Raw genomic sequence first — 55778 nt, forward strand, 5'->3', positions numbered from 1 at the left:
TGTTCTCGCTCACGCCCGCAACCTACCTGCCGCGCCCCGCACCGCACGCCTCCGGGTGCGCCCCGACACGGCACACCCCGAGGACCCGGCCGGCCCGCAGCGCCTCCGCCCGCCCCACGCTCACTTCCCGCGACGCTTCGACACGGCGATCAGCCCCACCACGCCCACCACCAGCAGCGCCGCGGGAACCACCCGCTCCAGCCGCGGGGAGCCGTCCTCCGCGACGAACTGCGCCTTCACCTCCGACACCGAACGGTTCACCGCGACGAAGGCGCGGCCGGCCGTCCGGTCCACCGTCTGGGCCGCCTTCGCCTTGGCGTCTCCCATGATCGTCTTCGGGTGTACGCGCACCCCGATCTCGTCGAGCACCACAGCGAGCCGCTTGCGCCTGCTGATGATGTCCGCCTCGATCTGCGCAGGGGTCCTGGCATCCGACACTGCGCCGCCTCCGTGGTCGTCGTCCGGTAAACCTTCGTCTGGATCCTTCGCCGACAGTCTGTCAGCTCGAACGCCCGCACACCCGGCGGCACCCCTATTACCCTCGGTCCCGTCCGACCCGTGCACCACCCGAGGAGAACCAGATGAGCGAGCGACTGAAGCCCGGCGACCCCGCTCCCGCCTTCACCCTTCCCGACGCCGACGGCAACGAGGTCTCGCTCGCGGACCACAAGGGCCGCAAGGTCATCGTGTACTTCTACCCGGCCGCTCTTACCCCCGGATGCACCAAGCAGGCCTGCGACTTCACCGACAATCTCGACGTCCTGGCCGCCGCCGGGTACGACGTCATCGGCGTCTCCCCCGACAAGCCGGAGAAGCTCGCGAAGTTCCGCGACACGGAGAACCTCAAGATCACCCTGGTGGGCGACCCGTCCAAAGAAACTTTGGAGGCCTACGGCGCCTTCGGCGAGAAGAAGCTCTACGGCAAAGTGGTGACGGGCGTGATCCGTTCCACGGTCGTCGTCGACGAGGACGGCAAGGTCGAGCACGCGTTCTACAACGTGAAGGCGACCGGCCACGTGGCCAAGATCATCAGGGACCTGGGCATCTAACCGCTCCCGGAGCCCCGACCGCCCTCACCCGGTCTCGACGCGCCCTCCGACGCGGAGAACCCGTCGAGATCGTGTGAGGGAGATCGCATCGGCCCCCGAAGTCGGTTTGCGACCGCCATCTCCGCGCAGAAGCCTTTCCTGGAACGCACTGCGAGGAAAGGACCCGGCCATGGCGGCCTCCGACCCCCACCAGGCGGCCGACCCCGAAGCGGTCAAACGCCACCCCACCCTCTTCCGGGCCATCCGGAAACGGCGGAACCCCCCGCTGCGCCGGACGGACATCACGGTCACGGACGACGCCGCGGTCAAGCGGGCCGTGAAAGCGGCCTCCCTCGGCAACGCCATGGAGTGGTTCGACTTCGGCATCTACTCCTACCTCGCCGTCACCATCGGGCACGTGTTCTTCCCCTCCGGAAACGACACCACCCAGCTCCTCTCCTCCTTCGCGACCTTCGCGGTGGCCTTCCTGGTACGGCCGCTGGGCGGCATGTTCTTCGGCCCCATGGGCGACAAGCTCGGCCGCAAGAAGGTCCTCGCGCTGACGATGATCCTGATGGCGATCGGCACGTTCGCCATCGGCCTGATCCCCTCGCACGACACGATCGGCGTCTGGGCCGCGGTCCTGCTGATCTTCTTCCGCATGCTCCAGGGCTTCTCGACGGGCGGCGAGTACGGCGGCGCCTCGACGTTCATCGCCGAGTACGCCCCCGACAAGCGCCGCGGTTTCTTCGGCAGCTTCCTGGAGTTCGGCACCCTGGCCGGCTACGTCGGCGCCGCGGGCCTCGTCACGGCCCTGTACGCCCTGCTGACCGACGCGCAGATGGAAGCCTGGGGCTGGAGGATCCCGTTCCTCGTCGCGGGCCCGCTGGGCCTGGTCGGCCTCTACCTGCGGCTGAAGCTGGACGAGACCCCGGCCTTCCAGAAGCTGGAGGGCGGCACCGCGCACGCGTCGGAGGCGGCGGACGGCGTCGAGGCCACGGCCAAGGGCGACCTAGCGAAGATCTTCCGGCAGTACTGGCCGACGCTGATCCTCTGCATCTGCCTGGTCGGCGCGTACAACATCACCGACTACATGCTGCTGTCGTACATGCCGACGTACCTCTCCGACGAGCTGGGCTACAGCGAGACCCACGGGCTGCTGATCCTGCTGGCGGTGATGGTGTTCCTGATGCTGATCATCAGCCAGGTCGGCAAGCTCTCCGACCGCTTCGGCCGCAAGCCGCTGCTGATGACCGGCATGCTGGGCTTCCTCTTCCTCTCGCTGCCCGCGTTCCTCCTCATCCGGATCGACGGCATCCTGCCGATCACGGTCGGCATGCTGATGCTGGGCCTCTCCCTGGTCTGCATGCTCGGCACGATGTCGGCGGCGCTCCCCGCCCTGTTCCCGACCCACGTGCGCTACGGGTCCCTGTCGGTCGGCTACAACCTCTCCGCGTCGATCTTCGGCGGCACCACCCCGCTGGTGATCACGGCCCTGATCAGCTGGAGCGGTTCCAACCTGATGCCGGCGTACTACGCGATGGCGGCGGCCCTGATCGGCGTGATCGCGGTGGCCTGCATGAAGGAGACCGCCCAGCAGCCGCTGATCGGCTCCCCGCCGTCGGTGGAGACGGACGAGGAGGCCGCGGAACTGGTTCAGGCGCAGTCGCCGGACCCGAAGTTCTGACCCCTCCCGCCTCCCCTTTCCCGGAGAAACGGTCCGCCCCGCTCGCCATGAGCGGGGCGGACCGTTCCGCTTGGTCGCCGCATGCCGGGCGTGACGGTCCGATAACCGGTTCGTTACTCCGTACGGGGCCGCGAACGCATGCGCGGCGGGGACCGGAGGGGGATGGAGATGGTTCGCTACACGCGTGAGCTGCTGGAGGAGGCGGCGCGCATGACCACGAACGCCACCGATGCGGTGCTGTGGTGCGGCGGGAAGCCGACACCGGGAAGCCGAAGCTATCTGCGCAAGAAGATGGCGGAGGCGGGTGTGGACATCACGCACTTCACCAACACACCAGTGCGCCACACGGAAGAGAAGCTGCGCGTGCTGGTCGCGCGCTCCACCAGCGTCGCCGACGTCGTGCGGGGGTTGGGCATCAGCCCGGTGGGCGGCAACCACGCCCACATCACCCGTCGCATCACCGCTCTGCGCATCGACACGTCCCACTTCACCGCGGTGTCGTCTGGCGCACGACGGGCCACACGCTCGACCGGAGACCGTCTGACTCTCCGTACGCCCGCGGACGGCAGAGTCTCCGGCGTCCGGCTCGGCAGGGAGCTCGTCCGTCGAGGAGTCGAGGACAAATGCGCTGAATGCGGCAACACTGGTGAATGGCTGGGGCAACCGCTCCGGCTCGAAGTGGACCACGTCAACGGTGACTGGTGGGACAACCGTCCGGAGAACCTGCGCTTCCTCTGCCCCAACTGCCACGCGGCGACCGATACCTATCGGGGCCGCAAGCGCGGGAGCACGGCGTGAGCACCGCCTACCCCCGGGAACTGCTGGCCCGGGCGGCCTCGGAATCGAGCAGCCTCGTCGATCTCCTGCGCCGTCTCGGCGCCCCTTCGGGCAGCCGGACGCTGCGATACGTACGACAGCGGCTCGCGCACTACGGAATCGACACATCCCACTTCGTGGAAGAAGACCTCCCGCCGCGAAAGCGTCGCGCCTACCCGCGTGAACTCCTTGCCGAAGCCGCCTCGCGCTCGCGGAGCATCCGGGAGATGTTCACGTACATGGGTCTTCCGCCGACCGAAAGCCCCTACGGCTACCTGCGCGCGAGAATGGACCGGTTCGGCATCGACACGTCCCACTTCACCAGTGGCCGCCGGTACGGAACGGCCTCGACTCCGCGCGCCGAGCTGGCCCGGGCGGTCGCCGCATCCCACAGCCTGGCCGGTGTCCTGAGAGCCCTGGGCCTGAGCGACAAGAACAACGCCGCTCGTGCCCGGGTGAAGCGGGACATCGAAGCGTACGGCTTGTCAGTGGACCACTTCACCGGGCAGGGGCACAGCCGCGGCACACGCTCACCGAACCGCATGTCCGCGACGGAGATACTCCGTCGTCTGGACTCCGGAGCCTCTCGGACGAAGACGGTTCGGTTACGACGGGCCCTGGACGAGGTCGGGGCTCCTCAGGTTTGCGTGAGGTGCGGCATCGGCGATACCTGGCGAGGCAGACGGCTCGTCCTGGAGATCGACCACATCAACGGCGACCGGCTCGACAACCGCCGGGAGAACCTCCGTTACCTGTGTCCCTCATGCCACAGCCAGACACACACGTTCTCGAATCGCCGCGGCCTCGCACAGTAGAGTGGGGCACGCGGGTCCGTACCCCAGCTGGCCAAGAGGGCGCCGGTTTAGGTCCGGTGTGTCGTGGGTTCGAGTCCCACCGGGCCCACAGGTGCAGGGCGGCTGCGACCTTCGTTTCGAAGGTCGCAGCCGCCCTGCCTCACTGTCAGCCCACCAACTCCCGCACCACCGGCGCCAGCGCCCGGAACGCCTTGCCGCGGTGGCTGATCGCGTTCTTCTCGGCCGGGGTCAGCTCCGCACAGGTGCGCGTCTCGCCCTCGGGCTGGAGGATCGGGTCGTAACCGAAGCCGTGGGCTCCGGACGGGGTGTGGCGGAGGATGCCGTTCAGGCGGCCCTCCACCACGCGCTCCGTGCCGTCCGGGAGGGCCAGGGCGGCGGCGCAGGCGAAGTACGCGCCCCGGTGGGGGGTGTCGATGTCGCCGAGCTGGGCCAGGAGCAGGTTCAGGTTGGCCTCGTCGTCGCCGTGGGCGCCCGACCAGCGGGCCGAGAAGATGCCGGGGGCGCCGCCGAGGACGTCCACGCAGAGGCCGGAGTCGTCGGCGACGGCGGGGTGGCCGGTGGCGCGGGCCAGGGCGTGGGCCTTGAGGAGCGCGTTCTCGGCGAAGGTGACGCCGGTCTCCTTGACGTCGGGGATGTCGGGGTACGCGTCCGCGCCGACGAGGTCGAGGTCGAGTCCCGCGTCGGCGAGGATGGCGTGGAGCTCGGTGATTTTCCCGGCGTTGCGGGTGGCGAGGATCAGGCGCTTCATGGGGCGATTATCGCCGGGACCGCCGACCGCGAGCGGCGCGGTCCCCGCCGGGGAGCGCGGCGGCGCGGCCCCGACCCCGCCCGCGCCGCCCCGGGGAGGGCCGGGAGGGCTACGGGCTGCAGATCTTGCCGACCTCGGTGGCCGCGTCCGTCACTGGGGTGATGTCGGGGGTGGCGTCGCCGGCCTCGATGGACGCGCGGACCTCCTTGACGCCCGTCTGGAGGTCGTCGACGGCCTTGGAGAGGTCGGCGTCGTCCGTGGTGTCGCCGAGCTTCTTCAGTTCGCGGTCGATCTCGTCCAGGGACTCGGATGCCCGGGTGATGTCCTCGGAGGCGTCGGAGACGGCCTGCCGGAGGTTGCCGACGCTGGTGGCGATGGCGTCGGCGGTGCGGACGCAGTCGAGCGCCTTGTCGAGGCCGGCGCAGCCCACGGCGGTGGTCAGCGTCAGCAGGGTGGCGGCGGTGGCGAGTGCGATGCGTCGGTGACGGCGCGAAGCCATGGTGCGGTCCCTCCCCGGGGGGTCGGTACGTGGACGGACGCACGGTTCGACCCGTGCGCCCGTGCCCGTAACGACGCTCCGCGGTGCGTGTTCGGTTGCTTCTTCTCCCGAGGGGGCGGGGCGCTACGCGTCCCGGGTGGCCGCGAGGGCGTCGCGCTGGAGCGCGGCGAGGTCGACGCAGCCGGCGGTGGCGAGGTCGAGGAGCGCGCCGAGTTCCGTGCGGTCGAAGGGCGCGCCCTCGGCGGTGCCCTGGACCTCGACGAAGCGGCCGTCGCCGGTGCAGACGACGTTCATGTCGGTCTCGGCGCGGACGTCCTCCTCGTAGCAGAGGTCGAGCAGGGGGGCGCCGTCGACGATGCCGACGCTGATGGCGGCGACGGTGTCGGTGAGCGGCTTGCGGCCGGCCTTGACGATCTTCTTGCCCTGGGCCCAGGCGACGGCGTCGGCGAGGGCGACGTAGGCGCCGGTGATGGCGGCGGTGCGGGTGCCTCCGTCGGCCTGGAGGACGTCGCAGTCCAGGACGACGGTGTTCTCGCCGAGGGCCTTGTAGTCGATGACGGCGCGCAGGGAGCGGCCGATCAGCCGGCTGATCTCGTGGGTGCGTCCGCCGATCTTGCCGCGTACGGCTTCGCGGTCGCCGCGGGTGTTGGTGGAGCGGGGCAGCATGGCGTACTCGGCGGTGACCCAGCCCTCGCCGCTGCCCTTGCGCCAGCGGGGGACGCCTTCGGTGACGGAGGCGGTGCAGAGGACTCTGGTGTCGCCGAAGGAGATGAGGACGGAGCCTTCGGCGTGCTTGCTCCAGTTCCGTTCGATGGTGACGGGGCGGAGCTGGTCGGGGGTGCGGCCGTCGATGCGAGACATGGGGCCGACTTTATCCGCTGGCGGGGGTGGCTCCGTTCGGGTGCGTCGGCCCCTCCCGGTGGGCGGGCGCCGGGCCGGTGCGCGTTGCGCCGTCCCGGTGGTGCGGGGGCGGGGCGGCAGCGGCGACCCGGTCGTGGGGGCGGGGCGGGCCGCCGTGTTCCGGGGGCGGGGTGCGGCGCGGGCCCCGTCCTCCGGGTGGGGAGGGCGGGGCCCGCGGTTCCGGCGGGGGGTCAGCCGGTCACATCATGTCTTCGATGTCGGCGGCGATCGGGTCGGCGTCGGTGCCGATGACGACCTGGATCGCGGTGCCCATCTTGACGACGCCGTGGGCGCCGGCGGCCTTGAGGGCGGCTTCGTCGACCTTCTCGGGGTCGTGGACCTCGGTGCGGAGGCGGGTGATGCAGCCTTCGATCTCGTCGATGTTGTCGATGCCGCCGAGTCCGGCGACGATCTTCTCAGCCTTGGTGGCCATGTCCTTCTCCCTGTTTCACGCGCAGACGGCCGCCCGCTGCGGGTCCGTTTCGTCACGGTAACGCACGGTTGGCCCAACTTCGCGAGCGGGTAACCGGATGATCCCGAAAGATGACGATCACCGGCGCCCTGCCTTCCGGTACGGACTCCGGGCCGTGACGCAACTGGTCTACACCAGTTTGCAACGACCGCCAAACGTGAAGTGTTCCGGGAGGACGCCCATGAGTTCGAGCGCCGCCGCGGCAGCCCCGCGGAAGAAATGGTGGAACGGACCGGTCCAGGGCCTGCAGAAGGTCGGGCGGAGCCTTCAACTCCCGGTGGCCGTCCTCCCCGCCGCCGGCCTGCTCGTCAGCCTCGGCAACCTTTTCGGCTCCTATCTGCACGGCGCCTTCTGGGAGAAGACGTCCAAGGTCCTGCTCAACGGCGGCGGCGCGATCCTCGACGGCGAGCTGGGCCTGCCTCTGCTGTTCTGCATCGGCGTGGCGATCGGGTTCGCGAAGAAGGCGGACGGCTCCACCGCGCTGGCGGCCGTCGTCGGCTTCCTGGTCTACCGGGGGGTGCTGACGGCCTTCCCGATCGACGGCACGGTGACGGCCGAGCTGCCGGACGGCGAGCCGCAGAACCCGGGCGTGCTGGGCGGCATCCTGATCGGCCTGCTGACCGCCGTCGTGTGGCAGCGCTACCACCGGACCAAACTGGTCGACTGGCTCGGCTTCTTCAACGGGCGGCGCCTGGTGCCGATCCTGATGGCGTTCCTCTGCGTGGTCCTCGGCGTCCTGTTCGGGCTGCTGTGGCAGCCGGTGGGCGACGGGCTGACCTGGTTCTCCAAGCAGCTGATCGACCTCGGCTCGTGGGGCGCGGCGATCTTCGGCTTCGCCAACCGGCTGCTGATCCCGATCGGCATGCACCAGTTCCTGAACACGTTCTTCTGGTTCCAGGCGGGCGAGTTCACCGGCGCGGACGGCCAGACCGTGCAGGGCGACATCTCCCGGTTCTTCGCGCAGGACCCCACGGCGGGCCAGTTCACCTCGGGCTTCTTCCCGATCATGATGTTCGGCCTGCCCGCCGCCGCGCTGGCCATCACCCACTGCGCGCGGCCCGAGCGCCGCAAGGAGGTGGCGGGGCTGATGGTGTCGGTGGCGCTGACCTCCTTCGTGACGGGGGTGACCGAGCCGCTGGAGTTCTCGTTCATGTTCGTCGCACCGCTGCTGTACGGCGTGCACGCGGTGCTCACCGGGGCGTCGATGGGCATCACCTGGCTGCTGGGGGTGCACGCGGGATTCAGCTTCTCGGCCGGGTTGATCGACTACGTCGTCAACTGGCATCTGGACACGAAACCGTGGCTGATCATTCCGATCGGCCTGTGCTTCGCCGTCGTGTACTACGTGATCTTCCGCTTCGCGATCACCAAATTCGACCTCAAGACACCGGGGCGCGAACCGGAGGAGATCGAGAAGGAGATGGAGAAGGATCTCACCAAGTAGCGCCCGGACGCAGGGCGGCGGGGGCGCGATCCCCGCACGGACGGCCCGTCGAAGGCCCCCGGACCACATGGTCCGGGGGCCTTCGGCGTGTCACCGAACGTGCCGGATCTGCTACTGCGAATCAAGGAGGGAATTGAAGGTTCCTTATCTAACCCTCACCGTGCTAAAACTGGTCTACACCACTGAGTGGTCCAGACCACGGCTGTCTGCCGCCGTCTGTCGAGCCGTCGCCGCCTCCCCTCATCAACGACCCGGGCGGCACCGTGTCCCATGGAGGAAGTTGATGACCACGGCTGAGACCGCACCCGCGGCCGAGAAGAAGAAGGGCGCCGGCGCGATGGCCGTCATGCAGCGCATCGGCCGCAGCCTCATGCTGCCGGTCGCCGTGCTGCCGGCCGCCGCACTCCTGGTCCGCCTGGGCGCCGACGACATGCTGGGCCGCCCGTCGTTCCCGACCTTCGTCACCAAGCTCGCCGGCTACATGGCCGCGGGCGGCAACGCGCTTCTCGACAACATGGCGCTGTTGTTCGCCGTCGGCATCGCGATCGGCTACGCGAAGAAGTCGGACGGTTCCACCGCCCTCGCTGCCGTCACCGGCTACCTGGTCTTCAAGAACGTGCTGGCCACGTTCACGGACCCGAACCTGGCCAAGATCGCCAAGGTCGTCGACGGCAAGATCGTCATGACCGAGGCGCCGGTGGACGCCAAGGTCCTCGGCGGTGTCGTGATGGGCCTCGTGGTGGCCCTGCTCTACCAGAAGTTCTACCGGACCAAGCTGCCCGACTGGGCGGGCTTCTTCAGCGGCCGCCGCCTGGTCCCGATCCTCTCCGCCCTCGCGGGTCTGGTCATCGGCATCGTCTTCGGCCTGATCTGGCCGGTCCTCGGTTCCGGTCTGCACAACTTCGGTGAGTGGCTGGTCGGTTCCGGCGCGGTCGGCGCGGGCATCTTCGGTGTCGCCAACCGCGCGCTGATCCCGGTCGGCATGCACCACCTGCTGAACTCCTTCCCGTGGTTCCAGGCGGGCGAGTACAACGGCAAGAACGGTGACATCGCCCGCTTCCTGGAGGGCGACCCGAGCGCCGGGCAGTTCATGACCGGCTTCTTCCCGATCATGATGTTCGCCCTTCCGGCGGCCTGCCTCGCGATCGTCCACTGCGCCCGTCCGGAGCGCCGCAAGGTCGTCGGCGGCATGATGTTCTCGCTCGCGCTGACCTCGTTCGTCACCGGTGTGACCGAGCCGATCGAGTTCACGTTCATGTTCGTCGCCCCGGTGCTGTACGCGATCCACGCGGTGCTGACCGGTGTCTCGATGGCCCTGACCTGGGCGCTCGGCATGAAGGACGGCTTCGGGTTCTCGGCCGGTCTGGTCGACTTCCTGCTGAACCTCGGCATCGCGTCGAAGCCGTGGCTGCTGGTCCTGGTCGGCCTCTGCTTCGCCGCCGTCTACTACGTGGTCTTCCGCTTCGCGATCACCAGGTTCAACCTGCCGACCCCGGGCCGGGAGTCGGACGAGGAGCTGGCCGAGCTCCGGAAGGCCGAGGCGAAGTAGCCTCCGCCCTCGCCGGTACGCCGGAGCCCCCGTTTCCGAGGACGTCGCTCGGGAACGGGGGCTCCGGCGTTTCCCCGCGCGCGTGTCTCCCCCGCGCCCGGTCGCGTCACCCCCGCCGTGCGGGTACGTCGAGGCGGTAGAGCTGGCGGGAACCGTCCTCCGGCCCCGGGTCGGCCGCCTCGCCGGGGCGGAATCCGAGCCGCTCGTAGAAGGCGCGGGCCCCGCTCTCCACGGCCCCCGGGTGGTCGGGCCCGAAGGTGATCACCTCGACGGTGCCGGGCCCGGTGACGTACCGGCGCAGCGCCTCCGCCATCAGCAGCCGGCCCACTCCGGCGCCCCGGAGGTGCGCGGAGGTGACGAGCCGGTGGACGTGGTGGGTCGGCGGTTCCGGCCCGAAGAGCAGGCCGCCCGCCAGGGCGGGGGCCACGGCTGTCGCGGGCCCGGCGGCCTCGGCCACCAGGGCCGCCCCGTCACGGATGTGGGCGCGTACCGCCCGGTGGAAACCGGGCTCGTGGACCATCGGCCCGAACCAGTGCTCGACCTGGGAGGCCAGGGCCAGGAAGCCGTCGAGGTCGGCCTCCCGGGCGGGTCTGATCGTGGTCATCCCGGCAGTCTCCCAGGACGGCTCCGCGTCGTCGGCCGGGTCTCAGAGTTCGTACACCGCGCCCGGGACGGCGAGTTCCACCGGGCCCGGGTAGACCGCGCGGGCGTCGGCGGCGTTGCGGTCGGCGTCCGTCCACGGCGGGATGTGGGTGAGGACGAGTCGGCGCGCCCCGGCGCGGGCCGCGGCCTCGCCGGCCTCGCGGCCGTTGAGGTGCAGGTCGGGGATGTCCTCCTTGCCGTCGACGAACGACGCCTCGCAGAGGAAGAGGTCGGCGTCCCGGGCCAGCTCCTCCAGTGCGTCGCAGGCGCCGGTGTCGCCGGAGTAGGCAAGGGAGGAGCCGCCGTGCTCGACCCGGATGCCGAAGGTGTCGACGGGGTGGCGGAGCTTCTCCGTACGGACCGCGAAGGGGCCGATCTCGAAGGCGCCCGGCTTGAGGGTGTGGAAGTCGAAGACCTCGCTCATCGCCCGGTCGGAGGGGGTGTCGCCGTGGGCCGCGGTCAGCCGCTGCTCGGTGCCCTCGGGGCCGTAGACCGGGAGGTGGCGGGGGCGCCCGCCGCCGTGCGGGTAGTAGCGCACGACGAAATAGGCGCACATGTCGATGCAGTGGTCGGCGTGCAGATGGCTGAGGAAGATCGCGTCGAGGTCGTAGAGACCGACGTGGCGCTGCAGCTCGCCGAGGGCGCCGTTGCCCATGTCGAGGAGCAGCCGGAAGCCGTCGGCCTCTACGAGGTAGCTCGAGCATGCCGACCCCTGGGAGGGGAACGAGCCGGAGCAGCCGACGACGGTGAGCTTCATGGAGCGTGAACCTCCGGGGCGCGGGAACGGGGAGGGTTCGTGCGATTCCGCCGGAGTTTCGTGGAATTCCTGCGGGATTGTTTCTGCGGTTCGTCGAGCGTAAGGCGCGAAACTCCGCGTCGCTCCTCCGCTGCCCGCCGTTGTGGGGGAACTCACCTGCTCTGTCACCGGTTCGATGGAAGCGCGTCCACCGGGGGCCCGGCGCGTCCGTCCGGATGTGCGCGTCCCGGTCGCCGGTACGGTCGGGGGATGAACACGTTCTGGTGGGTGGCTCTGGCGGCCGTGGTGCTGCTCGCGCTCGTGGCGGCGGTGGTGGACGGGCGGGGGCGGTCGGACCGGGGGCCGCGTTCGCGCCGGCCGGGGCGGCCGGCGGGGGCGGCCCGCACCCGGCCGCCGTCGCGTCCGTCGCGGCCTTCGTCCCGGCCGGAGAGGCCGGCGGACCGCGGGGACGGGCGTACGCCGAGGGCGGGCGAGGTGTGGTGGGCCGACGTGCCGTACGAGGACGGGCCGGGGTGGAAGGACCGGCCGTGCCTGGTGCTCTCGGTACGGGGGCGTTCGGCGCTGGTCGCGAAGATCACCAGCAAGCATCACGAGGAGCGGCCCGGGGTGATCGCGCTGCCCGCGGGGACGGTCGGGGACCGGCGGGGGCGGCGGAGCTTCCTGGAGACGGACGAGCTGCGGGAGGTGCGGGTCGCCGCGTTCCGGCGGCGGGTGGGCACGGTGGACGCGCGGCTGTGGGAGCGCGTGCGGGGGCTGGGCGCGGGCTGAGGGGCGGGGCCCCGGTCGCGAGGGGACGCGGGGCTCCGCCCCCCGGCGCCGGAGGGTGGTGGAGGGCTCAGGCCCAGAGTTGGCCCTGGAGCGTTTCGATCGCCGCCTCCGTGGTCTTCGCCGTGTAGACGCCGGTGGACAGGTACTTCCACCCGCCGTCCGCGACGACGAAGACGATGTCGGCGCTCTCCCCCGCCTTGACGGCCTTCCTGCCCACGCCGATCGCCGCGTGGAGGGCGGCGCCGGTGGAGACGCCCGCGAAGATGCCTTCCTGCTGGAGGAGTTCGCGGGTGCGGGTGACCGCGTCGGCGGAGCCCACGGAGAAGCGGGTGGTGAGGACCGAGGCGTCGTAGAGCTCGGGGACGAAGCCCTCGTCGAGGTTGCGCAGACCGTAGACCAGGTCGTCGTACCGGGGTTCGGCGGCGACGATCCGGATGCCGGGGCGGTTCTCGCGGAGGTAGCGGCCGACGCCCATGAGGGTGCCGGTGGTGCCGAGGCCCGCGACGAAGTGGGTGATGGAGGGGAGGTCGGTGAGGATCTCCGGTCCGGTGGTGGCGTAGTGGGCGCCCGCGTTGTCCGGGTTGCCGTACTGGTAGAGCATCACCCAGTCCGGGTGCTCCGCGGCGAGTTCCTTGGCGACGCGGACGGCCGTGTTGGAGCCCCCGGCGGCCGGGGAGGAGATGATCTCGGCTCCCCACATGGCGAGGAGGTCGCGCCGCTCCTGGGAGGTGTTCTCCGGCATGACGCACACGATGCGGTAGCCCTTGAGCTTGGCCGCCATGGCGAGGGAGATGCCGGTGTTGCCGCTGGTGGGCTCCAGGATGGTGCAGCCGGGGGTCAGCCGGCCGTCCTTCTCGGCCTGTTCGACCATGTGGAGCGCGGGGCGGTCCTTGATCGAGCCGGTGGGGTTGCGGTCCTCCAGCTTCGCCCAGATGCGGACGTCCTCGGACGGCGACAGCCGCGGGAGGCGGACGAGGGGGGTGTTCCCCACGGCCGCCAGCGGGGAGTCGTACCGCATCAGCGCATGCCGCCGGCGACGGCGGGGAGGATCGTGACGCTGTCGCCGTCGCCGAGTCGGGTGGAGATGCCGTCGAGGAAGCGGACGTCCTCGTCGTTGAGGTAGACGTTCACGAAGCGGCGGAGCTGGTCGCCGTTGCCGCCGTCGACGAGCCGCTCGCGGATGCCGGGGTGGCGGCTCTCCAGGTCGGCGAAGAGGTCGGCGAGGGTGTCCCCGTTGCCTTCGACGGCCTTCGCGCCGTCGGTGTAGGTGCGGAGGATGGTCGGGATGCGGACCTCGATGGCCATGGCGTGGGCTCCTGTCGAAAGCGGGAGGGGCGTGGGGCGCGCGTTTCTGCCCCCGCGCGGAGGGTGGTGCGGGTGGGTGGGCGCGCGGACCGCGGCTCAGGCCGGGCGGCTCACGGGCAGGCCGCGGTGCGACAGATCGCGCTGGCCAGCCTGCACAGGTCGACGTGCAGCCGCGCGACGAGCGGCGTGCCCGGCGTCTCGTTGCTCACGTCAGGGGGAACCATGCGGGCATCGTATCGATTCCCTGTGCGGAAACCCGAGTGTGATCCCACATGGTGGATAGTGAGCGACCGCTATGCGGACCGGGTGGGGTGGCCGGCCCCTTCCGGGAGGTAGACGACCGTGGGGGCGCCGGTCGCCGGGTGGGTGCTGACCTCGGCGGCGACCCCGTACACCTCGCGCAGCAGCTCGGCCGTGAGGACCTTCTCCGGGGGGCCGGACGCCACGACGCGGCCGTCCTTGAGGACGTAGAGGCGGTCGCAGTAGTAGGCGGCGAGGTTGAGGTCGTGCAGGGCGAGGAGGTTGGTGGTGCCCAGGCCGCGGATGAGTGCGAGGACCTCCAACCGGTAGCGGATGTCCAGGTGGTTGGTGGGTTCGTCCAGGACGACGAGCGAGGGCTGCTGGACCAGGGCGCGGGCGACCAGGGCCCGTTGGCGTTCGCCGCCGGAGAGGGAGGAGAACGTACGGGGTTCGAGCGCGGCGATCCCCACCCGGGCCAGGGCCTCGGCGACCAGGGCGCTGTCGGCGGCGGTGTCCGCCTCCCAGAACCGCTTGTGCGGGGCGCGGCCCATCGCGACGACCTGGCCCACGGTGAGTTCGAAGCCGGCGTGGCCGTCCTGGGGGACGGTGGCGATGCGCTGGGCGCGGGCCTTCACGGAGAGGGCGGTGAGGTCGTCGCCGTCGAGGAGGACGCGGCCGTGGGTGGGGCGCAGGGTGCCGTAGACGCAGCGCAGGAGGGTGGTCTTGCCGCTGCCGTTGGGGCCGACGAGGCCGACGGTCTCACCGTCGTCGGCGGTGAGGTCGACGGCGTCGACGAGGTGGCGGCCCTCGCCGGTCCCGTACGAGAGTCCTTCGGTGCGCAGGGTGGTCACGGGCGGGCTCCCTCGGCGGTACGTACGGTCGCGGGGCGGGCGCCCGCGGGGGTCCGGAGCCCCGTGCGGGCGCGCGCCGGGGGCCGGTGGTTCGGCGGCCGGGTGCCCCGGGGGCGGGGCGGCCTCACGCGGGCGTTCCTTCCGGCCGGCGGCGCAGCATCCAGAGGAAGAACGGACCGCCGGTCAGCGCGGTGAGGACGCCGACCGGGATGTCCTGCGGGGCGGCGACCGTCCGGGCGGCCAGGTCGGCGAGGACCAGGAACACCGCTCCGCCGAGGGCGGCGACGGGGAGCAGCGCGCGGTGGGCGGCGCCGACGGCCATGCGGGCCGCGTGCGGGACCATCAGCCCGACGAAGCCGATCGCCCCGCTGTACGCGACCAGCGCCCCGGTCATCAGGGAGGCGAGGACGAAGACGGCGGCGCGGAAGCGGGCGGTGTCCAGGCCGAGGACGGTCGCGCCCTCCTCCCCCACCAGGAGCAGGTCGAGCGGGCGGGCGAGGGTGAGGAGGACGGCCGTACCGGCGACCAGGGTGGTCGCGGGCAGGGCGAGCATGTCCCAGCGGGCGGCGCCGAGGCCGCCGAGGGTCCAGTGGAGGACTTCCTGGAGGTGGTCGGCGCGGGCGGAGGTGACCAGGATGAGGCTGGTCAGGGCGGAGAGGACGTAGGAGACGGCGACTCCGGCGAGGACGAGCCGGTTGGTGGTGAGGCCGCCCCCGCCGCGGGCCAGGGTGTAGACGAGCAGCAGGGAGAGCAGCGCCCCCGCGAAGGCGGCGGCCGGGAGGGTGACGGTGGCGGCGAGGGTGGCGCCGAGGCCGAGGACGATGACCAGGACCGCGCCGGTGGAGGCCCCGGAGGAGACGCCGAGGAGGAAGGGGTCGGCGAGCTGGTTGCGGACGAGGGCCTGCAGGACGGTGCCGATGACGGCGAGTCCGGCGCCGACGACGATGCCGAGGAGGACCCGGGGCAGCCGGACGTCCAGGACGATCGTGCGGTAAGGGCTCGCCTCGGCCCGCCCGGTCAGGATGTCGATCACCTGGCCGGGCGGGATGCGGACGGAGCCCAGGGCGAGGGCGGCCAGCACGGCGACGGCCAGGAGCACGGCGAGGACGCCGAGCACCAGGACGTAGCCGAGGGGCCGCCGCGGTGCGGAGGCGCGGCAGGTCACGGGGTGGCAGCCGCCTTGACCGCCTCCGGGTGGAGCTGGGCCGCGAGCTTGCCCACGGCGGCGGGGACGCGGACGCCGAGGACCGCGTCGGAGAGCGGCAGGACCGCGAAGCGCTTGTTCCGGACGGCGGGGACGTCCGCGAGGACGGGGTCGGTGAGGAGGCGCTTCTTCTTCTGTTCGACGGTGGTGGCCCCGTAGTCGTAGATCACGATGGCCTCGGGCTTGCGGGCGACGACGTTCTCCCAGGAGGCGTCGCCGAAGGGCTTGTCGAGGTCGGCGAAGACGTTGGCGCCGCCGGCCCGCTCGATCAGTTCGTTGCCGATGCCCTCGCCGCCCGCGGTGAAGGCGGTCTTGTCGCCGCTGTCGTAGACGAAGACGGATACGGGCTTCACGCCCTCCAGCTTCTTCGCGGTGGCGGCGTTGTCGGCTTCGGCCCGCCTGATCCAGGCTTCGGCGCGGTCGGGGACGCCGAAGGTGCGGCCGACCTCGCGGATCTCGTCGTAGAGGGTGTCCATGGGCTGGTCGCCCTCGGTGCAGCTCTCGGCGTTGAGGCGGGTGTCGATGCCGGACTTGGCGAGCGCCTCGCGGCTCCGGCCGTCGCCGGCGGCGAAGGCGCTGCCGTAGCCGCCGTAGACGAAGTCGGGGTCGGCGGCGAGGACCTGTTCGTAGGAGGGGTACTCCTCGGCGAGGACGGGGACGGAGGCGTAGTCCTTCGCGTACTTCGGCAGGACCTCGTCGTCGAGGTAGGCGGTGCCGACCAGGGAGTCGGCCAGGCCCAGTTCCAGCATGATCTCGGTGACGTGCTGGTTCATGGTGACCACGCGCTTCGGCGGGGCCGTGTACGTGGTGGTGACGCCGCAGTTCTTCACGGTGTACGGGAAGCCGTCGCTCCTGGCCGGCGCCTTGTTCCCGGCGGCGTCGCCGGAGGGGCCCGAGGAGGAGCAGGCGGTGAGGGCGAGCGGGAGCAGCACGGCGGCGGCTGTGAGCGCGGGGGTGCGCCGGGACATGGCGAGGCCTCTCCGGGGGATTTCCGCGTCCCCTGGTCGATGCTGGAAGGCGGCGGGCCAGTTCCTGGCTTCCGGGCCGCCCTCCGGTGCGGCGTCGCCCTGGGGGCGTCCGCGTGGGAGGGGGCCCGGTCACAGTGGCGGGACCGTGCCGGATTCGCACCGGCTTCCTGGCTTCCGTCGCCTGGTGTTCGGGTCTGGGGTGCAGTGTGCCAGACCCGTTCGGCCGCTTCGCGGGCTGCCCGGGCCCGAGTGCTCCCGGCCCGGGGCGCTTCGCGCGGCGGCCGGGCTCAGTACGCCTCGACGACCCGCACGTCTTCCTCCGTGATCACACCGTCCACGATGCGGTACGAGCGGAACTGGAAGGGGCCCGCGTCGTCGGTGTCGGCGGTGGAGACGAGGACGTAGTGGGCGCCGGGTTCGTTGGCGTACGTGACGTCGGTGCGGGAGGGGTACGCCTCGGTCGCGGTGTGCGAGTGGTAGACGATCACGGGCTCCTCGTCGCGGTCGTCCATCTCGCGGTAGAGCTTGAGGAGGTCGGCGGAGTCGAACTCGTAGAACGTGGGCGAGCGGGCGGCGTTGAGCATCGGGATGAAGCGCTCGGGGCGGTCGGTCCCGGCCGGGCCCGCGACCACTCCGCACGCCTCGTCGGGGTGGTCGGCGCGGGAGTGGGCGACGATCTGGTCGTAGAGCGTCTGGGTGATGGTCAGCATGGCGCCAGGATAAGCAGGCGGGCCCCCGCGTACCGGTGGGTGGTACACGGGGGCCCGCATGCTGGACAACCGTCGGCCTTTGGGGCAGCCGGGGCGGTCCGGGGAGGGGGCGGTGTGGGGCCCGCCCTCGGGGTCAGTGGGGTTCCGGCCCTCGGGGGGGGGCGGGGTGGCCTGGCTGGTGGGGCGGTCGGGGCCGGTGGGGCGGCCCCGGCCCGGGTCAGCGGGTGCCGGTGGGGGTCTTCCCGGCGTCCGGGGTGCGGGCCTGGAGGACCCGGTAGGAGACGAAGAGGACGAGCCCCCACAGCGGTGCGCAGTAGAGCGAGATCCTGGCGTCCGCGTCGATCGCCATCATCACGATGACCATGCCGATGAACAGCAGCGCGAACCAGCTGGTGTACGGGGCGCCGGGGGCCCGGAACGAGGACTGCGGGAGCAGGCCGGCGTCGGCCATGCGGCGGTAGCGGATCTGGCTGATCAGGATCATGATCCAGGCCCACATGCCGGAGATGGTCGCGAAGGAGACGACGTAGGTGAAGGCGTCGCCGGGCCACTGGTAGTTGATCCAGACGCCGACGAGCATCAGGGCCGCGGAGAAGGTGGTGCCGGCCAGCGGCAGGCCGTTCTTCGTCAGCTTGGTGAAGGCGCGGGGGCCCTGGCCGTTGAGGGCGAGGTCGCGGAGCATGCGCCCGGTGGAGTACATGCCGGAGTTGCAGGAGGAGAGCGCGGCGGTGAGGACGACGAAGTTGACGATGGCGGCGCCGATGCCGAGCCCCATCTCCTCGAACGCCTTCACGAACGGGGAGACGCCGGGCTTGAAGGTGGACCACGGCACGACCGAGAGGATCATGATCAGCGCGCCCACGTAGAAGACGGCGATGCGCCACGGCACGGTGTTGATGGCCTTGGGCAGCACGGTCTCGGGGTCCTTGGACTCACCGGCGGTGACGCCGACGAGTTCTACGGCGAGGAAGGCGAACATGACGATCTGGAGCGTCATGAGGGTGCCGGTGATGCCGTTGGGGAAGAATCCGCCGTCGTTCCAGAGGTTGGAGACGGTCGCGGTGTCGCCGGCGTCGGAGAATCCGACGGTGAGGACGCCCGCGCAGATCAGGATCATGCCGAGGATGGCGGTGACCTTGACCATGGAGAACCAGAACTCCAGCTCGCCGAAGAGCTTCACGGAGATCAGGTTGGCGCCGTAGAGAATGACGGTGAACACCAGGGCGGAGAGCCACTGGGGAATGTCCCACCAGTACGTCATATAGGTGGCCGCGGCGGTGACTTCGGTGATTCCGGTGACGACCCAGAACAGCCAGTAGGTCCAGCCGGTGACGAATCCGAAGAACGGGCTGATGAATTCCCGGGCGTACTCCGAGAAGGAGCCGGAGACCGGGCGGTACATGAGGAGTTCGCCCAGGGCCCGCATGATGAAGAAGATGACCAGGCCCGCGATGACGTAGGCCAGGATGAGGCTGGGTCCGGCCCGGTCGATGGCCTTGCCCGCGCCGAGGAAGAGCCCGGTGCCGATGGCTCCGCCGATGGCGATCATCTGGATCTGGCGGGCTCCGAGACCGCGCTGGTATCCCTCGGCCCCGGCGTCCCCGGCATTCGTGCCGGGCCGCCCCTTGTCGGCCTGTCCCTCGTCGACGTGCGCCGATGTCATGGTGGTGCGCCTTTCTCCACGCCGATCCGCGCCGTACAAGGCTGCGGATCAGGTCCTGATCCCCCCGGATATGGATGGAGTGCGACCGGCGTTCGGCCGGTGTGTAGCGCCCCCGGGAAACAGGGGTGGCGTCCCCCGGGTGGTCGTGAAGATTTATCACGGCTGTCATGGGACATCATCGGGCATTCTGTGGCGCACACCACAGGGAAAAGCGGGCAAGAGGCTCTGCGGGGGACGAATAGTCCGAATGGCTTGGGGGGATCGTTACCCGGATCTGAGCGTCCGTTGAGCGAACGAGGGCCGCCCGCCACGGCGTGACGGGCGGCCCTGTGCCGACGGAGGCCTTCTACGGAAAAGGCGTCGCGGAACCGGTCGGGACGCGCCGGGAATCCGCCGGACGCGTCCTACGGCATGAGCGTCTCGACGAGCGTCTCCTGGAGTGCGCCGAGCCAGAGGTAGGCCATCACCATGGGCTTGCGCGGGTCGCTGTCGGGGAGCCGGTAGAGCGATCCCTCCTCCCCCTGGTCCTCGTCGGACACCTCCAGCCGGGTGCCGATGGTCAGCCGCAGGTCGTTGAGGGACCGCAGCCAGCGGAGGCACTCGTCGGCGGTGAGGGTGAGGACGGCGCCGCCGTCCCCGACCGGGGAGAGCGCGTCCAGGGTGCGGACGACGGTGAGGGCGTCCTCGCGCTTGCCGGAGCGCAGGTCCATCTCGGTGAAGCGGCGGAACTCGGAGGAGAGCTCCCGCAGCTCCTCCTCCGGCTTCCCGCCCTCGCCGGGGGCGTCGGGGCCGCCGTAGGCGTCGGGGAAGAGGCGGGCCAGCGCGGGGTCGGACGGCGGCTTGCTGGGGCCCTCGGCGAAGAGGGCGGCGAGGGGGTCCTCGCCCTCGGCGGGCTGGTCGCCGGGGCCGATCAGCTCCAGCAGCTGGACGGCGAGGGAGCGCAGGATGGAGATCTCGACCTCGTCGAGCGCGACGGCCGCGCCGCCGCCTGGGGTGGCCTCGAAATGGCCGGCCATGGGTTCTCCGATGGTGGGTCGAACGGGGCAGGGGCGGTACGGTCCGGCGCGCACGGGCGCGAAGGTCAGGTGCGGTCCTGGGTGAGGGTGGCCCACAGTCCGTAGCCGTGCATGGCCTGGACGTCGCGCTCCATCTCCTCGCGGCTTCCGCTGGAGACGACGGCGCGGCCCTTCTGGTGCACGTCCATCATGAGCCGGTGGGCCTTGTCCTTCGAGTAGCCGAAGTAGGCCTGGAAGACATAGGTCACATAGCTCATGAGATTGACCGGGTCGTTGTGGACGAGCGTCACCCACGGGACGTCCGGCTCGGGGACCACGAAGGTCTCCTCGGCGGAATCAGGTCGTTCGATCTCCAGCGGAGTAGCAACGCTCACCTGTCCCATGCTGCCACCCGGGCGGCCCCGGCGCACAAACGGACCCCACATCTCGTCACTCTGACGAATAGGGGGTAGCATCCCAGCCATGAACACAGCGGACCTCGGGCGACGGGTCGGCGTTCCGTCGACCGCGCTCTTCACCGACCAGTACGAGCTGACCATGGTGCAGGCGGCCCTCCGGGCCGGCACCGCCGACCGGCACTCCGTCTTCGAGGCGTTCACCCGCCGACTGCCCGAGGGGCGCCGCTACGGCGTCGTCGCGGGGACCGGCCGGGTGCTGGACGCGGTGGAGAACTTCCACTTCGACGACGAGATGATCGGCTTCCTGCGCCAGCAGGAGATCGTGGACGAGCCGACCCTCGAATGGCTGGCCGGCTACCGCTTCAGCGGCGACGTCTGGGGCTACCCGGAGGGGGAGGTCTACTTCCCCGGCTCCCCGATCCTGCGGGTGGAGGGCACCTTCGCCGAGTGCGTGCTGTTGGAGACGGTGATCCTCTCCATCCTCAACCACGACTCCGCCATCGCCGCGGCCGCCTCGCGGATGTCGGCCGCCGCCGGGGGCCGCCGGCTCATCGAGATGGGCGCCCGCCGCACCCACGAGCTGTCGGCGGTCGCCTCGGCCCGCGCGGCGTACGTCGGCGGCTTCGACGCCACCTCCGACCTGGCGGCCGGCTTCCGCTGGGCGATCCCGACCGTCGGCACCAGCGCGCACGCCTTCACCCTGCTGCACGACACCGAGCGCGACGCGTTCCGGGCGCAGGTGGACTCGCTGGGCCGGGGCACGACGCTGCTGGTCGACACGTACGACGTGACCGAAGCGGTCCGGGCGGCCGTCGAGATCGCGGGCCCCGAGCTGGGCGCCGTACGGATCGACTCCGGGGACCTGCTCCTGGTCGCGCACCGGGTGCGCCAGCAGCTCGACGAGCTGGGGGCGACCAACACCAAGATCGTGGTGACCTCGGACCTCGACGAGTACGCCATCGCCTCGCTGGCCGCCGCGCCGGTGGACGCGTACGGGGTCGGCACCCAGCTGGTCACCGGGAGCGGGCACCCCACCTGCTCGATGGTCTACAAGCTGGTGGCCCGCGCCGGTTCGGGGGAGCCGGACGCCCCGCTGGTCCCGGTGGCCAAGAAGTCGCTCGGCGCGAAGGCGTCGAAGGGCGGTCGCAAGTGGGCCGCTCGCCGGACCGACGAGCACGGCGTGGCCGAGGCCGAGGTGGTCGGCACCGGACCGGTCCCCGAGGCGCTGGCCGACCGGCAGCTGCTGGTGGAGCTGGTGCGGGACGGCGAGGTGGTCGCCCGGGAGCCGCTGGACGCGGTCCGGGACCGGCACGTGGCCGCGCGGGCGACGCTGCCGATGTCGGCGATCCAGCTGTCGCGGGGCGAGGCGGTGATCCCGACCGAGTACGTCTGAGACGGCCCGGGGCCGCCCTCCCAGTGCCCCGGGGCGGCTCGCCGCGGCCCCGGGAGGGCCCCGACCGCCACCGCCCGGCCCCGGCCGGAACACGGCCCGGGGGAGGACCGCCCGAACCGGCCGGGGCCGCGGTCCGGCCGGGCCGGGCGTCCGGACCGGCCGGGCCCGAAACCGGCGGTTTCGCGGGCGGGCTTGATTGTGACGTTCCAGTGCCTAGGCTCGAACCCTCGCACCATTGAACCCGCGCACCATCGGACCCTCGGAACCCCGCAGCCCCCGGACACACCGCCCCACCCCCGCTCCCGCCCCCTCCCCGCACCCGCCCCCACCGAAGGACACCCGCCATGCACCGCGCATTGATCGTCGTGGACGTTCAGAACGACTTCTGCGAGGGCGGCAGCCTCGCGGTGGCGGGCGGCGCCGACGTCGCCGCCGCCATCACCGACCTGATCGGCGACGCCCAGCCCGCCTACCGCCACGTGGTGGCCACCCGCGACCACCACGTCGATCCGGGCGACCACTTCTCGGCCACCCCCGACTACGTGGACTCCTGGCCGGTGCACTGCGTCGCCGGTACGGAGGGCGTCGGCTTCCACCCGAACTTCGCGCCCGCCGTCGCCTCCGGGGCGATCGACACGGTCTTCGACAAGGGGGCGTACTCGGCCGCGTACAGCGGATTCGAGGGCGCCGACGAGAACGGCGCCGGCCTCGCCCAGTGGCTGCGCGACCGGGAGGTCACCGAGGTCGACGTGGTCGGCATCGCCACCGACCACTGCGTACGGGCCACCGCGCTGGACGCGGTCCGCGAGGGCTTCGTCACCCACGTGCTGCTCGACCTGACGGCGGGCGTCTCCGGGGACACCACCGAGCGGGCCCTGGCCGAGCTGCGGACGGCGGGCGTGAAGCTGACCGGCACGCCCGTCGTCGCCCCGTAGCCGCACGCCGTCGGCGGCCCCGCGCCCGTCCGGCCCCTCCGCCCCGCCCGGGCCCTACGCGGCCGGGCGGGCCGGTCCGGCGTACCCGGCGGGGCCCAGCAGCGCCCTGATCGGGCGCCACAGCTCCTGGCACGACGACAGCGGCTGCGGCGAGGCGGACGCGGGGTGGGGCGGCGACGCCTGGCCCCCGGGGGAGCCGGGCCGGGCGACGGCCGGGGCCTCCTGCGGGACGGTCCGCCACAGCAGCCCGTCCGGGTGGTGCAGCACCGCCGTGACCTCGTCCGGCGTGGGCGGCCGGTCGTTGCCGCGCAGGTAGACCGCCCGCAGCCCCAGGTTGCGCAGCCTGGTCAGGGCGCGCGCCCGGTTCGCCGCGTGCACCAGCACCCGCACCGGGGCCCCGGGCCCCGTTCCCGTACCGCCGTGCGGGCCCGTGCCGTCGGCCGGTCTGGTGAGGGTCAGGGCGACCACCACCGTGCCGTTGGGCAACCTGCAGAAACCTCCGCCTGCCATGCTCCGCGCTCCCCCGTGAGACATCGTGTCAATAAGGATGTGAACAAGACGCACCTAAACACGATCGGCCGCCGCCCGCTAGGGGGCGACGGCCGATCATGGTGTGACCTGCGGTTTTACGTGATCAGCGACCCGAGGGACCGACCAGCACGCTCATCGTGCGGCCATCGAGGGGCTCGTGGACGATGGAGATGCGGGTGTTCGTGTCAGGAACCTTGACACCGCCCGTGGGGTTCTCCTTGTACCAGTAGGTGCCCTTGCGGTCGTCGAAGACCGGGTTGCCCAGGCTGGGCTTGATGTACAGCGGAACGTCCGCGTTGTGGAGCGTGAAGCCCTTGTTCGGGTACCAGCTGAACGGGGCGTCGAACGGCTGGATCTTGTTGCGCAGGAGCGAGCCGTCCTTCCACTTGAGCGGCTTGGCGTGCGCGTCGACCGGCAGGATCAGACCCTGGCCCGGGTGGACCGAGGTGTTGTTGTCCTTCTGGGAGGTGTCCCAGAACCAGACCAGCAGACCGTTCTGGTAGGCGTAGTGCTCGACCCAGTCCGGACGGGTGGTGGAGAAGCCGAAGTTGTACGGGCCGACCTTCAGCGTCTTGTCGTAGGAGACGTACTGGCGGTTCTCCGCGATGTAGTACTGCGGGTAGTCCTGGGTGAAGGACTCGCCGATCCGCGAGAAGCCCTTGGCGGTCCAGCCGTTGTCGTCGCCCTCGGCGTTGTCCGAGAAGAGCGCCGCGCCGTCGGCGGTGACGGTGATGGCGTCGGCCGCGAAGCCCTTGCCGCCCGCGCCGCCGTCCGTCTGGTAGCGGAAGCGGAGGTCGATCTTCTTGCCCGCGTAGGCGTCCAGCGGGAAGGAGAGCTTCTTGTACGCGCCCGAGACGTCGGTCAGGGCCGGCTTGTCGCTGGCGTCGCGCGGGATGGCCCTGCCGTCGGCGGTGCCGTCGAGCGCGGTCCAGCTGGCGCCGCCGTTGTCGGACACCTCGGTGTAGAGGTAGTCGTAGTCGGCCTCGATGTCGTACCAGCCCGAAAGGTCCAGCACGGCCTTGGACTTGCCGGTGAGGTCGACCGAGCGGGTCAGGGTGTTCGACAGGTCGTCGCCCATGTCGCTCCACCACTGCTTCGCGCCCTCGGCGGGCTTGACGACGGTGGTGGTGACGGCCTTCTTCGGCAGCTCGACGAGGAGCGCCTGCGGGTTCTCGGTGTTGTACTCCGAGACGCCCAGCTTGTGCAGCGAGGTCTTGCCGGCCTTGGCCGTGTCGTAGTCGAGCCAGCCCAGCTTGAGCTTGTCCCACGAGGTCATGTCGCCCGGCAGGTTGCCGATCTCGCCCTTGCCGGTGCCGAGCCAGGAGCCCGCCGACATCAGGGACCAGAAGCCGACCGAGTTCTCGCCGCCGCCGGAGGTGTCGTACAGGTCCGGCAGGCCGAGATCGTGGGCGTACTCGTGGGCGAAGACGCCCAGGCCGCCGTTCTCGGGCTGGACGGTGTAGTCGCCGACCCAGATGCCCGTGTCGCCGATCTGCGCGCCACCGGCCTTGTTGTCCGCGGGGCCGGTCGCACCGGCGTTGGTGCCGTACGCGTACCAGCGGTGCGCCCAGATGGCGTTGGCGCCCTCGGCGCCGCCGCCGGCCGACTCGTCCTCGCCGGCGTGGACCAGCTGGAAGTGGTCGATGTAGCCGTCGGGCTCGTTGAAGTTGCCGTCGCCGTCGAAGTCGTAGCGGTCCCACTGGTCGTACTCGGCCAGGTTCGCCTTGATCTCGGCGTCGGTGCGGCCCTGGGCCTTCTGGTCGGCGACCCAGGCGTTCACGCCGTCGCGGACCGCGTCCCACACGTTGGCGCAGTTGGACTGGCCGCAGTAGTTGGAGCCGTAACGGGCCTCGTTGTAGGGGACCTTGACCCAGTCGGAGACCTCGCCCTCGACCGAGTAGCGGCCCGAGGAGGTCTTCTCGTAGTAGGTCTTGAGCGAGTCGACGCCCTTGCCCTCGCCGAAGTAGAGCTCCTGGAAGTGCTCCTGGTTGTAGTCGGCCTTCCAGGCGGTGCTGTTGTCCTTCTTCGGGTCCGGCTTGGCGATCTTGTTGTGCGCCGGGCCGGGGGCGCCGCCGTACTTCTTCACGGGCGGCTTGGGGCCGTCGCCGTCCGGGTCGAACATCGTGGTGTCGTCGACCTGGTCGCCGAACTCCAGCAGGATGGTGAAGATCTTGTCGGTCTTCTCCCGGCCGAGCTCCACGTACTTCTTGTCGTCGAGCTTGACGACCTTGGAACCGCCGCGGTTCGCGACCTTCTTGTCCCCGGCGAGCACCTGCTCCAGCGCGGCCTCGCGCTGGGCGGCCTGCTGCTCGCTGAAGGGGCCCTCCAGGTTGTGCTCCACGTGCCCCTTGGCCGGCGCCGGGTCACGGCGGTCGACGCTGGAGACACCGGAACCCGATGATCCGTCATGCGCCTGGGCGGTGGCGAAGGTCGACGCCGTCGCGGCGGTCGCGGCCATGGCCACGACAACGGCGGCGGTGCGAAGCGCCCGTCTCTGATTGGTCACTTGATGCAGTCCTCCCCGGGCGTGCGCGCTGCGGCCAGGGGGGTGTGAAAGGGGCCGCGCGCATCAACGCGTCACAAGTGACGACATTCGATCGGAGTTATGAGAGAAAAGACAGACCTTGACTTGGACAGACCAAGTGCACTATGCGGAGGGCGTTTCCGGTATGCGGACGGTATGGGAACGGTAAAGGAACGCCGGGCGTCCGGATCCGGCCGCCGGAACGCGTTCGACGGGCGCGCCCCACCGTCCGGTCGGTGAGAGACGTGACTCCGTGCGCCCCCTGTGCACCAGCACCGCGTGTCAGGCCGCGCTTACCACCGGTCCGGGGCGGGCACCCACCGTCGTAGGGTCGTTCGGCGCCCCCGATCGTGCCGATCGATCGCCCACCCGACGTCCCGAGGACGGAAACCGCCATGCCGCGTCCGACTGCCGCACAGTTCGCCTACGGTTCGGCCACCGTCGTCGTCACGACGCTCGCCCTGCTGCTGCTGTCCCGCGCCCAGTCCGTCGTCGCCGTGGCCGCCGCCGGGGCGGTCGCGCTGGCCCTCGGACTCCTGGTGGCCCTGCGGCTGCCGCCCGCCCGCCCCCGAGCGGCCCAGACCGGACCCGCCGCGTCCGTTCCGGCCGCCGCCCGGACCCGTCACGCGCCGCGGTCCACCGGGGCTCGGGAGCGGGTTCCGGCGGGAGGCCCGTCGGCGCGGTCGGACAACCCTTAGGGTCTGCCGTCGAACCGCCGCCGAGCGGCGTCCGCCGCCCACGCGCGCGGTGTCCGTCAACGGACGGCGACGACGACCGTCTTGGCCGCCTTGTCCTGCAGCCCCTGCCGGTAGGGCTTGTCGGTGAACATCAGCACGATGTTGATCAGCCACCACAGGCAGGGGCAGCACAGGAGCGCCGGCGCCCACAGCACGACGGCCCGCATCAGCGCGGCCCCGGTGTCGGGCGCCCGGCCGTCGTTGAGCATCGCGACGCGCATCTTCAGCAGCCGCTTGCCCAGCGTGCGGCCGTCCTTGTGCGTGAAGTAGGTGTCGTAGGCGACGTACACCACCAGTCCGATGATCGACCACACCAGTTGCTGCCCGCCGTAACCGCTGGCGACCGCGTCCCCGAACCCGTCGTCGCCGTCCCCGTTGACGTCGACCGCCCCGCCCCAGGGCAGCGAGATCAGGTACAGCGGGATGGAGATGACGAGGAAGTCGATGAGCCGCGCCAGGATGCGCTTCCCCGGCTCCGCGAGCGGCGGCATCCCGGCCAGCGGATCGGGGGCCCCGAAGCCGCCGCCGCTGCCGTACGGATCGTTCGGCGGGGGCGGGGGCGGCGTGCCGCCGTACGGCTGACCGGAGGACGGCGGCGGGGGTTCCTGCGGCTTCTTGAGGAACGGATCGTCGTCCTCGGGCGGCTGGCCGGGCGTCGGCTGGTCGTTGCTCATGGGGGCAGTGCACCCCGCGCCCCAGGGGCCCGCAACGGCTCAGGCGCGTTCGGGGGACGCCTGGCGGCATACGGGTTCCGACCGGCATGTCGCCGCCCGTCCGGCCCGGTCCTCCGATAAACGGACGGAGGACTTCCGGTCGGCGGACGCCGGTACGGAGGGGGTTCAGCCCGCCACGAACGTCCGGGCCGCCTTGTCGTGCCAGCACTGGCGCCAGGGGCGGTCGAACAGGCACCACAGGACGTTGACCACCCCGAGCACGAGCAGCCCCAGCACGCCGTAGACCAGCCAGCGACGCAGGGCGGCGCCCAGCGACGGGGTCTCGTGCGACTCGATGTCCCGTACGTCGAGCCCGAACAGCTTCTTCCCCAGCGTCCGGCCCCACTTGGCCGTCGGCAGCGCCTCCAGGAGGAAGCCGAGGAACAGGAAGGCGGCGAGCAGGGCGCCGAGCAGGGTGCCGGTCGTGGAGTCCAGCAGCCAGACGGTGACGGTCTGTCCGGTCTCCTTGGCCGCGGTGATCTTCCGGTCGATGTGGTCGAGCGCCCGTACCGTCAGCGGGATCGCCGCCGCTCCGACGACCGCGCCGAGCACCAGGTTGTCGACCAGGCGGGCGGCGAACCGCTTGCCGAGCCCGGCGGGCCGGGCCGACGCCTGGTCGCGGGCGAGCTGCTGGAAGGGGTCGTCGACCGGCGGCTTCCAGGGCACGACGGGCTGGCCGGCCCCGGGGGGCGGAAGCTGTGGCGCGACCCGGTCCGGTCCGGGGACCTGATGCGCCCACGAGGCCGGACCGCCGGCCGGCCCGGACGCCGACGGCGTGGGCGGGGCCGCCCCGGGCCCGGTGGACGGCGCCCGGACGAGGTCGGCGGGGGCCGGGGCGGGCGCGGCGGGCCCCCCGGGGGCCGCCGCCCGCGGCAGGTGCGCCTGCTGGGCCGGGGCGTACGCCTGGGGCTGCGGCGACTGCGGTACCCGCTGTGGCGAAGGCTGCGATGGCCGCTGTGCTTGCTGGGGCTGCGGCGGCAGCTGTGCCTGGTGTGCGGGCTGTGCGGGCTGCGCCGAGGGGTTCGGCCGGGCCTGCGGCGCCTGGACCGGCGGGGGTTGATGCGGCGTCGGCCCCGCCTGGGCCGGGAGGGCCCGGGGCACGGGGGCCGGGGCGAGGCTGTGCCGGGCCGCGCTCAGGTTCTGCGGTCCCTGCGGCGCCCCGGGACCGGCAGTCGGCGGTACGGGGCCGGGCTGCGGCGCGTCCGGGCGCACCGCGCCGGGCCCCGGCGCGCCGCCGTCCCGGGCGGCCTCAGGCCGCGCCCCCGCGGCGCGGATGGTGATCGTCCCCTCGGACGGGGGCCGCGTCCCGGCGGCCTTCCCGGCAGCGGGCCCTCCGCCCCCGTCCCCCGTACCCGGCAGCACCCCGCCGGCCGGAGCCTGGGCCAGCGGCGCGCGCGGATCGGCCGGGGGCGCGGACGGGCCGGCGGAGGGCGCGGGCGGTCCGGCGGGCTCCCGGTTCGGCCCGCCCCAGTCGACCCGGCGGTCCCGATCGCCGCCGAAGCCGGTCTGGCGCGCGGTGTCGGCCTGCCAGACGGAGGCCGGCTCCCCCGGCCGCCCGGCGGGTTCGCCGGAGTCGTCCGGCGCGGCCTCGTCCGGCCCGTCCTGGCGGGCGGCCTCCTCCTCGTCGAAGAAGATCGGGCCCGTCTCCTCCACCGGAGCGGTGGGCGCGCCGGTCTCCGGAGCGGAGGCGGCGGGCGCGGGCCGGCTCGTACCGGGAACCCAGGAGGCGCCGTTCCAGTACCGGACGTACCCGGGGATGGAGGGGTCGGGGTAGTAGCCCTCGCGCGGGCTTTCGTCACCGGGTGCCGGAGTTGGCGCGCTCATCAGCGGATCCCGTATCTCTTCGAGGCCACAGGCCGTCCCCGGCGCTGCGGGCGGACGGCCTCAATACAAGGGTCCACATCTATCAGACAGCCGGCCGCCCCCGGGCCGGTCCACCTGTTCGGACCCCCTTTCGGGACCTCCCGAAGTTTTTTTGAGAAGTCGCGTCATAGTCGGCGGGGAGGGCGCTCTCTCCTGGTGCGGGACGGTCACGGGACCGGCCCATGAGCACCGGAAGGTCGTGCATGTCGATGATGAGCATCGTGGAACGTGAGCTGGAGCTGAAGCTGGTCCTGTCCCCCGAGCGGTCCATCCCGGTGCCCGCCCGGCTGACGTATCGCACCGACGACCCGTTCGCGGTGCACGTCGCGTTCCACATCGGTTCCGAGTCGCCGGTGCACTGGACGTTCGCGCGGGAGCTGCTGGTGGAGGGCGTGTTCCGGCCGTGCGGCCACGGCGACGTGCGGATCTGGCCGACGAAGGTCGCGGGCCGCAGCGTCATCTGCGTGGCCCTCACCTCACCCGACGGCAACGCCCTGCTGGAGGTGCCGTCTGCCGCCGTGGCCGCCTGGGTGGAGCGGACGCTGCGGGTGGTGCCGCCGGGCACCGAGAGCGACCGGCTCGGGATCGACGAGGCGCTGGCGGAGCTGCTGGCCCCGCTGCCGGCCGACGACCTGTGGCTGAGCGACCCGTGGTCGTCGGACGACGCGTCCTCCCAGGACGGCGAGGTGTGAGGACGGCGGCAGGGGAAGGGCGTCAGAAGAGCTTGCCGGGGTTGAGGAGGTTCAGCGGGTCGAAGGCGGCCTTGACGGAGCGTTGCAGGGCGAGGCCGGTCTCGCCCAGTTCACGGGCGAGCCACTCCTTCTTGAGGACGCCGACGCCGTGTTCGCCGGTGATGGTTCCGCCCAGTTCCAGGCCGAGCGCCATGATCGCGTCGAACGAGGCGCGGGCTCGGCGGGACTCGTCGGGGTCGGCCTGGTCGAAGCAGACGGTGGGGTGGGTGTTGCCGTCGCCCGCGTGGGCGCAGACGCCGATGGTGAGGTCGTACTCCTCGGCGATGGCCGCCGTGCCCGCGAGCATCGCGCCGAGCCGGGAGCGGGGTACGCAGACGTCGTCGATCATCGTGGCGGACTTGACGGCCTCCAGGGCGGTGAGGGCCAGCCGCCGGGCCTGGAGCAGGAGTTCGGACTCGGCCGGGTTGTCGGCCGGGACCACTCCGGTGGCCCCGGCGACGGTGCAGAGCGCCCCCACGGCGGCGAGGTCGGCGGCCGGGTCCGGCGTGTCGAAGGCGCAGAGGAGGAGCGCCTCGGTGGTCTCGGGCAGTCCCATGGAGGCCAGCGCGTTGACGGCACGCACGGTCGTACGGTCCATCAGTTCGAGGAGTGACGGCGTGTGACCGTGTTCCATGATCCGGCACACCGCGTCACAGGCGGCCTCGGCGGAGGGGAACTCCGCCGCGAGGACGAGTTGCCGCGGCGGTCGCGGCCGGAGCGCGAGGACCGCCTTGACCACGATGCCGAGGCTGCCCTCGGAGCCGACGAAGAGCCGGGTCAGGTCGTACCCGGCGACGCCCTTGGCGGTGCGGCGGCCGGTGGTCAGCAACCGTCCGTCGGCGAGGACGACGTCCAGGCCCAGCACGTATTCGGCGGTGACCCCGTACTTGACGCAGCACAGGCCGCCGGAGGCGGTGCCGATGTTGCCGCCGATGGTGCACGTCTCCCAACTGGAGGGGTCCGGCGGATAGTACAGACCGTGTTCGTCCACAGCGCGTGACAGCACCGCGTTGACGACACCCGGTTCGACGACGGCGATCCGGTCGACCGGGCTGATCTCCAGGATGCGGTCCATCTTCAGCAGGGAGAGCACGACGCAGCCGTCCGAGGCGTTGGCCGCGCCGGACAGGCCGGTACGGGCGCCCTGCGGGACGACCGGGACGCGCAGCGCGGTGGCGGTGCGCATGACGTGCTGGACCTGCTCGACCGTGCGCGGGAGCACCACGACGGCCGGGACGCCGGCCTCGCAGAAGCTCGCCATGTCGTGGGCGTAGGACGCGGTGACGTCCGGGTCGGTGATCAGCGCCTCGGGGGGCAGTCCCGCGCGCAGCCGTTCGAGGAGATCGCTCATGATCCAAGCGTGGCAGCCGGGGCCAATGGTGTGAACCCGTGGGCGGGAGGCGATCTCCCAACGCGGTGTGCTCGTATGACTGACGCAGAGTGATGGCCATGGATGTCATGCCGCAGCAGGATCCGGAGTCCCGCCGACCGCCCGAGCCGTCCCCCGAGGCCCCCTACGCGCTGCCCGCCGAAGGCGCCACCGCCGTGCCCCCGCCGCCGCCCACGCTGCGCACGACGCTGCGCCGGGCCGCGTTCGGCGCGGTGGCCGCCGGAGTGCTGCTGGCCGGGGCGCTGGTGGCGGTGGACGGCAGGGAGGGCGGGAAGCCGAAGGAGCCGGGGCCGGTCGAGCGGGCCGAGGCGGCGGTCGCCGCCGGCTCGCCCGCCTCGCTCTCGGACCTCACCGCGCTGATCGGGGACCGGAAGAAGTGGGTGGAGTCCCACCCGAAGGACGCCCCGGCCCTGGCGGCGCTCGGCGCGGCGTACGTGGAGCGGGCGCGGCGCTCGGGCGACCCGGCGTACTGCACGCGCGCCGAACAGGCCCTGAAGCGTTCGCTGGAGGCGCGGCCGGGCGAGCGCGGGAACGAGGAGGCGTGGGTGGGCCTGGCGGCCCTGGCCAACGCCCGGCACGACCACCTCGCGGCGAAGCGGTGGGGCGAGAGCGTGAAGAAGCGGCAGCCGGGGAGCTGGAGCGTGTACCCGGTCCTCATCGACGCGTACACCGGGCTCGGAGACCGGAAGGCGGCGACCGCGGCCACGGAGAAGTTCGGCGAACTGCGCAAGGGCGTCCCGGCCCTGGCCCGTACCTCCGACCTGTACCGGGGCCAGGGCTGGCGCGAGGACGCGCTGGCCGCCGCCCGGGAGGCCGCGGACCGGGCGGTGCGGCCCGCCGAGAAGGCCGAGGCGCTCCACCGGCTGGGCGAACTGGCCTGGGAGCGGGGCGAGCCGCAGGAGGCGGTGGACCAGTTCGACGCGGCGCTGCGCACGGACCCCGGCCATCACGCCTCGCTGGCGGGCCGGGCGCGGGCGCTGGTGGCGCTGGAGCGCACCGACGAGGCGCTGGCGGCGTACCAGAGCGCGCTGGAGAAGCTGCCGCGTCCGCAGGACGCGCTGGAGCTGGGCGAGTTGTACGCGTCGCTGGGGCTGGACGGGGACGCCCGCACCCAGTACGCGAAGCTGCGGGAGATGGTGGCGGCGGCGAAGAGGGCCGGGGTGGACGAGTCCCTGCCGCTGGCCCGGTTCGAGGCCGACCACGGCGACCCGGACGCGGCGGTGGAGCTGCTGCGCGCCCGGTGGCGGGGACAGCACCGCAGCGCGGAGGTGGCGGACGCGCTGGGGTGGGCGCTGCACCGGGCGGGGAGGTCCGAGGAGGGGCTGGAGTACGCGCAGCGGGCCGCCGACACGGGCGTGCGGAACGCCTCGTACGCGTACCACCTGGGCGTGATCCAGCGGGAGCTGGGGAGGTACGGCCCGGCGCGCCGGAGCCTGGAGCAGGCGGTGCGCACCAACCCGGCCTTCTCGCCGCTGGCCGCGCCGCTGGCCCGTGAGGCGCTGGACGCGCTGGGCGAGCCGCCGTCGGGCGGGCCGGGCGACACGCGGCCGCCCGCGCCCCCGCCGGCCCCCGACCCGGCGCCGGAGCGGGAGCCGGGCCCGGCGGCGAAGCCCGAACCGAAGCGGCCCGGCGCCCCGGCGGTCTCGAAGCCTCCGGCCCCCGCGCCCTCCCCCACCCCGTCCGCGTCGAAGCCGCCGAAGGAGCCCGCGACGTCCGAGGCGGCCGGGGCGGGCGGCGCGGCCCCGGCGGCGGGCGCGTGAGGGAGGCAGGGACTCCGTGACGGGGGCCGGGAACTACGGGCGCCGCCGCGGTCCGGGGTACTGCCCCGGACCGCGGCGGCGTTCTCCGTACCCGGGTACGGCTCAGAGGTTGCCGCGCTTCTCCTGCTCGCGCTCGATCGCCTCGAACAGGGCCTTGAAGTTGCCCTTGCCGAAGCCCATGGAGCCGTGGCGCTCGATCATCTCGAAGAAGACGGTCGGCCGGTCCTGGACCGGCTTGGTGAAGATCTGCAGCAGGTAGCCGTCCTCGTCGCGGTCCACGAGGATCTTCAGCTCGCGCAGGGTCTCGACCGGCACCCGGGTCTCGCCGGCCCACTCGCCGAGGGTGTCGTAGTACGAGTCGGGGGTGTCCAGGAACTGCACCCCGGCGGCGCGCATCGAGCGGACCGTGGCGACGATGTCGTTGGTGGCGAGCGCGATGTGCTGGACGCCGGCGCCGCCGTAGAACTCCAGGTACTCGTCGATCTGCGACTTCTTCTTCGCGATGGCCGGCTCGTTGATCGGGAACTTGACCTTGAGCGTGCCGTCCGCGACGACCTTCGACATGAGGGCGGAGTACTCGGTGGCGATGTCGTCGCCCACGAACTCCTTCATGTTGGTGAAGCCCATGACCTCGTTGTAGAAGCCGACCCACTCGTTCATCCGGCCCAGCTCGACGTTGCCGACGCAGTGGTCGATCGCCTGGAAGGTCCGCTTGGCGGGCGGCTCGACGATCGGCGAGGCCGCCGCGAAGCCGGGGAGGTAGGGGCCGTCGTAACCGGAGCGCTCCACCAGGGTGTGGCGGGTCTTGCCGTACGTGGCGATGGCGGCGAGGACGACCGTGCCGTTCTCGTCCTTGACCTCGTGCGGCTCGGTGAGGCCGCGCGCGCCGTGCTCGACGGCGTACGCGTAGGCGGCCCGCGCGTCCGGGACCTCGATCGCCAGGTCGACGACGCCGTCGCCGTGCTGGGCCACGTGGTCGGCGAGGAAGGCGCCCCACTCGGTGGACGCCTTGATCACGGAGGTGAACACGAACCGGGCGGCGCCGTTGGTCAGGACGTAACTCGCGGTCTCGCGGCTGCCGTTCTCCGGTCCGGAGTAGGCGACCAGCTTCATGCCGAAGGCGGTCGAGTAGTAGTGCGCGGCCTGCTTGGCGTTGCCCACGGCGAAGACGACCGCGTCCATTCCCTTGACCGGGAAGCGGTCGGCCTGCGCTGCGGTGTCGGGGCTGGTGTGCAGAGTCTCAGTCATGTTCGAAGGCTCTCCCCACATCGCAAGGTGCGCAATAGTTCGCGCATTCGCTGGTCAATATGCACAGCCGGTCGCCATGATGGCCGGACCATCTGTACAGGGTGACCACCGGAGGCGGCGTCATGGCGATCGATCATCTGGACGGGCGGCTCATCGTGCTCCTGGCGCGCGAACCGCGTATCGGCGTCCTCGAAGCATCCCGGCGGCTCGGGGTGGCGCGCGGGACCGTGCAGGCGCGGCTGGACCGCCTTCAGTCGAATGGCGTCATCCGGGGGTTCGGACCCGACGTGGACCCGGCGGCGCTCGGCTACCCGGTCACCGCGTTCGCCACCCTGGAGATCAAACAGGGCCAAGGGGCGGACGTACGGGCCCACTTGGGCGGTGTACCGGAGGTGCTGGAGCTGCACACCACCACCGGGCACGGCGACATGTTCTGCCGTCTGGTGGCCCGTTCCAACGCCGATCTCCAACGGGTGATCGACCGCGTCGTCGGATTTGATGGCATCGTCCGGGCCTCCACCGCGATCGTCATGGAGAACCCGGTTCCGCTGCGGATCATCCCGCTGGTGGAACAGGCGGCCGAGGACACCGACTGAGCGAAGGGCTCGGGAGGGTCCCGCCCGATCCGTCGAAGGAGCGCCGTGTGAGCTTCTGGGAGTATCTGAGCACCCGGCACCAGCAGCTCCTGACGGATGCGTTCCAGCACGTCAGCGCGGTGTTCCAGTGCATGGTCATCGCCACCGTGCTGGGGGTGGTCATCGGCGTGGTGAGCTACCGCAGCGGCTGGGGCGGATCGCTGGCGATCACCTCCACGGCGACGGTCCTCACCATCCCCTCCCTCGCCGCGATCGGTCTGCTGATCCCGCTGGTGGGCCTCGGCGTCGCGCCGACGGTGATCACCCTGACGCTGTACGGGCTGCTGCCGGTCGTCCGGAACTCCATCGTCGGGCTGCGGGGCGTCGATCCCTCGCTGGTGGACGCGGCGACGGGCATCGGGATGTCGCGGACGGCGCGGCTGTGCCGGGTGGAGCTGCCGCTCGCCTGGCCGCCGATCCTGACCGGCATCCGGGTCTCCACGCAGATGCTGATGGGCATCGCCGCCATCGCCGCGTACGCCTCCGGCCCCGGCCTCGGCAACGAGATCTTCCGGGGTATCGCCTCCCTGGGCAGCGCCAACGCGATCAACCAGGTCCTCGCGGGCACGCTCGGCATCGTCGTCCTCGCCCTGCTCTTCGACGCCGCGTACGTCCTGCTGGGGCGGCTGACCATCCCGAGGGGGATCCGTGGCTGAGACCGGGACCGCGTCCGTTCCGGCGGAGGGGACCGCCGCCGCCTCCGGGGCCGCCATCGAGCTGGAGAACCTCACCAAGAGCTACCCGGGCAACCCGAACCCGGCCGTCGAGAACGTGTCGATGGAGATCAGGGCGGGCGAGACGGTGGTCTTCGTCGGCCCGTCCGGCTGCGGGAAGTCCACCACGCTGAAGATGATCAACCGGCTGATCGAGCCGACGTCGGGCCGTATCCGGATCGGCGACGAGGACGTCACCGACATCGACCCGGTGAAGCTGCGCCGCAAGATCGGGTACGCGATCCAGTCCTCCGGCCTCTTCCCGCACATGACGGTCGCGGACAACATCGCGCTGGTCCCGAAGATGACCGGCTGGTCCAAGGCCCGCGTGAAGGACCGGGTGGAGGAGATGCTCGACCTGGTGGGCCTGGACCCGCGCGAGTTCCACGGCCGCTATCCGCGTCAGCTCTCCGGCGGGCAGCAGCAGCGGGTGGGCGTGGCGCGGGCGCTGGCCGCCGACCCGCCCGTCCTCCTGATGGACGAGCCGTTCGGCGCGGTCGACCCGATCACCCGCGACCACCTCCAGGACGAGCTGATCCGGCTCCAGCACGAGCTGCACAAGACGATCGTGTTCGTCACCCACGACTTCGACGAGGCGATCAAACTGGGCGATCGGATCGCGGTGCTGCGGGAGCGGTCGCATATCGCGCAGTTCGACACCCCCGAGGCGATCCTGACCAACCCGGCGGACGATTTCGTCTCCGGGTTCGTCGGCGCGGGCGCGGCCCTCAAACGGCTGAACCTGACCCGGGTACGGGACGTGGGGATCGCGGACTTCCCGACGGTGACGGTCGAGGACCCGCTCCAGACGGTCTTCGACAAGCTGCGCGACGGCCCGCACAACGAGCTGCTGATGCTGGACCGCCGCAACCGCCCGTACAAGTGGCTGCGGCGCGGCGACCTGATGCGGGCGCGCGGTTCGCTGGCACGGGCCGGGCAGCTGGTGCACGACACGGTGACCCGGGACGCCACGCTGCATGACGCGCTGGAGGCGGTGCTGACGGACAGCGGGGGCCGGGTGGCGGTGACCGGGCGGCGCGGCGAGTTCATCGGCGTCGTCGACATGAAGACGCTGATGGACAACGTGCAGGAGCTGCTGGAGGCCGACCGGCTGACCGCGATGGAGCACCGGCACGAACGGGAGGACGAGCACGCCCACCGGACGGAGCAGGAGCTGGAGGGGGGTGGCGGCGGAGCATGAGCCCCAGCCACCGGGCCCGCTCCGGGAAGGAGCCGCCCCCCGCCCGGCCGCCGGGCGAACACGACGTCGGGGGCCACGCGTTCCACGACGAGGAGCACGGCCCCTCCCCCGCCCCGGCCGCCCCGGCGCGCCGGATCACCCGGCGGAAGCTGGTGGTCCTGCCGGCGGTGCTGGTGGCCGTCCTGGCGGTCACGTACGTGTGGATCACCAACGTCCACCTGGACTCGATCGCGGAGAACTCGCTGACCGGCGGCAATGTGCAGCTGCGCTGGTGGCAGCACGTACGGCTGACGGCGGTCTCCACGTTCTGGGTGCTGGTCATCGCGATCCCCCTGGGCGTCGCCCTGACCCGGCGGCGGCTGCGGAGGGCGGCCCCGGCGTTCACGGCGCTGGCCAACGTCGGGCAGGCGACCCCGGCGATCGGCCTGCTGGCGCTGCTGGTGATCTGGCTGGGCATCGGCCCGCGCACGGCGATCATCGGCATCGTGATCTACGCGGTGCTGCCGGTGCTCTCCAACACGGTGGCGGGGCTGCGGGCGATCGAGCCGAACATGATCGAGGCGGCGCGCGGGATGGGGATGTCCGCCGGGGGCGTGCTGCTGCGGGTGGAGCTGCCGCTCGCGGTGCCGTTGATCCTGGCGGGCGTACGGACGGCGCTCGTGCTGAACGTCGGTACGGCGACGCTGGCCACCTTCGGCGGGGGCGGCGGGCTCGGCGACCTGATCACCTCGGGCATCCAGACGCAGCGGATGCCGGTGCTGGTGATCGGCTCGGTGCTGACGGTGGTGCTGGCGCTGCTGGTGGACTGGCTGGCGTCGCTGGCGGAACTGGCGCTGACGCCGCGCGGGCTGGAGGAGCGGTGAGGACGGCGTACGGTTCGGGAGGCGGCGGCCCGGTCGGGGCCGGGCGGGGGGCCCGGCGCGGGGCCTGCGCGGCCACCGCCCTCTCCCTCTCCCTCGCCCTGCTCCTGGGCGGGTGCGGGCTCAAGAGCGGTTCCCCGATGGTGGACGACGTGTCGCCGGGGTCGGTCGGGCAGGGCGAGCCGCTCAAGGGCGCGACGCTGACGGTGACGTCGAAGAACTTCAGCGAGAACATCATCCTGGGCCAGATGACCGGCCTGGTCTTCAAGGCGGCCGGGGCGGAGGTCATCGACCGGACGAACCTGCCGGGCTCGATCAGCGCCCGCGAGGCCATCATCAACGGCGACGCCGACGCCCAGTGGGACTACACCGGCACCGGCTGGATCACCTTCCTGGGCCACGCGGACCCGATCGCCGACCCGGAGAAGCAGTACGAGGCGGTACGGGACGAGGACAGGGGCAACGGGGTGGTCTGGCTGCCGCCGGCGCCCCTGGACAACACCTACGCACTGGCCGTCAGCAAGAAGAACAACGCGAAGTACAGGCTGAAGACCCTCTCGGACGTGGCGGCGCTGGCGAAGAGGGAGCCGGGGGCGGTGACGATCTGCGTGGAGAACGAGTTCGCCTCCCGCGACGACGGGCTTCCGGGCATGGAGAAGAAGTACGGGATGGACATCCCGGCGGGCGACATCCGGAAGATGGACGCCGGGATCATCTACACGCAGGTCTCCCAGTCCGACTCCTGCCTGCTGGGCGAGGTGTTCACCACGGACGGCCGCATCAAGGCGATGAACCTGGACGTGCTGCGGGACGACAAGAACTTCTTCCCCAACTACAACGCCTCCCCGGTCGTCCACGAGGCGACCTTCGAGAAGTACCCCGTGATCGCGGAGCTGTTGGACCCGCTCGCCCGGAAGCTGACCACCGAGGTGGCGCAGACGCTCAACGCCAAGGTCGACGTGGACGGCGAGGACCCGCACGAGGTGGCGAAGAAGTGGCTGGTGGAGGAGGGGTTCATCGAGGAGGGGTGAGCCGTCGGCAAGAGTTGCAAAGGCTTCGTTGCAAAAAAACCCTTGCAAAGCCTCCTTTGCAACTCTACTGTCGAAGCATGCCCGAGAACGAGAACGAGAACGAGAACGAGAACGAGAACGAGAACGTGCGCGGCGACGGGGACCCGCCCCCTTACCGCCACGACGGCGCCGACCACCGGATCCACCAGGTGAACGCCCGCACTCTGCGTGCGGTCGCGCACCCCCTACGGCTCCGCCTCCTGAACGCGCTGCGCGAGTTCGGCCCGGCCACCGCCTCCCGGCTCGGCGAGCGGCTGGGCGAGTCCAGTGGAGCGACCAGCTACCACCTGCGGCAGATGGCGGAGGCCGGACTGGTCGAGGACGCCCCGGAGTTGGGCAAGGGGCGTGAGCGCTGGTGGCGGTCGGTCCACGACGGTTCGATGTTCGAGAGTTCCGACTTCCGCCGGCACGCGGATCCGCAGGTGCGCGGAGCGATCGACTTCGTCCTGCACGAGACGGCCACCTCCCACGCCGAGGAGCTGAACACCTGGCTGGGCACCGTGGGCGACTGGCCGGAGGAATGGCAGCGCAGCTGGGACATGAGCGACTTCAAGCTCCGCCTCACCCCCGAGCTGGCGCTGGAGCTGTCCCGCAAGGTGCACGAACTGATGGAGAGCTACCGGGGCGCCGTCCCCGAGGACACCGAGGGCTCGGCGGTCGTCCGCACCCACCTGCACCTCTTCCCGCGCCGCTCCGAGTGACCGCACCGCATCCCGCAACGCCCCGCCCCGCCCCCTGAAGGGAAGACCGCCATGCACGCCGACGTCCACCACCTCCTGCACACCTTCGCTTCCGCCGAACTCCACACCGCAGCAAGAGAGTTCCGTCTCCCCCGGACCCCGCTGCGCGTCCGGGCGGGGTGGATGCTGGTCGAGCTGGGTCTGCGGCTGACGGCCCAGGGCCGGGAGGCGTCCGCGCCCGCGCCCCGCGCCGCCGCCTTCCATCCGGCGTAATCGGCGGGCCGGGGGGACGGCCATGCGGGACCGTGTGCCACCGACCACCACGCTCGTCGCCAACTCCATCTCGACGGCGGGTACTTCACTGACCCTGATCGGCGTCCCCCGGTTCGTCCTGGAGGCCGACGGGGGATCCGGGGCGCGCCGGGATTCCGTCGTGCCGCCGCAGGTCAGCAGCTCGGCGCCTTCCCGCCCGACCGGAGGGCCTTCAGCGAGCCGACCGCGTCCTTGAGCGTGTGGACGGGCACGATCCGCAGCCCGTCCGGCGCCTCGGCTTCCGCCTGGGAGCATTCGGCCTCGGGGACGAGGAAGACGCTCGCCCCGTCGCGGTGGGCACCCTGGACCTTCATCGACACCCCGCCGACCGCGCCGACCTTGCCGTCCGCCGTGATCGTCCCCGTACCGGCGATGGTGCGGCCGTCGGTGAGGCCGCCGCCGGAACCGTCGCCGTCGAGCTTGTCGATGATGCCGAGCGAGAGGAAGAGCCCGGCGCTCGGCCCGCCGATGTCACCGAGGTCCACCGACACCCGCATCGAACCGGGCGCGCGGTCCAGGTAGTTCAGGGCGGCGTCGACGGCGACGTTCTGCGACTGCCTCATGTCGTCGAGGTTGTGCTTCTCGATCTCCTTCTCCGAGCCCCCGGTGGGGTAGACGGAGTCACGCGGCATGACCGCCCGGTCGGTACGGAACCACGCGTCGAACACGTCACCGACGCGGACGTCCGCCTTCGGCCCGGTGGCGAGGATCGTCGTCATCCTCAGCTGGCCGTCGGTGGGCCGGGTCTTCGCACCGGTGATGGTGATCACCGGCCGTCCGTCGTCCTCGCCGAGTACGTCGGCGGTCACGCCGGGCCGGGCCACGGTGAACGGCAGCGGCGCGAAGGCCGCCGTGCCGAACAGGGCGAGGACCGGCAGCGCGCAGAGGGCGAGGACGCGGGGGCGCGAGAGGCGAGAGAGCACGCACCCAATCTAACCGCCGCGCCGGAGGGGGAACGCGCCAGGCGTACGCCGCCTCCACGCTCCCCGGCGGGCGTCCGCCGGGGAGCGTGGCCTCTCCCCGGCGCACGCCCACCGCAGCGGCGCACGCCTACCGCAGCGCGTCCGCTACTTCCCTGGCGGCGTCGAGCACCCGGGGCCCGACCCGTTCCGGTACGGCGTCGGCGAGCATGACCACGCCGACGCTGCCCTCCACGCCCGAGATGCCGACCAGGGGCGCGGCCGCCCCGCTGGCGCCGGCTTCGAGTTCGCCGTGGGTGAGGGTGTAGCCGGGATGGTCGGCGTCCGTCGCCTGCCGGGCGGAGAGGATGGCCCGGCCCGCCGCGCCCCGGTCCAACGGGTGGCGGAAGCCGGCCCGGTAGGCGACGTGGTAGTCGGTCCAGGTGGGCTCCACGACGGCGACCGCGAGGGCGTCGCTGCCGTCGACGAGCGTGAGGTGGGCGGTGGCCCCGATGTCCTCGGCCAGGGAGCGCAGCGCGGGCAGCGCCGCTTCCCGGACGAGCGGGTGCACCTGCCGGCCGAGCCGCAGCACGCCGAGACCGACCCGGGCGCGACCGCCCAGGTCCCGGCGCACCAGGGCGTGCTGCTCCAGCGTGGCGAGCAGCCGGTAGACGACGGTCCGGTTGACGCCGAGCTTGTTGGACAGCTCGGTGACGGTCAGGCCGTGGTCGGTGTCGGCGAGCAGCTTGAGGACGCGCAGTCCTCGGTCGAGCGTCTGGGAAGTCTCCGCGGTCACGACGCCCTCTCCTCTTCGGGGTGAGCGACGACGGCCCGGCTCCGGCGGTTGCGACGCCGGTCCCAGCGGCGACGCACGGAGAGGCCGCCGGTCTGGCAGGCACCGGCTGCGCTCCGCGGCGGCGTTGCCACGGGGCGTTCATATGGCGGGGACAGTAGCGAGCCAGTCCGCTCAGCGGAAGTCCTCGTCCAGAATCCGGTCTCCGGACTTCGGGCCCCCAAACGGCCCGGTACATAAGAGCCGGTCAGCGCGGTGTCGTCCGGTAAACGAACATCTACGCGCGTCCACGTGTCACAACTCCGACACCGAGAGGGGCACGCAGAGGTGAACAGCCGTTAACGTTCCGTGAGGAAAAGGCCCATGATTATTTCCGCCGCACGCTCGCCGGAATACCGGCCTCCGGTCCCCGCGCCCAGGAACGCCCGACGGCCGCACGGGACCCGGGCGGCAAGCGGGACGGGGAGGGGGCGGGGCGCGTACCCGCCGCCCCACCCCCTCCCCGTCCCGCCCACGGGCCCGCCCTCCCGGTCACTTCATCCGCGTCGCCCACTCCTGGACCTTCGCGATGCGCGTCTGGATCTGGTGGGCCGTGGCCTCCGCGCTCGGCGGGCCGCCGCAGACGCGGCGCAGTTCGTTGTGGATCACGCCGTGCGGTTTGCCGCTCTGGTGGGTGTAGGCGGAGACCATCGTGTTCAGCTGCTTGCGCAGGCTCAGCAGCTGCTTGTGCGTGACCACGGGGCGGGCCTCGGCGGGCTTCTCCAGGAGGTCGGCCTCCCCGGCCGGCTTCTGGCGGCTGTGCGCGATCTGGCGGCTCTGGCGCTTCTGGAGCAGGAGCTGCACCTGGTCCGGCTCCAGGAGTCCGGGGATGCCGAGGTAGTCCTGCTCCTCCTCGGAGCCGGGGTGGGCCTGCATGCCGAACTCGGCGCCGTCGTACAGCACCCGGTCGAAGACGGCGTCGGACTCCAGCGCCTCGAAGGGCAGTTGGTCCTCGGTCTCCTCGTCCTCCAGCCTCTCGGCGTCGGCGAGGAGCTTGTCCTCCTCGGAGAAGGGGTTCTCCTCCTCGCCGCCCTTCTTCGGCTTGTCCAGGACGTGGTCGCGCTCGACCTCCATCTCGTTGGCGAAGTCGAGGAGCATCGGGATGGTCGGCAGGAAGACGGAAGCGGTCTCGCCGCGCCTGCGGGAGCGTACGAAGCGGCCGACGGCCTGGGCGAAGAAGAGGGGCGTCGAGATGGTGGTCGCGTACACGCCGACGGCGAGCCGGGGCACGTCGACGCCCTCCGACACCATCCGCACCGCGACCATCCAGCGCGATTCGTCGGCGCTGAACCGGTCGATCTTCTTGGAGGCGGCCTTCTCGTCGGAGAGGACCACGGTCGGCGTCTCGCCGGTGACCTTCTTGAGGATCTTGGCGTAGGCGCGGGCCGAGTCCTGGTCGGTCGCGATGACCAGGCCACCCGCGTCGGGAATGCCCTTGCGGACCTCGGTGAGCCGCTTGTCGGCGGCGGCGAGCACGTTGGGGATCCACTCACCGGTGGGGGCGAGCGCGGTGCGCCACGCCTGGCCGATGGCGTCCTTGGTCATCGGCTCGCCGAGCCGGGCGGCGATCTCGTCCCCGGCCTTCGTGCGCCAGCGCATGTTGCCGCTGTAGCTGAGGAAGATGACCGGGCGCACGACGCCGTCGGCGAGGGCGTTGCCGTAGCCGTAGGTGTAGTCGGCGGAGGAGCGGCGGATGCCGTCGTTGCCCTCCTCGTACTGGACGAACGGGATCGGGTTGGTGTCCGAGCGGAACGGCGTACCGGTCAGGGCGAGCCGCCGGGTCGCCGGGTCGAACGCCTCCTGGCAGGCCTCGCCCCAGGACTTCGAGTCGCCGGCGTGGTGGATCTCGTCGAGGATCACGAGCGTCTTGCGCTGCTCGCAGCGGTTGCGGTGGAGCATCGGGCGGACGCCGACACCCGCGTACGTCACGGCGACCCCGTGGTACTCCTTGCTCAGCGGACCGGCGCTGTACTCGGGGTCGAGCTTGATCCCTATCCGGGCGGCCGCCTCCGCCCACTGCTTCTTGAGGTGCTCGGTCGGGGCGACGACGGTGATCTGCTGCACGACGTGGTGGTGCAGCAGCCAGGACGCCAGGGTCAGCGCGAACGTGGTCTTGCCGGCTCCGGGCGTCGCGACGGCGAGGAAGTCGCGCGGCTGCTCCTGGACGTACCTCTCCATGGCGCCCTGCTGCCAGGCTCGCAGCTTGCCGGCGGTCCCCCAGGGGGCGCGGCCGGGAAAGGCGGGTGAGAGGTGGTGGGAGGCGGTGGTAGTAGTCACGGTCTCCGGTTCGGGGCTCTCGGGTGCGTGGGGCGCTGTCCGCGTCGGCCCGGCCCGATGAGGCCCGGCCTGCGATACGACAACCGGGCCACCCTACCGGGGGCCCGGTGGTGACCCGGCACGGACGAGTCGCGTCGCCGCCCGACGAGACCGTGCTCACATCGCGTCGTGCAACGCCCTCAGCCGCCCTGCGATCAGGTCCACGTCCTCAAGACTGCCCATGGCCACCTCGATGACGAGCTTGTACGCCTCATCCTGGTCGACCTCGACCATGTCGGTCCCGTTGATGTCGAGGAACACGACCGTGGACATCCACGCCATACGCTTGTTGCCGTCGACGAGAGGACGGTTCACGGCCAGCGACTGCAACAGCCCGGCCGCCTTCTGGAAAAGGTCGCTGTACGCCTCGACGCCGAACATCTGCGACTGGGGCCGGTGGACCGCCGAGCTGAGCAGCCCCAGGTCGCGCACGGCGACCTGCTGCCCCCCGCAGGCGAGCTCCGCCAGGTCCAGGACTTCCTGGACCGTCAGATACTTCACTACTCCCCCAGCCTCCGCAGCAGATCGGCGTGGCGCACCGCGTACTTCGCACCGAGGCGGCGAACCGACTCCCGGTCGGCCTCGACCTCCAGATAGCGGTCGATCGCCTGAAGCACTATGGCGTGCATACTGCGCCCCTCCTGCTCGGCACGGAGCTTCAGTGCCTCCTGCTGGTCCTCACGCATACGCAGATTCATGGCCATACCAAAAAAGTACCACCTATGGGGTCATCCTGATACCGCTACGTCTCCCGGACGACGACCCGCATAGCCACCCACACCCCCACCAGCGCCACCCCCGCCATCGGCAGGAACACCGCCGCGAACGCGCCCGGGTGCGAGCCCGCCGCGGTGGCCTCCACCGCCCCGTGGGCGGCCGCGCCGAGGGCCTTGCCGCCGAGCGCCGCGAAGGCCGCGCCGCCGACGGCGAGCAGCAGCACGTTGGAGAGGCCGTCGGAGATCTGGAGGGCGGCGGAGTTGGAGCCCGCCTCCTCGGGGGCCGACAGCTTGAGCAGCAGCACGCTGGTGGAGGCGATCACGATGCCCATCCCGAAGCAGCCGAACGCCCAGGCGACGGCGACGGTCCAGACCGGGACGCCCTCGATCAGCACGGAGGGCGCGACGGCGATGGAGGCGGCGACGAGCAGCATGCCGGTCACCATCAGCCCCTCCCGGTGGGGCTCCGTGCGCGGCCGGGACTGCACGAACGAACCGAGCGCCCAGGTCGCCCCGCCCACGGCCAGCGACAGGCCGGCCATCGTGGGGGACAGTCCGCGCTGGGTGACCAGCATCAGCGGTACGAAGGACTCGGCGGCGATGAACGACCCGGCGGCGACCCCGCGCAGCAGGACCACCGAGGGCAGCCCGCGCGCGGCCCGCACGGTGCCGGTGGGCAGGAGCCCGCGGACGGCGGGCACCAGAAGGGCGACGCCGGCGGCGGCGGGCAGGAGCGCGAACCAGTTCAGCTCCTGTCCCGCGTACTGGAGCAGTCCCGCCCCGGCCGAGATCCCGAGGGCGAGGCGGATGCGGCGGCGGTCGTACGGTTCCGCGGCGGCGGCCGGGTCGGCGGGCCCTGAGGCCGTCCGCCGGATCGCCGGGAGGGCCAGGGCGAGCGGTATCACGATGAGGGCGGGGATGCCGACGAAGACCCAGCGCCAACCGAGCTGCTCGGTCACCGTGCCGGCGGCGAGCGGTCCGACGACGGAGGGGATCACCCAGCTCGCGGCGAAGGCGGCCAGGATCGCGGGCCGGATGTGTTCGGGGTAGGCCCGCCCGATGACCACGTACAGGGCGACGATCACCAGCCCGCCGCCGAGCCCCTGGACGGCCCGGCCCGCGATGAAGACCCACATGCCGGTGGCGGCCCCGGAGAGCAGCAGGCCCGCGCCGAACGCGGTGATGCCGGTGGCGAGCGGCTGGAGCGGCCCGCGCCGGTCGGCCCACTGCCCGGAGAGGACCATGGCGAAGAGGCTGGTGGTGAAGTACGCGGAGAAGGCGAACGCGTAGAGCGGGATGCCGTTCAGCTCCCGGGCGGCGACCGGCATGGCCGTGCCGACCGCCGTGGCCTCGAACGCGATGAGGAACACCACGGAGACGATGCCGATGCTCAGCGCCCGGTAGGTGCGCCCGAGGACCCCTTCGACGGCTTCGCGGGGGAGGTCGGACAGCGGGTCGGGGGAAGGGGCGTCGGTCGTGGGCGGCGCGAGGTGGGCGGCGTCGGTGCCGTCACGGGGTTCGAGGGCGGTCATGGCCTCAGCGTAAGGGGCGTCGACCGGTATGAACCCTGTCGAGGTACGGTCCCGCGCTCGGTCCTTGGTCGTAGGCCCCGAGCCCGGCCCGCCGGACGGGGCCCGGTCCCGGACGGATCCGGTTGTGAACGGCGTATGGCAGTCGCGTTGCGGGCGGGCCGGATGCCTTGAGACGGGGGGCGGGGGCCCGTAGCGTCGTTGTCGTCGAAGGAACGACGGAGTACCGCACCACCCCCGACCGTGTGCCCGAGAGGCTCAGGGGCTCGACTGCAACTCGAGTTACACCGGTTCGAATCCGGTCACGGTCTCCACCGCACACCGGCCGCCCCCGTCATGGGGCGGCCGGTTCCGTTTCCTCGCCTGCCCTGCCCGCCCCGGAAGAAGGACCGGCCGGCCGGGGCACACCGCACGACGGCGCCGCCTTCCGCCGTGGGCCGGCACCTCGAACCGCCTTTCGCCGCGTCAGCCCTTCGGCGCCGCCACCGCCGCCTGGGGCCTGATGGGGAGGCGGTTGACCGGGCGGCCCGTGGCCGAGCGGACGGCCGCGGCGACCGCCGCGGGGGACGTGACCACGGGGACGGCGGAAGCCGGTTTGGCGCCGAAGGGGGCCACCACGTCGCGTTCCTCGACCAGCTTCACGATCCGGATGTCCGGGGCGTCCAGCGAGGTCGGGAGCGCGTAGCCGGTCAGGTCGGGGTGGCGGATCAGGCCCTTGGCGGTGCGGAGGTTCTCCGTGAGGGCCGCGCCGATGCCCTGGGTGACCCCCGCCTCGATACGGGTCGCCAACTGCGCCGGATTCAGGACGCGGCCGACGTCCTGGGCGACCGCCATCTCGACCACGCGGACGGAGCCGAGCTCGATGTCGACGTCGACCACCGCCCGTACCGCGCAGAACGCGAGGCCGACGAACGCGTCGCCCTGCCCGGATTCGTCCAGCGGCTCCGTGGGGTGGGGGCGGCACTGCGCCGTGGCCCACAGCTCCTTGCCGTCCAGCGTCTCGCCGACCGTCGTGGACAGCACGCCGTCGTAGGAGGTGATCTTGCCGTCCGCGATCTGGAGCAGCTCCGTGGACATGCCGAACTTGTGGGCCAGCGGCTGGAGGAGCTGGGTGCGGACCATCTTCGCCGCGCGCTCCACCGCCCCGCCCGACACCCAGGTGTGGCGGCCGTGGGTCGCCGGGCCGGCGGGCGGCTGGTCGGTGTCGACCGCGGCCACGTGGACCTCGTCGACGCCCAGGACCTCCTGGACGATCTGGCGGGCCAGCGTGGTGAAGCCCTGGCCCGTGTCGACCGCCGCGCAGATCACCGTGGCCACGCCGTCGTGGACCCGGACCGTGGCCGTGGAGACCTCGTCCGCCCCCTCGGCGCCGAGCATGTGGACCATGCCCACGCCGTAGCCCACGCCCCGGCGCACCGCACCGGGCTCCCCCGCGCCCTCCGGGCCGCCCGGCAGCAGCCACTCGTCCTCCGGGCCGTCCTTGGGGAGGGCGGGCAGCGGCTCGTCGCGGACGGCCCTGAGCAGTTCGGCCACCGGGGCGGGGCAGGTCACCGTCTGGCCGGTGGGCAGGATGTCGCCGGTGGACAGGGCGTTGCGCAGGCGGAGTTCGGCCGGGTCGATGCCGATCCGGGCGGCCAGCTTGTCCATCTGGCCCTCGTACGCGGCACAGACCTGCATCGCGCCCTCGCCGCGCACATGGCCCGACGGCGGGTTGTTCGTCCGGACCGCCCAGCCCTCGATGAAGGCGTGGGGAACGACGTACGGGCCGCAGGCGAACGCCACGGCAGCGGCCAGGGAGTCGGAGGAGGCGTCGGCGTACGCGCCCGCGTCCAGCAGGATCTGCGCCTCCACCTTGATCAGCCGGCCCTCGGCGTCCGCGTGGTGGCGGTAGCGCAGGAGGGTGGGGTGGCGGTGGGTGTGGCCGAGGAAGGACTCCTCGCGGGTCGCGGCCAGCTTCACCGGGCAGCCGGTGCGCAGCGCGAGCAGCCCCAGCGGGATCTGGAAGCCCGGGTCCTCGCGGTCGCCGGTCGCACCGGGCACCCCCGTCACCACGACCTTGACCCGGTCGGGCTCCAGGCCGAAGCAGGCGGCGATCAGGTCGCGGTCGGTGTGCGGGTCGGTGGAGGCGGTGTAGATCTCCACGCCGCCGTCCGGGCGGGGCACGGCGAGGCCGGCCTCCGCGCCGATGGGGGCCGGGTCCTGGCGGCCGATGCGGTACAGGCCCTCGACGACGACCTCGCCGGTCGCCTCCGGGTCGCCGTAGCGCAGCGGAATGTGCCGGATCAGGTTGCCGTCGGGGTGCAGCGGCTCCGCCGCGAACGCCTTCTCCGGGTCGGTGACCGGCTCCAGCACCTCGTACCGTACGGCGATGGCGGCGGCGGCCAGCCGTGCGGTCTCCGGGTGGTCGGCGGCGACGGCGGCGATCGGCTCGCCGTGGTGGCGTACCAGCTCGGAGGCGAACACCGGGCGGTCCACGACGTGGCGTCCGTAGTTGCCGTCCCCGGGGACGTCCTCGTGGGTGACGACCGCCCGCACCCCCGGCATCTCCTCGGCCCCCGAGGTGTCGATCGACAGGATGCGCGCGTGCGGGTGCGGGGAGCGCAGCACGGCCGCCCAGAGCAGTCCCTCGGCCCAGAGGTCGGCGGCGTACGGGAAGGTGCCCTCGGTCTTCGCGCGGGTGTCCGCCGACCGCAGGGACGCCCCGAGGCCCTGCTGGGGCGGCCCCTGGTCCGGGCCGGGGCTCCCGCCCGGTGCGCCTGCCAGCGCGTCGATCCTGGGCAGGCTGGTGCTGGTCGCGTTGGCCGCGGTGGCCGCGTCGCCGCTCACGCCGCCTCCTTGTCGTTCGCCCCGTCGGCGATGCGACGGGTGGTGAGCCCTGGGTTCGCGTGGTGCGGGCGCCGCTGTCGTACGGCGGGGCCGCGGGCGTGCCTCACAGCGCCTCTCCCTCGTGCGGGTGGGGCGCCTGCTGTACACCGCCGGCGCCCGGCTCGGCCTGGTGCGGGATGCGCGCCTCTTCCGGGGCGGCCGCCTCGGCGGCGGCCTCGCGGGCCGCGACGACGTCCGCCACCGCGTCGAGCACGCCCCGGTAGCCGGAGCAGCGGCAGAGGTTGCCGCAGAGGGCCTGGCGGGTCTCCAGCTCCGTGGGGGCGTGGTTGCCCTCCAGGAGGTCGTGGACGGTCATCGCCATGCCGGGGATGCAGAAGCCGCACTGGACGGCCCCGCAGGAGGCCAGGGCCCGCTGGACGTCGGAGGGCTCGCCGTCGACGGCCAGGCCCTCGACCGTCCGCACCTCGCTGCCCGCGGTGGTGGCGGCCGGGACCAGGCAGGAGGCGACCAGCCGGCCGTCGACCTGGACGTTGCAGGCGCCGCACTCGCCCTGCGAGCAGCCGTCCTTGGCCCCGGCCAGGCCGAGGCGCTCGCGGAGCACGTACAGCAGGGACTCGCCGATCCAGGCGTCGCTGACCGGGCGGTCCACGCCGTTCACGTGCAGCACGTAGGAGGTGGCGGGGTGGTCGCTGGGCGCGTCGAGGGGAGCGGGGGCCTGGGCGAGGACCGCTTCCGCCTCTGCTTCCGCTCCATGTTCCGGTCCCGTTTCCAGTCCCGGTTCCGGCTCCGGCTCCGGCTCCGGGGGGTCCGGGACCGTGTCCGGGGTGGCGGCCGGCCCCGCGTACGCGTCGGGTGCGGCGTCGGCCCCGGGTTCGGTCTCCTCCGTCGTCGCTCCGGCGGCGGAAGCCTCTGCCTCGGCTGCGGTCTCGGAGAGCTCGGAGGTCTCGGAAGGCTCGGGGGTCTCGGGTCCGGGAGCGTCGGCGAGGAGAGCGGCGGAGGCGTCCTCCGTGTCCGTCGGCGACGCCGCGGCGGCCGGGTGTTCCGCCGGCTCCGCCGGTTCGTCCGCCCGAACGTCCGCCGCGGGTTCCGCTTCCGGGGCCGACCGCTCCTCGGGGGCGGGTACGGGGTCGGCTTCCGGCTCCGACGCCGACACGGGGGCCGGTTCCGGTTCCAGGGCCGGTTCCGGGCTCGTTCGCGGTTCCGGTTGCGGTTCCGGGAGCTGGTCGGCCCAGGGTGCGGGGGCCCCGCCGGGCAGCGTGGCCGGGCGGGCGCTGTCCGCGTACCAGGACGGCGGCTGCGCCGGGGCCGGGTACGCGCCCGACGCGTCCGGGAGCGCCCCGTCCGCCGCGGGGGCCGCCCACGGCCCGATGGGGCCGGGGTGGCCGAAGCCGTCGGCGGGCGCGGACGGAGCCGCCTGGTCTGCGTGATCGGGGTGAGGTGCGTGGTCTGCGTGAGCCGCGTGGTCCACGTGACCCGTGTGGTCGGCGCGACCTGCGCCGCCCGTGTTCCCCGCGTGTCCGAAGTCCTCGGCGTGACCCGCGTAGTCCACGGGCCCGGCGTGCCCCACGGCTCCGAAGTCGTCGGCGTGACCCGCGTGGTCCACGTGCCCGGTGTGCCCGGCGTGCCCCGCGTGGTCCGTGTGCACCGGCCCGTCCAGGACGTCGTGGTGCTCGGGCGCCGGGGCGGTCGGCGGCTCGGCCAGGGCGTCGGTGAAGTTCCACTGGGCCGTGGCGTGCGAGGTGTTCTCGTACGGGCCCCGGTAGCCGCCCGGCGCCCCGTCCTGCCGGTTCGGGTCGGGCCAGTGGACCGCGCCGGCCTCCTGGGCGGCGGCGTCCTCCCGGGCGCGCCGCTCGGCCTCGGCCTGCTGCGCCTGGGTCTGGACCACCCAGCTGCCCGTCGCCGCCGGGTCGAGACCGGCGGCCGGGGTCAGCGGCACGATCATCGGCGGCACGTATCCGTGGCCGGGCGCGGCCAGCGGGATGTCCGCCAGGTCCTCCGGCGAGAGGTGCACGAACGCGGTGGCGTCGGCGTCGAAGCCGTCGCCCTGCGGGGTCGGCTCCCAGCCGCCGTACCCGGAGTCGGGGCCCTCGGAGTGCCCCTGCCACCCGTACTGACCGTGCTGGTCAGGCTGGTGGGAGTTTTCCTCATTGCTCACGACAGTGCCCTCCCCAGCGCGCGTCGGGCGAGCGCGGCGACGGTGCGCCGCAGGTGCAGGACGGCCGGGGACAGCGGCGGGGCCTCTGACCCGTCGGCCGGTGGTGCGTGGTCCGGGATGCAGGCGGCGGCGACGTACTCGCCGAAGGCGGCCAGCGCGTCGGGGGCCAGCCCGCGCTCCCCGTCCCAGTCGATCAGCGAGGCGATCCAGCGCTCCGCCTCCAGCGGGCGCAGCGGCATCGGGGCGATCGCGCCGACGGCGCAGCGCACCCCGCGCCGGGCCGGGTCCAGGACGATGGCGACCGAGGCGGTGGCGCGGCCGGGGCCGGTGCGTCCGGTGGCCTTCAGGAACACCTGCGGCGCGTGCAGCAGCGGTACGCGGACGAACCCGATCAGCTCCGCCGGCTCCAGCATCTCGCGGCCGGCCAGCAGGTGGGAGACGGGGATCTCGCGGCGGGCGCCGTCGGGGCCCGCGACGACGAGTTCGGCCTCCAGCGCGGCCAGCACGGGCAGGGCGTCGCCGGTGGGCGCGGAGGTGACGATGTTGCCGCCGAGCGTGCCCGCGTTGCGGATCTGGGGCGGTCCCGCGGCGCGGGCGGAGGCGGCGAGGGCGGGGATGAGGGCGGCGAAGTCGGGGCGGCCCATGCGGGCGTGGGTGAGTCCGGCGCCCAGGAGGGCGTGGCCGTCCTGGTAGTGCCAGCCGCGCAGCTCGCTGATCCGGCCGAGGCCGACCAGCGCCGAGGGGCGCAGGAGCCCCTTGTTGACGGCCGCCATCAGGTCCGTGCCCCCGGCGACCGGTACGGCGGCGGGCATGGCGCGGAGTGCCGCCACGGCCTCGTCCAACGAGGCCGGCAGCGTCACCGGCTGCGCCGCCTGCGGTGCGTGCGTGGTCAACCCAGCTGCCCCTTCCCGGTCTCCCGGCTGTCTGGCCTGTTCCGCCGTACGGTACGTGTTCACAGCCCGGACGTGGCAACTCTGGCACATCTTCCGACCGGACCGACGCGAGGGTCCGCGAAGGGCGGCTCCGTCCCTGACCTGCGAGATGTTCCGGTTTGACAGGTCTTCCACGGTGCGGGTGAATTGCCACTCTTCAGCGAGCCCCGTACGACTTGTGCCGTTCGCGCCCTCGTGCCCGCGGAGGCGCCGGCCCCGGACGCGCGCCAGCCGCAGCTGCCCCGGGAGCGGGGGCGGCTGCGGCCGGGGGGCCGGTGCGGGGTCAGACCACCGGCGGGGCCCCCTCGATCGGGCGGCCCAGCACGCCGGGGCGCCGCTGCCGGGGCAGCGGGCCGCCCGGGCGGCGGTAGTCGACGCCGAGGGCGTCGAGCCGGGCGTAGTGGGCGGTCATCCGGGCGTCGAACGCGGCGAAGTCCCGGTCGACCGGGGCGGGGAGGGCGGACCAGGCGACCTCGGCGAAGGCGGCGAGGCGCGGGAAGACCTGGTAGTCGACGCGGTCCCGGTTCTGCATGACCTCGGTCCACACGTTGGCCTGGGCGCCCAGGATGTGACGGGCCGCCTCCTCGCTCAGCCCCGGCGGGACGGGCTCGAAGCGGTAGACGTCCTCCAGGGTCCGTACGTACCCGATGGGCATCGGCTCGTCGGGGCCGCCGTCCTGGCGGTGGTCCAGGTACACCTGCTGTTCCGGGCACATGACCACGTCGTGCCCGGCCTCGGCCGCCGCGATGCCGCCGGCGTAACCGCGCCAGGAGGAGACGGCGGCCCCGTCGGCGAGGCCGCCCTCCAGGATCTCGTCCCAGCCGATGAGGCGGCGGCCCCGGGCGGTGAGCCAGGAGTCGAAGTGGCGGATGAACCACGACTGGAGGCCGTCCTCGTCCTTCACGCCGAGTTCGGCGATCCTGGCCTGGGCGGCCGGGGACTCCTTCCACTGGTCCTTGGGGCACTCGTCGCCGCCGATGTGGACGAAGGGCGAGGTCTCGGCGGGGAAGAGTTCGAGCAGTTCCTCCAGGACGCCCTCGAAGAAGCGCAGGGTGGTGTCGGTGGGGGCGAGGACGTTCGGGTTGACGCCCCACGTGTCCCAGACGGTGAGGGCGGTGGTGTCGACGACGTCGGTGTTGCCCAGTTCGGGGTAGGCGCTGATCGCGGCCTGCGAGTGGCCCGGGATGTCGATCTCGGGGACGACCCGGATGTGCCGTTCGGCGGCGTACGCGACGATTTCGCGGATGTCGTCCTGGGTGTAGAAGCCGCCGTGGGGGGTCTCGTCCCACAGGTCGGAGGCCCGGTGGCCGTACTTGGTGCGGGCGCGCCAGGAGCCGACCTCGGTCAGGCGCGGGTAGCGCTTGATCTCGACGCGCCAGCCCTGGTCGTCGGTGAGGTGCAGGTGGAGGACGTTCAGCTTGTGGGCGGCCAGCAGGTCCAGGTAGCGCAGGACGTCGCCCTTGGGCAGGAAGTGCCGGGAGACGTCGAGCATCATGCCGCGCCAGCCGAAGCGGGGTTGGTCCTCGACGACGACGGGCGGGACCTCCCAGGTGCGGCCCGGGGCGAGGGGCGCGCGCCGGAAGGCGTCGGGGCCGAGGAGCTGACGGAGGGTCTGCGCGCCCCGGAAGACGCCGGCCGCGGTGCCGCCGGTGATACGGACGGCGTTCGCCTCGACGGCCAGGCGGTAGCCCTCGGGGGCGAGCGAGGCGTCGAGGTCCAGCACGACGCCCTGCCCGGTGGAGCCGGCGCCCGAGCCGTCGCCCGGCCCGGTGCCGGTGCCGTCGCCCTCGGGGAAGGGCAGTCCGGTGGGCGGGCCCAGGGTGGCGCGCAGCCAGCGGGCGACGCCCTCGGTGCCCGGGGCGGCGGTCAGCGGGGTGGTGTAGTCGAGCGGGTACGGTCCGGCGGGGGCCGCGGTCAGGGTGCGCGGGGCCGGGACCAGGCCGAGGGCCGCGGTGTCCACGGCGCCCGTGACGAGGGGGTTCTCGGGTGTCATGACGTCAGTCCTTAACCGCGCCGCCCAGTCCGGAGACGAGGCGTCGCTGTACGAGTACGAAGAAGACCAGTACGGGGATGGTCATCACCGTCGAACCTGCCATGATCCCTCCCCAGTCGTTCTCGTCCGGTTTGAAGAAGACCAGCAGCGCCATCGGCAGCGTCGACTGGGAGGTGTCGCTGATGATGAAGGACTTCGCGAACAGGAAGTCGTTCCAGGTGGTGATGAAGGAGAAGACGCTGGTGGCCACGAGGCCCGGGAAGACCAGCGGGAAGAGGATCTGCCACAGGAACCGGGTGCGGCTGGCCCCGTCGATGTAGGCGGCCTCCTCCAGCGCCTCGGGGACGGCCTTGACGAAGCCGCGCAGCATCCAGATCGCGAACGGCAGCGAGAAGGCCAGGTGCGGCAGGATCAGCGAGCCGAGGGTGTTGAGCTGGCCGAAGTCCCGCATCAGGAAGAACAGCGGGATGGTCAGCGCCTCGACCGGCACCATCTGCGCGACGAGGAACATGATCAGCAGGGTGGTGCGGAACTTGAAGCGGAACCGGGTCACGGCGGTGGCGGCCAGGAAGGCGACCAGCGCGGAGAGGATGACGACCGTGCCCGCCACGAGCAGGCTGTTGAGGAAGTAGCGCCCGAAGTCCTGCTGTTCGAAGACCCGGCGGAACGAGTCGAGCGAGGGGGCGAGCGTCCAGGGGCGGGCGTCGGTGGACTGGATCTCCCCGGCCGGTTTGAAGGCGGAGAGCACCATCCAGTACAGCGGGAAGGCGACCGCGACGGCGATCAGGAGGGCGGCGGCCTCGGCCGCCAGCCTGCCGGGGCGCTTGATCCGCAGCAGCCCGGCGATGCCGCCGCTCCGCCGCGTGCCGCCGCGTGCGGTCCGCTCGGGCACGGCGGTGCCGGTGGTCGCGCTCACAGTTCCTCCCCCTGGCGCCGTACGAGGCGCAGATAGACCAGCGTGACGGCCAGCAGGATCACCAGCATCACGACGCCGATGGCCGATCCGAGGCTGTACTGCGAGGACGCGAACGCCTTCTGGTACGCGTACACGTTGAGCACCAGGTTCTGGCCGGCGATGCCGCCGCCGTTGGTCATGACGTAGATCTGGGTGAAGACCTTGAAGTCCCAGATGATCGACTGGATGGTGACGACGATCAGGATGGGCTTGAGCATCGGCGCCATGATGGTGCGCCAGATCCGCCACTGGGACGCGCCGTCCAGGGAGGCGGCCTCCAGCACCTCGGTGGGGATGGCCCGGATGCCCGCGTAGACGGTGACCATCACGAACGGGAACGAGCACCACAGGACTTCGAGCAGCACGAGCGCGAAGGCGCTGTAGCGGCCGTACGTCCAGGAGAAGTCGCCGAGTCCCAGCACCTTGTTGACCGGTCCGAAGTCGGGGTCGAAGAGGAAGACCCAGACGGTGGAGCCGGTGATCGCGGGGGTGGCCCAGGCGCCGAGCGCGGCCATCATCAGCGCGAGCCGGGGCAGGGCGCGGATGCGGGTGAGCAGGACGGCGAGCGCGCAGCCGACGACCAGGGTGGAGACCACGCAGGCCGCCGCGAAGACCACGGTGGCGAGGAGGACCTGCCAGAACTGGCTGTCCTCGAAGAGCGCGGCGTAGTTGCCGAAGCCCTGGAAGGTGGTGGGTTCGCCGCCGCTGACCTGGGCCTGGGTGTACTCCAGGAACGAGATCAGGCCGAGTTGGTAGATCGGGTAGACCAGCAGCCCGGCGAGCAGGACGAGGGCGGGCAGCAGGTAGAGCCAGGGGGTCCAGCCGGAGTGGCCCTTGGGCGAGACGGTG

Annotated in this window: 54 protein-coding genes and 2 tRNA genes (1 of these 56 running past the window's edge); 21 read left to right on the forward strand and 35 right to left on the reverse strand. The window is 72.1% G+C overall.

Annotated elements, in window-relative coordinates:
• Positions 1–120: 120 nt before the first annotated feature.
• Positions 121–438 (reverse strand): DUF3618 domain-containing protein, encoded by a 318-nt coding sequence (locus AMK24_RS08005; RefSeq protein ID WP_073766466.1) that lies wholly within the window; start codon positions 436–438, stop codon positions 121–123.
• A 143-nt stretch (positions 439–581) separates the two neighbouring features.
• Here AMK24_RS08005 and bcp point away from each other — a divergent pair, with 143 nt between their 5' ends.
• From bcp to AMK24_RS08030, 5 genes are all read left to right on the forward strand, one after another.
• Complete coding sequence (gene bcp, locus AMK24_RS08010; protein WP_073766468.1) at positions 582–1049, forward strand: thioredoxin-dependent thiol peroxidase; 468 nt, start codon at positions 582–584, stop codon at positions 1047–1049.
• A 169-nt stretch (positions 1050–1218) separates the two neighbouring features.
• Entirely contained in the window at positions 1219–2715 is a 1497-nt protein-coding gene (gene proP / locus AMK24_RS08015; protein ID WP_073766470.1) for a glycine betaine/L-proline transporter ProP, read from the forward strand.
• 162 nt (positions 2716–2877) lie between these two features.
• Positions 2878–3513 carry an HNH endonuclease signature motif containing protein gene (locus tag AMK24_RS08020; protein ID WP_073766472.1) on the forward strand — a complete coding sequence of 212 codons (636 nt, stop codon included), beginning with the start codon at positions 2878–2880 and terminating at the stop codon, positions 3511–3513.
• The gene (locus tag AMK24_RS08025; RefSeq protein WP_073766474.1) at positions 3510–4346 is read left to right on the forward strand and encodes an HNH endonuclease signature motif containing protein; all 837 of its coding nucleotides are present in this window, start codon (positions 3510–3512) and stop codon (positions 4344–4346) included. The genes AMK24_RS08020 and AMK24_RS08025 overlap by 4 nt, the downstream gene beginning before the upstream one ends.
• A gap of 12 nt (positions 4347–4358) precedes the next feature.
• A tRNA-Leu gene (locus AMK24_RS08030) sits at positions 4359–4434 on the forward strand.
• 57 nt (positions 4435–4491) lie between these two features.
• Here AMK24_RS08030 and rdgB read toward each other — a convergent pair.
• The 4 genes from rdgB to AMK24_RS08050 form a co-directional block, all read right to left on the reverse strand.
• Positions 4492–5094: an RdgB/HAM1 family non-canonical purine NTP pyrophosphatase gene (gene rdgB / locus AMK24_RS08035; protein WP_073766476.1), complete on the reverse strand. Its 603-nt coding sequence runs from the start codon at positions 5092–5094 to the stop codon at positions 4492–4494.
• 109 nt (positions 5095–5203) lie between these two features.
• Positions 5204–5593: a hypothetical protein gene (locus tag AMK24_RS08040; protein ID WP_073766478.1), complete on the reverse strand. Its 390-nt coding sequence runs from the start codon at positions 5591–5593 to the stop codon at positions 5204–5206.
• Positions 5594–5716: 123 nt separating this feature from the next.
• Positions 5717–6454, reverse strand: a complete 738-nt coding sequence (gene rph, locus AMK24_RS08045) for a ribonuclease PH (RefSeq protein WP_073766480.1) — start codon at positions 6452–6454, stop codon at positions 5717–5719.
• A 238-nt stretch (positions 6455–6692) separates the two neighbouring features.
• Positions 6693–6926: a glucose PTS transporter subunit EIIB gene (locus AMK24_RS08050; RefSeq protein ID WP_003968866.1), complete on the reverse strand. Its 234-nt coding sequence runs from the start codon at positions 6924–6926 to the stop codon at positions 6693–6695.
• Positions 6927–7146: 220 nt separating this feature from the next.
• Here AMK24_RS08050 and AMK24_RS08055 point away from each other — a divergent pair, with 220 nt between their 5' ends.
• Both AMK24_RS08055 and AMK24_RS08060 read left to right on the forward strand, forming a co-directional pair.
• Positions 7147–8409 (forward strand): PTS transporter subunit EIIC, encoded by a 1263-nt coding sequence (locus tag AMK24_RS08055; RefSeq protein ID WP_073766482.1) that lies wholly within the window; start codon positions 7147–7149, stop codon positions 8407–8409.
• A 283-nt stretch (positions 8410–8692) separates the two neighbouring features.
• Positions 8693–9958: a PTS transporter subunit EIIC gene (locus AMK24_RS08060; RefSeq protein WP_073766484.1), complete on the forward strand. Its 1266-nt coding sequence runs from the start codon at positions 8693–8695 to the stop codon at positions 9956–9958.
• 106 nt (positions 9959–10064) lie between these two features.
• On the opposite strand, the gene AMK24_RS08065 is transcribed toward AMK24_RS08060, so the two are convergent.
• Together AMK24_RS08065 and AMK24_RS08070 are read right to left on the reverse strand one after the other, a co-directional pair.
• Positions 10065–10562, reverse strand: a complete 498-nt coding sequence (locus tag AMK24_RS08065; protein ID WP_073766486.1) for a GNAT family N-acetyltransferase — start codon at positions 10560–10562, stop codon at positions 10065–10067.
• A 42-nt stretch (positions 10563–10604) separates the two neighbouring features.
• On the reverse strand, positions 10605–11357 hold the full coding sequence (locus tag AMK24_RS08070; protein ID WP_073766488.1) for an MBL fold metallo-hydrolase: 753 nt from the start codon (positions 11355–11357) through the stop codon (positions 10605–10607).
• Between the two features lie 249 nt (positions 11358–11606).
• Between AMK24_RS08070 and AMK24_RS08075 the strand changes: the two genes are divergently transcribed.
• Positions 11607–12125 carry a type II toxin-antitoxin system PemK/MazF family toxin gene (locus tag AMK24_RS08075; RefSeq protein WP_073766490.1) on the forward strand — a complete coding sequence of 173 codons (519 nt, stop codon included), beginning with the start codon at positions 11607–11609 and terminating at the stop codon, positions 12123–12125.
• 67 nt (positions 12126–12192) lie between these two features.
• Here the strand turns inward: AMK24_RS08075 and AMK24_RS08080 are convergent, their stop codons facing one another.
• The 10 genes from AMK24_RS08080 to clpS form a co-directional block, all read right to left on the reverse strand.
• Entirely contained in the window at positions 12193–13143 is a 951-nt protein-coding gene (locus tag AMK24_RS08080) for a PLP-dependent cysteine synthase family protein (RefSeq protein ID WP_073766492.1), read from the reverse strand.
• The gene (locus AMK24_RS08085) at positions 13143–13430 is read right to left on the reverse strand and encodes a MoaD/ThiS family protein (RefSeq protein WP_073766494.1); all 288 of its coding nucleotides are present in this window, start codon (positions 13428–13430) and stop codon (positions 13143–13145) included. The genes AMK24_RS08080 and AMK24_RS08085 overlap by 1 nt, the downstream gene beginning before the upstream one ends.
• A gap of 110 nt (positions 13431–13540) precedes the next feature.
• Complete coding sequence (locus AMK24_RS35300) at positions 13541–13654, reverse strand: putative leader peptide (RefSeq protein WP_338012685.1); 114 nt, start codon at positions 13652–13654, stop codon at positions 13541–13543.
• Between the two features lie 69 nt (positions 13655–13723).
• On the reverse strand, positions 13724–14521 hold the full coding sequence (locus AMK24_RS08090; protein WP_073766496.1) for an ABC transporter ATP-binding protein: 798 nt from the start codon (positions 14519–14521) through the stop codon (positions 13724–13726).
• 124 nt (positions 14522–14645) lie between these two features.
• Positions 14646–15686, reverse strand: a complete 1041-nt coding sequence (locus AMK24_RS08095; RefSeq protein WP_073766498.1) for a FecCD family ABC transporter permease — start codon at positions 15684–15686, stop codon at positions 14646–14648.
• Positions 15683–16693, reverse strand: coding sequence for an ABC transporter substrate-binding protein (locus AMK24_RS08100; protein WP_073766500.1), 1011 nt, complete (start codon positions 16691–16693; stop codon positions 15683–15685). Before AMK24_RS08100 ends, AMK24_RS08095 begins: the two co-directional genes overlap by 4 nt.
• Positions 16694–16980: 287 nt before the next feature.
• Positions 16981–17403, reverse strand: coding sequence for a Mov34/MPN/PAD-1 family protein (locus AMK24_RS08105; RefSeq protein ID WP_073766502.1), 423 nt, complete (start codon positions 17401–17403; stop codon positions 16981–16983).
• 217 nt (positions 17404–17620) lie between these two features.
• The gene (locus AMK24_RS08110; RefSeq protein ID WP_073766504.1) at positions 17621–19066 is read right to left on the reverse strand and encodes an amino acid permease; all 1446 of its coding nucleotides are present in this window, start codon (positions 19064–19066) and stop codon (positions 17621–17623) included.
• 404 nt (positions 19067–19470) lie between these two features.
• On the reverse strand, positions 19471–20082 hold the full coding sequence (locus tag AMK24_RS08115; RefSeq protein ID WP_073766506.1) for a DUF2017 domain-containing protein: 612 nt from the start codon (positions 20080–20082) through the stop codon (positions 19471–19473).
• Between the two features lie 65 nt (positions 20083–20147).
• Positions 20148–20465 (reverse strand): ATP-dependent Clp protease adapter ClpS, encoded by a 318-nt coding sequence (clpS, locus tag AMK24_RS08120; protein ID WP_073766508.1) that lies wholly within the window; start codon positions 20463–20465, stop codon positions 20148–20150.
• A gap of 79 nt (positions 20466–20544) precedes the next feature.
• Between clpS and AMK24_RS08125 the strand changes: the two genes are divergently transcribed.
• Both AMK24_RS08125 and AMK24_RS08130 read left to right on the forward strand, forming a co-directional pair.
• Entirely contained in the window at positions 20545–21873 is a 1329-nt protein-coding gene (locus tag AMK24_RS08125; RefSeq protein WP_073766510.1) for a nicotinate phosphoribosyltransferase, read from the forward strand.
• 344 nt (positions 21874–22217) lie between these two features.
• Positions 22218–22808, forward strand: a complete 591-nt coding sequence (locus AMK24_RS08130) for an isochorismatase family protein (protein WP_073766512.1) — start codon at positions 22218–22220, stop codon at positions 22806–22808.
• 54 nt (positions 22809–22862) lie between these two features.
• Here the strand turns inward: AMK24_RS08130 and AMK24_RS08135 are convergent, their stop codons facing one another.
• Positions 22863–23318: a hypothetical protein gene (locus AMK24_RS08135; protein WP_073766513.1), complete on the reverse strand. Its 456-nt coding sequence runs from the start codon at positions 23316–23318 to the stop codon at positions 22863–22865.
• A gap of 124 nt (positions 23319–23442) precedes the next feature.
• Positions 23443–25845, reverse strand: a complete 2403-nt coding sequence (locus AMK24_RS08140) for an immune inhibitor A domain-containing protein (RefSeq protein ID WP_079190456.1) — start codon at positions 25843–25845, stop codon at positions 23443–23445.
• Positions 25846–26258: 413 nt separating this feature from the next.
• Between AMK24_RS08140 and AMK24_RS08145 the strand changes: the two genes are divergently transcribed.
• Complete coding sequence (locus AMK24_RS08145; RefSeq protein WP_073766515.1) at positions 26259–26561, forward strand: hypothetical protein; 303 nt, start codon at positions 26259–26261, stop codon at positions 26559–26561.
• 56 nt (positions 26562–26617) lie between these two features.
• On the opposite strand, the gene AMK24_RS08150 is transcribed toward AMK24_RS08145, so the two are convergent.
• Positions 26618–27274 carry an RDD family protein gene (locus AMK24_RS08150; protein WP_073766517.1) on the reverse strand — a complete coding sequence of 219 codons (657 nt, stop codon included), beginning with the start codon at positions 27272–27274 and terminating at the stop codon, positions 26618–26620.
• A gap of 165 nt (positions 27275–27439) precedes the next feature.
• Positions 27440–29137 carry an RDD family protein gene (locus AMK24_RS08155; protein ID WP_073766519.1) on the reverse strand — a complete coding sequence of 566 codons (1698 nt, stop codon included), beginning with the start codon at positions 29135–29137 and terminating at the stop codon, positions 27440–27442.
• Between the two features lie 248 nt (positions 29138–29385).
• Between AMK24_RS08155 and AMK24_RS08160 the strand changes: the two genes are divergently transcribed.
• Entirely contained in the window at positions 29386–29868 is a 483-nt protein-coding gene (locus AMK24_RS08160; protein ID WP_073766751.1) for an SsgA family sporulation/cell division regulator, read from the forward strand.
• Between the two features lie 22 nt (positions 29869–29890).
• On the opposite strand, the gene AMK24_RS08165 is transcribed toward AMK24_RS08160, so the two are convergent.
• A complete protein-coding gene (locus AMK24_RS08165; protein WP_073766521.1) occupies positions 29891–31258 on the reverse strand; it encodes an FAD-binding oxidoreductase in 1368 nt (455 codons plus the stop codon).
• 92 nt (positions 31259–31350) lie between these two features.
• Here AMK24_RS08165 and AMK24_RS08170 point away from each other — a divergent pair, with 92 nt between their 5' ends.
• Positions 31351–33057: a tetratricopeptide repeat protein gene (locus tag AMK24_RS08170; protein ID WP_338012686.1), complete on the forward strand. Its 1707-nt coding sequence runs from the start codon at positions 31351–31353 to the stop codon at positions 33055–33057.
• Positions 33058–33159: 102 nt separating this feature from the next.
• On the opposite strand, the gene hppD is transcribed toward AMK24_RS08170, so the two are convergent.
• On the reverse strand, positions 33160–34305 hold the full coding sequence (hppD, locus tag AMK24_RS08175) for a 4-hydroxyphenylpyruvate dioxygenase (RefSeq protein WP_073766523.1): 1146 nt from the start codon (positions 34303–34305) through the stop codon (positions 33160–33162).
• 122 nt (positions 34306–34427) lie between these two features.
• Here hppD and AMK24_RS08180 point away from each other — a divergent pair, with 122 nt between their 5' ends.
• The 7 genes from AMK24_RS08180 (at position 34428) to AMK24_RS08210 (ending at position 39737) form a co-directional block, all read left to right on the forward strand.
• Complete coding sequence (locus AMK24_RS08180; RefSeq protein WP_003968841.1) at positions 34428–34901, forward strand: Lrp/AsnC family transcriptional regulator; 474 nt, start codon at positions 34428–34430, stop codon at positions 34899–34901.
• A 47-nt stretch (positions 34902–34948) separates the two neighbouring features.
• Positions 34949–35596, forward strand: a complete 648-nt coding sequence (locus tag AMK24_RS08185) for an ABC transporter permease (protein ID WP_073766525.1) — start codon at positions 34949–34951, stop codon at positions 35594–35596.
• On the forward strand, positions 35589–36854 hold the full coding sequence (locus tag AMK24_RS08190; protein WP_073766527.1) for a betaine/proline/choline family ABC transporter ATP-binding protein: 1266 nt from the start codon (positions 35589–35591) through the stop codon (positions 36852–36854). Before AMK24_RS08185 ends, AMK24_RS08190 begins: the two co-directional genes overlap by 8 nt.
• On the forward strand, positions 36851–37717 hold the full coding sequence (locus tag AMK24_RS08195) for an ABC transporter permease (protein ID WP_073766529.1): 867 nt from the start codon (positions 36851–36853) through the stop codon (positions 37715–37717). Before AMK24_RS08190 ends, AMK24_RS08195 begins: the two co-directional genes overlap by 4 nt.
• Positions 37718–37854: 137 nt before the next feature.
• The gene (locus AMK24_RS08200) at positions 37855–38745 is read left to right on the forward strand and encodes a glycine betaine ABC transporter substrate-binding protein (RefSeq protein WP_338012688.1); all 891 of its coding nucleotides are present in this window, start codon (positions 37855–37857) and stop codon (positions 38743–38745) included.
• Positions 38746–38822: 77 nt separating this feature from the next.
• Positions 38823–39485: a winged helix-turn-helix domain-containing protein gene (locus tag AMK24_RS08205; protein ID WP_079190457.1), complete on the forward strand. Its 663-nt coding sequence runs from the start codon at positions 38823–38825 to the stop codon at positions 39483–39485.
• Between the two features lie 51 nt (positions 39486–39536).
• Positions 39537–39737 carry a hypothetical protein gene (locus tag AMK24_RS08210; RefSeq protein ID WP_073766531.1) on the forward strand — a complete coding sequence of 67 codons (201 nt, stop codon included), beginning with the start codon at positions 39537–39539 and terminating at the stop codon, positions 39735–39737.
• Positions 39738–39910: 173 nt separating this feature from the next.
• Here AMK24_RS08210 and AMK24_RS08220 read toward each other — a convergent pair whose 3' ends face one another.
• From AMK24_RS08220 to AMK24_RS08245, 6 genes are all read right to left on the reverse strand, one after another.
• Positions 39911–40699, reverse strand: a complete 789-nt coding sequence (locus AMK24_RS08220) for a S16 family serine protease (RefSeq protein ID WP_073766535.1) — start codon at positions 40697–40699, stop codon at positions 39911–39913.
• A 127-nt stretch (positions 40700–40826) separates the two neighbouring features.
• On the reverse strand, positions 40827–41471 hold the full coding sequence (locus tag AMK24_RS08225; protein ID WP_073766537.1) for an IclR family transcriptional regulator: 645 nt from the start codon (positions 41469–41471) through the stop codon (positions 40827–40829).
• 528 nt (positions 41472–41999) lie between these two features.
• A complete protein-coding gene (locus AMK24_RS08230; RefSeq protein ID WP_073766538.1) occupies positions 42000–43784 on the reverse strand; it encodes a DEAD/DEAH box helicase in 1785 nt (594 codons plus the stop codon).
• 156 nt (positions 43785–43940) lie between these two features.
• Positions 43941–44324, reverse strand: coding sequence for a type II toxin-antitoxin system death-on-curing family toxin (locus tag AMK24_RS08235; RefSeq protein WP_073766540.1), 384 nt, complete (start codon positions 44322–44324; stop codon positions 43941–43943).
• On the reverse strand, positions 44324–44521 hold the full coding sequence (locus AMK24_RS08240; protein WP_073766759.1) for a ribbon-helix-helix protein, CopG family: 198 nt from the start codon (positions 44519–44521) through the stop codon (positions 44324–44326). The genes AMK24_RS08235 and AMK24_RS08240 overlap by 1 nt, the downstream gene beginning before the upstream one ends.
• Positions 44522–44565: 44 nt before the next feature.
• Positions 44566–46071, reverse strand: a complete 1506-nt coding sequence (locus tag AMK24_RS08245) for an MFS transporter (RefSeq protein WP_073766542.1) — start codon at positions 46069–46071, stop codon at positions 44566–44568.
• A 236-nt stretch (positions 46072–46307) separates the two neighbouring features.
• On the opposite strand from AMK24_RS08245, the gene AMK24_RS08250 reads away from it, so the two are divergent.
• A tRNA-Cys gene (locus AMK24_RS08250) sits at positions 46308–46382 on the forward strand.
• 151 nt (positions 46383–46533) lie between these two features.
• On the opposite strand, the gene AMK24_RS08255 is transcribed toward AMK24_RS08250, so the two are convergent.
• The 6 genes from AMK24_RS08255 to AMK24_RS08280 all read right to left on the reverse strand — a co-directional run.
• A complete protein-coding gene (locus tag AMK24_RS08255; protein ID WP_073766544.1) occupies positions 46534–48894 on the reverse strand; it encodes a xanthine dehydrogenase family protein molybdopterin-binding subunit in 2361 nt (786 codons plus the stop codon).
• Between the two features lie 103 nt (positions 48895–48997).
• On the reverse strand, positions 48998–51049 hold the full coding sequence (locus tag AMK24_RS08260; protein WP_073766546.1) for a (2Fe-2S)-binding protein: 2052 nt from the start codon (positions 51047–51049) through the stop codon (positions 48998–49000).
• The gene (locus tag AMK24_RS08265) at positions 51046–51942 is read right to left on the reverse strand and encodes an FAD binding domain-containing protein (RefSeq protein ID WP_073766548.1); all 897 of its coding nucleotides are present in this window, start codon (positions 51940–51942) and stop codon (positions 51046–51048) included. Before AMK24_RS08265 ends, AMK24_RS08260 begins: the two co-directional genes overlap by 4 nt.
• Before the next feature lie 322 nt (positions 51943–52264).
• On the reverse strand, positions 52265–53974 hold the full coding sequence (locus AMK24_RS08270; protein ID WP_073766550.1) for a beta-N-acetylhexosaminidase: 1710 nt from the start codon (positions 53972–53974) through the stop codon (positions 52265–52267).
• Positions 53975–53978: 4 nt separating this feature from the next.
• Complete coding sequence (locus AMK24_RS08275; protein ID WP_073766761.1) at positions 53979–54866, reverse strand: carbohydrate ABC transporter permease; 888 nt, start codon at positions 54864–54866, stop codon at positions 53979–53981.
• A 20-nt stretch (positions 54867–54886) separates the two neighbouring features.
• Positions 54887–55778 carry the 3' portion of a carbohydrate ABC transporter permease gene (locus AMK24_RS08280; protein WP_073766552.1) on the reverse strand. The gene runs 95 nt beyond the window's last position, so only the last 892 of its 987 coding nucleotides appear in the window; the start codon falls outside the window, past its right edge; the stop codon is at positions 54887–54889.

It is taken from the genome of Streptomyces sp. CB02366 (assembly GCF_001905905.1).
Classification (GTDB): Bacteria; Actinomycetota; Actinomycetes; order Streptomycetales; family Streptomycetaceae; genus Streptomyces.

Bases quoted from the DNA above. Each gene is read 5' to 3' on its own strand.
- bcp (WP_073766468.1), top strand. From the start codon at position 582: ATGAGCGAGCGACTGAAGCCCGGCGACCCCGCTCCCGCCTTCACCCTT.
- proP (WP_073766470.1), top strand. From the start codon at position 1,219: ATGGCGGCCTCCGACCCCCACCAGGCGGCCGACCCCGAAGCGGTCAAA.
- AMK24_RS08020 (WP_073766472.1), top strand. From the start codon at position 2,878: ATGGAGATGGTTCGCTACACGCGTGAGCTGCTGGAGGAGGCGGCGCGC.
- rdgB (WP_073766476.1), bottom strand. From the start codon at position 5,094: ATGAAGCGCCTGATCCTCGCCACCCGCAACGCCGGGAAAATCACCGAG.
- AMK24_RS08040 (WP_073766478.1), bottom strand. From the start codon at position 5,593: ATGGCTTCGCGCCGTCACCGACGCATCGCACTCGCCACCGCCGCCACC.
- rph (WP_073766480.1), bottom strand. From the start codon at position 6,454: ATGTCTCGCATCGACGGCCGCACCCCCGACCAGCTCCGCCCCGTCACC.
- AMK24_RS08050 (WP_003968866.1), bottom strand. From the start codon at position 6,926: ATGGCCACCAAGGCTGAGAAGATCGTCGCCGGACTCGGCGGCATCGAC.
- AMK24_RS08055 (WP_073766482.1), top strand. From the start codon at position 7,147: ATGAGTTCGAGCGCCGCCGCGGCAGCCCCGCGGAAGAAATGGTGGAAC.
- AMK24_RS08060 (WP_073766484.1), top strand. From the start codon at position 8,693: ATGACCACGGCTGAGACCGCACCCGCGGCCGAGAAGAAGAAGGGCGCC.
- AMK24_RS08065 (WP_073766486.1), bottom strand. From the start codon at position 10,562: ATGACCACGATCAGACCCGCCCGGGAGGCCGACCTCGACGGCTTCCTG.
- AMK24_RS08070 (WP_073766488.1), bottom strand. From the start codon at position 11,357: ATGAAGCTCACCGTCGTCGGCTGCTCCGGCTCGTTCCCCTCCCAGGGG.
- AMK24_RS08075 (WP_073766490.1), top strand. From the start codon at position 11,607: ATGAACACGTTCTGGTGGGTGGCTCTGGCGGCCGTGGTGCTGCTCGCG.
- AMK24_RS08080 (WP_073766492.1), bottom strand. From the start codon at position 13,143: ATGCGGTACGACTCCCCGCTGGCGGCCGTGGGGAACACCCCCCTCGTC.
- AMK24_RS08085 (WP_073766494.1), bottom strand. From the start codon at position 13,430: ATGGCCATCGAGGTCCGCATCCCGACCATCCTCCGCACCTACACCGAC.
- AMK24_RS35300 (WP_338012685.1), bottom strand. From the start codon at position 13,654: ATGGTTCCCCCTGACGTGAGCAACGAGACGCCGGGCACGCCGCTCGTC.
- AMK24_RS08100 (WP_073766500.1), bottom strand. From the start codon at position 16,693: ATGTCCCGGCGCACCCCCGCGCTCACAGCCGCCGCCGTGCTGCTCCCG.
- AMK24_RS08105 (WP_073766502.1), bottom strand. From the start codon at position 17,403: ATGCTGACCATCACCCAGACGCTCTACGACCAGATCGTCGCCCACTCC.
- AMK24_RS08110 (WP_073766504.1), bottom strand. From the start codon at position 19,066: ATGACATCGGCGCACGTCGACGAGGGACAGGCCGACAAGGGGCGGCCC.
- AMK24_RS08115 (WP_073766506.1), bottom strand. From the start codon at position 20,082: ATGGCCGGCCATTTCGAGGCCACCCCAGGCGGCGGCGCGGCCGTCGCG.
- clpS (WP_073766508.1), bottom strand. From the start codon at position 20,465: ATGGGACAGGTGAGCGTTGCTACTCCGCTGGAGATCGAACGACCTGAT.
- AMK24_RS08125 (WP_073766510.1), top strand. From the start codon at position 20,545: ATGAACACAGCGGACCTCGGGCGACGGGTCGGCGTTCCGTCGACCGCG.
- AMK24_RS08130 (WP_073766512.1), top strand. From the start codon at position 22,218: ATGCACCGCGCATTGATCGTCGTGGACGTTCAGAACGACTTCTGCGAG.
- AMK24_RS08135 (WP_073766513.1), bottom strand. From the start codon at position 23,318: ATGGCAGGCGGAGGTTTCTGCAGGTTGCCCAACGGCACGGTGGTGGTC.
- AMK24_RS08145 (WP_073766515.1), top strand. From the start codon at position 26,259: ATGCCGCGTCCGACTGCCGCACAGTTCGCCTACGGTTCGGCCACCGTC.
- AMK24_RS08150 (WP_073766517.1), bottom strand. From the start codon at position 27,274: ATGAGCAACGACCAGCCGACGCCCGGCCAGCCGCCCGAGGACGACGAT.
- AMK24_RS08155 (WP_073766519.1), bottom strand. From the start codon at position 29,137: ATGAGCGCGCCAACTCCGGCACCCGGTGACGAAAGCCCGCGCGAGGGC.
- AMK24_RS08160 (WP_073766751.1), top strand. From the start codon at position 29,386: ATGATGAGCATCGTGGAACGTGAGCTGGAGCTGAAGCTGGTCCTGTCC.
- AMK24_RS08165 (WP_073766521.1), bottom strand. From the start codon at position 31,258: ATGAGCGATCTCCTCGAACGGCTGCGCGCGGGACTGCCCCCCGAGGCG.
- AMK24_RS08170 (WP_338012686.1), top strand. From the start codon at position 31,351: ATGGCCATGGATGTCATGCCGCAGCAGGATCCGGAGTCCCGCCGACCG.
- hppD (WP_073766523.1), bottom strand. From the start codon at position 34,305: ATGACTGAGACTCTGCACACCAGCCCCGACACCGCAGCGCAGGCCGAC.
- AMK24_RS08180 (WP_003968841.1), top strand. From the start codon at position 34,428: ATGGCGATCGATCATCTGGACGGGCGGCTCATCGTGCTCCTGGCGCGC.
- AMK24_RS08195 (WP_073766529.1), top strand. From the start codon at position 36,851: ATGAGCCCCAGCCACCGGGCCCGCTCCGGGAAGGAGCCGCCCCCCGCC.
- AMK24_RS08200 (WP_338012688.1), top strand. From the start codon at position 37,855: ATGGTGGACGACGTGTCGCCGGGGTCGGTCGGGCAGGGCGAGCCGCTC.
- AMK24_RS08205 (WP_079190457.1), top strand. From the start codon at position 38,823: ATGCCCGAGAACGAGAACGAGAACGAGAACGAGAACGAGAACGAGAAC.
- AMK24_RS08210 (WP_073766531.1), top strand. From the start codon at position 39,537: ATGCACGCCGACGTCCACCACCTCCTGCACACCTTCGCTTCCGCCGAA.
- AMK24_RS08240 (WP_073766759.1), bottom strand. From the start codon at position 44,521: ATGAATCTGCGTATGCGTGAGGACCAGCAGGAGGCACTGAAGCTCCGT.
- AMK24_RS08245 (WP_073766542.1), bottom strand. From the start codon at position 46,071: ATGACCGCCCTCGAACCCCGTGACGGCACCGACGCCGCCCACCTCGCG.
- AMK24_RS08270 (WP_073766550.1), bottom strand. From the start codon at position 53,974: ATGACACCCGAGAACCCCCTCGTCACGGGCGCCGTGGACACCGCGGCC.